This window comes from Streptomyces sp. NPDC048192 (assembly GCF_043202415.1).
Classification (GTDB): Bacteria; Actinomycetota; Actinomycetes; order Streptomycetales; family Streptomycetaceae; genus Streptomyces.
In genome coordinates this window covers 425,043-479,400 of the sequence record NZ_JBIDAL010000007.1, presented here as the reverse complement: position 1 = coordinate 479,400, position 54,358 = coordinate 425,043, and the positions used below count along the sequence as shown (strand labels likewise).

Genomic DNA, 54,358 nt, shown 5'->3' with positions numbered 1-54,358 from the left:
ACACCACCTTTTCGATCATCTCGACTGGGGGCTCAAGTCATACCGGGGCCGAAGGCCGGGAGCCTCCTTGCGAGGCCATGAAGAAGGTAACGGGGAAGCGGCTGTTCGTCGCCGTTGAGTGCTGCCTGCCGGGCCAGCTGGTCGGAGGCGAAATGGGACGCGAAGTCGTGTGCCTGACCGGCCAGAACGACGGTGCCGTCCCCTTGGCGAAGGACCAGCGACTGATGCCCTTGGGTGTGTCCGGGCGTCGGAATGATCCAGACTCCCGGCCAGACCTCGGTCTCCCCGGCGAGTTCCTCATAGGACGCGCCGGGAAAGTCGACCAGTTCATCGAAGGTGTAGTTGCCTCGGCGGGCGGCCGCCAGTTCGACATCCTGAACGAGGATGGGCCTGCCGCCCAGGAGGGGATTCCCGCCGCAGTGGTCGAAGTGAAGGTGGCAGTTGACGACCAAGGAGATGTCACCCAGGCCGACTCCAGAAGCCGACAGGGCATCCTGCAACGCACGGCGCCGGGGACGGTAATGTGCTTCGGTCTCGGGGTCCGAGGTGCCGATGCCCGTATCGAAGAGGATCAGACCGTGTTCGTGTTGCACAAGATAGGCGAGAACAGGTTCGACCCTCGGTTGTGGGCCACCCGTCTCTGACGCAGGCCGAATGAAGTACCCCAGATCGAGACGACGCACCGCCGTGTTCATCCCCATGCGGTCATCCTGGCAGCTCTCGGCGTGACCTCCGGGGCGGTCTGCCGACAGCGGAATCAACACCTATCCCGCCGATGGCGGACATGCCTTCGACCGCTGCGCGGTCTGCCCCGCGGTCTGCCGATCGGACGCCGGCGCGGGCGGCCGCACGTGCGGACGCCTCCCGCGTGCGACAGCGCCGCCCATGGGAGCCCGGCGCGGGCCTCTCAGCGACCTGAGCTGGCCAGGCCGTTCGACAGCCCGTATACGCAGATGGCAGGCTCTCGTCACATGGAGCTACTCGACGTCCTGACGGAACTTGCCCGGTCGGGGCGGCTGGGTCCGGTCGCGAACGGCGCCGCCTGGAGCGCGGTCACCGAAGCGCTCGGCCAGCCCTTCGAAGTGGTCGTCGGGAAGCGTCGGTCATGGCCGCGGCTGTTCGCCTACGGGGACCTCGAGCTGAGCGTCTGCCGCTGCCGGACGATCATCCTGGTCTGTCTCCAGACCTGGCGAGACACCGTTGAACTCCCGGTGGGACTGGTCGAACAGCGGGCGTTCAACGGCCACCCCACGTACGCCGAGGTGACCGAAGCCCTCGGCCGCGTCGGGTGCGCTTGGCAGCCCTACACGCCCCTGACCTTCGGCGACCAGTGCGCCATTCAGGCCATACCCTCCGGCGTCGTCTTCGTCTTCGAAAGGCCGGAAGGCCAAGCCCCCATCCTCAATGTCGTCGGCCCCCAGCCCGGCCACCACGACTGTTCGGCCGCCACGCGCACCAGTGGGATGCCAGGATGTCCGGGTGGTCAGCGCTGAAGAATGGATTCGGATCCGTCGCGGCCTGCGGTTCGGGCAAAGGTTCAGAGGGACGGTTACCGCAGTCCCGAGACCGGGTGTGATCGGCATCTTCGTCGACATCGGTCTTCCGGTCGGAGGGTTCGTCGATGTGATGCTTCTGCCGACGGTCGCAGAACGCTGGCCAGGCAAGGGAACCGAGGCCGAATTCGAGGTGTGGTGGGCCGATCAGCGGCCGCAGGTGCGACTCAAGCCGGTGGACCCGCAGTTCCTCCGCGACGACTTCGCCCAGTGGCAGGCGAACCGGCGGCCCGGCTGGCCCGAGAGCACGCCGGTGGACCAGGCATGGGTCGATGCGGCGGCGACGTCACTGCGGGCAACCGGCGTGATCGAGGAAACTCTGCGCGCCGCCGGCTGGTGGCCGGGACGGCGCGTCCCGGTCGACCGCTGGCGCGGCATGCTGGAGAGGACCCGCTTGGTCCGCATGCACGATGCCGCGGAAGCCTTCCTGACGGAGTTCGGCGACCTCGACGTGGAGATCAGCGGGCCGGGCATCACCTGCGCCAAGTCCCCTTTCGACTTCGTCCCTGACAACCTGATCGGCGAGGAGGACCGCTTCGCCGACTGGAGCGCAAGGATCGGGCACGCCCTCTTCCCCATCGGCGAACTCGATCAGGGCAGGTTCTTCCTCGGGATCGACGAGAGCAGCGAGATCTACCTGATCGAGACCTGGCTGGCCACATTCGGCCCCGCCTCGCAGGCACTTGAGAAGCTCATCCTGGGCATCACTCCACGGCGGATCGAGACGGCCGACTGAACAACTCCGAGACCGCTGTCACGCATCCGCACCGGACCTGAGTCCAACGGTCCCGCCCGTCATCGGGATGCCTCGACCGGAGGGTGAGCCAGCCTCGGGCCTGCTGCTTCATCCCCTCGCGCTTGCTGTTCGGCTCGGCGCCCGGCTGCCGCCGACGGTTGACTGCCGAACGGCAGCGGCTTCGCGAGGGATTACGGCTTCAGGCGGCCCGGAAGCGATGCCTCGCCCGCCCGGCCCATGTGTCAGAGCACGGCGAGGCGGTCCACCAGCAGCTCCACCCTCTGCTCGGTGTACTCCGGCGGCAGCCGTCCGGACCGGGTCAGGGTCGCGACACCGTGCAGGGACGCCCAGAACACCTCGGTGAACAGCCCCTGTTCGACGCCGTCCCCGGCGACCTCGCCAAGGCATTCCAGCAGCGCGGCGAAGGCGTCCTTGAGGGGTTCCGGGGTGTCCTCCTGCGCGTACGCCAGACCGCCGTCGAGCTGGAAGATGGCGTCGTAGACCGCCGGGTTGCGTTCGGCGAAGTCGAGGTAGGCGCGGGCGAGGGCGGCGACCCGTTCACGCGGGCCGTCCACGGCGGCGGTCGCGGCCCGCACCGCCGCGGCCAGCTCCGTGGCGCCCTGGAGGGCGACGGCGCCGATGATCTCGCGCTTGCCGCGGAAGTGGCTGTAGAGGACGGGCTGGCTGTACTCGATGCGCTCGGCGAGCCGGCGGGTGGTGACCGCGTCCCAGCCCTGCTGCTCGGCGAGTTCGCGGGCCGTCGCCACGATGAGGCGCTCGCGGCGGGCCCGTTCGCGCTCCTTGCGTTCCTGTACCGACATGAACTGATGCTAGCACCGCTAGACAAACAAGCGGCAGCAGGACTAGCGTTGCTTTGTCATCTAGCGCTGCTAGATCCCAGGAGGGGTCATCATGCTCAACGCACTCGAGGTCGTCACCATCGTGGTCGTCGGCGTGATGGTGGGGGTGGAGTTCTCCGTCGCCTTCGTCATGAACCGGATCCTCAACGCGCTCCCGGAGGACAGCGGCCAACTCGGCCATGCCCACGGGGGCCGGATGCTCGGCGCCGTGATGCCGGTCTGGTACATCGGCTCGCTGGTCCTCGTCGGCGTCTGGGCCGTCGCCGCGTGGCACCACCACAGCACCGGCCTCGTCGTCGCCGCCGGCGCGCTTCTGATGCTCAGCGTGGTCATGTCTGTTCTGCTGCTCGTTCCGATCAACAACCGGAACAAGACGTGGACCCCTGACAACCGGCCCGCCGACTGGAAGCAGCAGCTGAACCGCTGGGAGCGTTTCCACTACGTCCGTGTAGCCGTCCTCATCGCCGCCTTCGCCCTGCTGGCCGCCGCCGTCGTCTGATGTCACGGCCCACCCGCCTGGTCGTCAGCCGCAACCGCTCGGCCGTCCGCGAAGGGTGCGGCGCCACCACCTGCAGTCCCCATCCAGGACTCACCGAGCAGGCCATGCTCCCGTCCGCCGTCCGTGCGTCGGTACGCGGCATCCGGCACGTCCTCGGACGCCCTGGCTACGCCGGTCGCATCAGCAGACTCACAAGGAGAAGAGCACAATGCCGCTGAAGAAGATCAACACCGTCCTTGTCGCCGCCTTCGTCCTCTTCATCCTCTGGTTCGGGATGGAGTTCATCCTGAGCCCGGAGAGCACGGCGCCAAGCTTCGGCCTGCCGAGCTGGCCGTCCGGCGACGGCGGCGGCTTCCTGATCATCAAGGGAATCCGCGACATCGTCCTGGGCCTGGTCCTGGCCGTCCTTCTGCTGACAGGCCACCGCCGGGCCCTGGGCTGGGTGCTGCTGGTGGAGGCCCTCGCCGCGTACGGCGATATGACCACCGTGCTGGCTCACCACGGCTCCGTGGTCACCGCGCTCGGCGTCCACGGCCTGACGGCGACGTTCATGGTGGTCAACGGCCTGCTGATGATGTGCGAGACCCGCAAGGCCCTGGCCGCTGCGGCGGCGCCCGCCCCGCACCCCGCCTGATCCCATCGATCCGAGGTGGCCCGGGCCCCGGCCGGGCCACCTTGTCACGCGCCGATATCCGCGTGTCAGCGCCCACCTGGAAAGACAGCCCGTCCGATCTCGCCCACGCCGATGATGCCGATGCGCTGCACTGTGCCTGCCTCCATGGTGCGGTGGTCGTGACTCGTGACGGTGCCGATCCTCATGTGCCCGGCCCAGCTCCGGCGGCAGCCCGGCCCCGCCCGCGCCTCTTCCACAGAGCCACTTGCACCTCCCCAAGGCCGAGAGCCACCAGTCGACGACTGTTCGGTCGGCGGAACCGGCCTGTCTGCCGCCGCGAGGTTCGCCCGTCAGGGGCATGAGCGCTGTTCGGGGTCAGCGGGGCGGCTGATTGCCCGTGGCTTCGAGCCAGGCGGCACGTCGCCGGGCGGAAGACCGCGACAGCCAGGCATCCTCGATGAGCTCCTTCACCTCCTGGTGGCTGAGCTCCCCGATCCGGCTCGCCCGCAGCAGCACCGAGGGGTGCCCGTCGAAATGCGGTGTGGTGAAGAACGGGGAGCGGGGATCCTGCACAAGCGCCTGCTTGTCGGCCTCGGACGGCACCCAGAACACGATGACGTCCTGATAGCGCTCACCGGTCTCGGGATCGACCGCGTCCGGTCGCGGAGTGCGGAAGAACACGAAGGACTTCCGGCCAACCTGATAGACCGGGTTTCCCTGGGCACCGTGTTCCACGGTGACGTGCGGCATCGCCGACGCCAGTTCATGCACGTCCTCGACCCGTGCCCGCCGCAGCCCCATATGGGGAGGCTAGAACACATTGCTGCCGTCCGTCAGCCTTCCCCCGACGTGGTAGCCGAGCAGGGCCGTACTTACCGTCCCTTCAGGAGTCGGGTGCGCGGCCGTGCGGAAGTGCTCGCCGTTCACGGGACGTTGAGCAGGACGACGTAGACGCCGGCGCCGATGCCGACGCTGAGAACGGTGCGCCTGCCGAAACCCAGGTGGGCACCGATGGCGATGGCGACGGCGAGCAGGGCATACCAGGCGCCGTGCGGGTCTTTGGTCATCGTGCCGTGAGGGGGAACAGCAGGCTGTCGTCCCCGGTCTGTCAGTGCCAGGTGGGAAGCTGCCCGGCATGATCGAACCGAATCCGAAAGCGGACCTTCTCCGGTACCTGCAAGAGGCACGTGATGCCCTGGTGTGGAAGCTCGACGGGCTCTCGGAGTACGACGTCCGCCGTCCGCTGACCCCCACGGGCACCAACCTGTTGGGGCTGGTCAAGCATGTCGCCGGCGTGGAGCTGGGGTACTTCGGCGACACGTTCGGACGGCCGTTCTTCGGCGAGGAGCCGCCGTCCTGGTGGTACACCGAGGAGACAGAGCCGAACTCGGACATGTGGGCCACCGCAGAAGAGTCACGGGACCAGATCGTCGGGCTGTATCGCCAGGCGTGGGAGTACTCCAACATCACGATCTCGACGCTGACGCTCGACGCGATCGGTCACGTCCCGTGGTGGCCGGAGGAACGGCGAGCGGTGACGCTGCACCACGTCCTGGTGCGCGTGATCTCTGATACGCAGCGGCACGCCGGACAAGCGGACATCGTGCGAGAGCTCATCGACGGATCCGTCGGACATCTGCAAGGCAAGGACAACATGCCGCCAGAGGATCGGGCGTGGTGGGAGGGCCACCGGAGCCGGCTGGAACGCGTGGCGCGTGAAGCCGACGGATGAGCTTGCCCTGTTGCCGACCCCGTTGGCTCCGGGGTCGGCCATGCGCACGCCGGTCAGCCGTCCGCGGTCTGCTCGGCCAGGGCGTACCCGCGTCTGAGGGTGCCCATCCCCGGCCTCTGTCGCGGGCCCGGTGAAGAGCCAAGCATCGCACGGAACCCGGTACGCGGACGCCTGCGGACCGATCCCCTCTCCCCTCGCCCGCTCCCGTAAAGGTTTCCTTGACATGAAGCGGGATGTAAAGGCACCCTTTACGCATGGCCGATGCTTCCCAGACCCTCGCCGCCCTCAGCAACCGGCTGGCCGAGCAGGCGTCTGCCCTGGCGCGGGCCGTGAGCAGCCCGGTGGAGGCGCCTGCCTACCTCGACCTGGTCCGGCGTGCGCGGAGCGCCGACGACCTGGCGGAACAGGTGCTCAAGCTGTGCGTGCAGCAGTGCCGGGACGCCGGTCACACCTGGCAGGAGATCGGGGACCTGCTCGGCGTCACCCGCCAAGCCGCCTTCCAGCGGTTCGGCAAGCCCATCGATCCCCGGACGGGAGAACCCATGGACAAGACGGTGCGCATGGCCGACGCCGCGGAACGCTCGATCGCGATCGTCACGGCCGTCCTCGAAGGACGTATGGAAGAAGCGAGGCGGTCCTTCAACGCGCAGGTCCTGGAAGCCTTCACCGACGAGGTGCGGGGCGACGCCCTGGCCACGGTCGCCGGTCTCGTCGGCGCGTTCGAGGGATTCGGCGAGGGCGAGCCGTTCGTCCGCCGAATCGGTGATCACACGGTCGTGGACATCCCGCTGCGCTACGAGGCCGGTGACATGAAGGCGCGGGTGGCGTTCGACACCGACGAGAAGGTGGCAGGACTCTTCATCCTCGCCCCCGAAACCCCATGAGATGCACGCCGCCCCGCCGCGGGTGACGCTGCATGCTCCCGAGCCCGACCCCGCTCATGCCGGCCGACCCCCTCGGTTCGTCACCGCCCGCCGCTGGTCATGTCGAGTGCCTCCCACTCCTTGACCGGCAGGGCGAGGAGGTGGCGGATCCGTCTCGGGTCGGGCAACGGGCCGTGATCTCCGGTCACTTGGAGGGCCGACACCGCGGTGATGTGTCCCAGCCTGAGTGCCTGGACCACGGTGGCCCCCCGCAGCAGGCCCGCGAGCATGCCCGCGGCGAAAGCGTCGCCGGCTCCGACGGGTTCCACCACGGTCGTCCGCAGCGCCGGCACCGTGTGGCGGCCCGTGCCGGTGAAGGCGGTGGCGGCGTGTGCGCCGTCCTTGACGACGAGGATGCGGGGATGCGGGAGCAGGCGCCGTAGGCCGGTCTCCGTCAGGTCTTCACCCCACAGGCCCTGGGCCTCGTCGAGGCCGACGAAGACGATGTCCGCCCGGTCGGCGAGTTGGCGCAGCACGGTGGGTGCCGTGCCCTCCGGCCACAGGGCGGGCCTGTGGTTGACGTCGAAGCTGACGGCGCGGGACCGCTGGTGCGCGGGGGTGTTCAGCGCCCTCGTGACCAGCTCCCGGCAGGACGGCGACAGGGCCGGCGTGATGCCGGTGAGGTGCAGCAGACCGGCCGAGCGCACAGGCTCCTGATCCAGCAGCTCGGGGCCGAGCGCGCCGGCCGCGGAGCCGGTTCGGTAGTAGTGCACGCGGGTACCGCTGGTGCCGGGGTTCTTCACGAGGAGTCCCGTGGGGCGCAGGGCGTCGGTGCGTACGTGCGACACGTCGACTCCTCCGGCGGACACGGCGGCGCGGACGCGCCTGCCGAGTGCGTCGTCTCCGAGGGCCGAGACCCAGGTGACGGGGATGCCGTGGTCGGCCAGGTACATGGCGACGTTGGACTCCGCCCCTGCCACCGACAGGGTCAACTGGCCGGCTTGCTCCAGTGGTTGGGGAGGATCGGGCGCCAGGGCGGCCATGGTCTCGCCGATGCACACCACGCGGCCGGCGGGGGGACGCCATGGCATTGTCGTGCGCTCTGCCGTCCCGCTCACGCGGGCCTCCGCGCGGGCGCTTCGGCGCGAGTGGCGTCGTCGGAAATCAGGGTGGACGACGGTCGAAAGGGCGCGGCAGGATTCCCGGGTACCTCGACCGGGACGCTGAACAGGGCGCCGTCGTACCTGCCGGGCGGGTTCAGACCCAACCGGGCGGTGGTGATGTGCAGGACGTCGCCTTCGAGGCACACGCCCGCCGGCCGGCTCGCGGGCAACCGCACGACACGGTCCAAGGTGCCGTCGGGAAGGTGGCGGCGTACCGTCCCGCTGCCCCAGACGGCGACCCAGAGCGCGCCTTCCGCGTCGATGGTCATCCCGTCCGGGCTGCCGTCGTCGACGGTGACGAACACCTCGGGCGTGCCGAGCCGGCCGGTCGGCGGGTCGACCGGGTGGCGCCGGATGACGCCCCGGGCGCTGTCGGCCAGGTACATCGAACGGCCGTCCGGGGTGAACACCGGGCCGTTGGGCACGGTGAGGCCGTCCAGGACGCGTACGACGGTGCCGTCGTGGTCCACCCGGTACAGCGAGCCTGCTCCTTCGCGAGCGTCGTACGCCATGCTGCCGGCCCAGAACCGGCCTGTGGGGTCGGCGACCGCGTCGTTCATGCGCATGCGTGGGCCCGGCCGGTCCTCCGGGCGTGCCGTCCACCTCGTGGTGCCGTCGGGGTGCAGAAGGCAGATACCGGTTCCCGCCGCCGCGATCCAGGTGCCCGGGTGGCCGGCCACGGGGGCGACGGCCCCCAGCGGGGCGGGGAGCCGCGCGATCGTGTGCAGGGGCGCGGTGGGATCGTCCGGGGCCGTGAGCAGGCGGCCGGCCAGCAGGTCCACAAGGACGACTTCGGTTCCCGTCCAGCGGATGCCTTCGCCGAGTTCCAAGCGGTCGGGTCGCGTGGGGAGGGGTTCCGCGGTCACGGGGCCGCCTCCGCCACGACGGTGCGGAAGGCGCGGGCGCGGCGCCTGAGATCGTCGAGGCTGCCGCCGTCGGCGGCGTCACCGACGAGCGGAGAGCCGACGCCGACCGCTGCCGCGCCGGCGGCCAGGCAGTCACGGGCGACGGCCGCGTCGACCCCGCCCACGGGGACGAGCATGGCGTCGGGGAACGGGCCGCGCAGGGCCTTCAGGTACGCCGCTCCCCCGGCCTGGGCGATGGGGAAGACCTTCAGTGCCGCCGCGCCCATCCTGCGGGCGGCGATCACATCGGTGGGGGTGAACACACCGGCGAGGACCGGCATGCCGAGGTCGTGGGCCGCGGGTATGCCCTCGCCGAGGCCGGGGGTGACGACGAACGCGGCGCCCGCTCGGTGGGCGGCGCGGGCGTCGTCGGCGGTCAGGACGGTGCCTGCGCCCAAGTCGTGGTCAACGCCGAGGAGTTCACGGGCGCGGGCTATCACGGTGAGGGCGTCCGTGCCGGTGAGCGACACCTCGATGAGCGTGATGCCCTCCTCGGCCAGGGTGAGCACGGTGCGCAGGGAGGCGTCGGCGTCACGTCCGCGGACGACGGCGAGCAGGCGGTGGGCTGCCAAGGCAGCGGGTAGATCCACGGGCCGGTCTCCTTGACGGGGTTCAGGGGCAGCGGCAGGCGGCGGTGAGGGTGAGTCGCCAGCGCACCTGTGCCGCGGCGGGCACGCGTGCCGCGTCCTCGGGGCCTGCGTCGGCGAGGTCGAAGACGCGGCCGAGCATCGGTTCGACGCCCGTGCTGCGGTAGGGGTCGGGCTCGGGGAAGCCGCCGAGGTTGCGCCACAGGGCGATCGAGACGGGCTGTCCGGCCGCGTGCAGGCTCAGGGCCAGCCGGTCGCGGCCGTCGTGCACGCAGCACCGGTCGGTGGCGACGACGGCTCCGACCGCGGTGCCGTCGTCGGGGCCGAGCCGGTCGAGGGCCAGTCCGCGAGGGGTGGGCCAGGCGCCCTCGATCCACGCTGCGCCGGAGGGCCACCGCTCCTTCAGGAGGGGCGTGGCCTCGGGGAAGAGGCGGGTGGTCGCGCCCGCGCTCATGTGCAGGGTGGCCTCAGGTGACAGGTCGAGCAGGGCGTGGGCCGCCCAGACGAAGCGGAACCCCGGTGCGGCGGTCAGCGTGTAGTCGGCTTCGGCGCCGTCGGGCGTCGCGCGGAGGGTGCGGGCGAGGGTGAAGGAGTCGCACTCGACGCGGTCGGTGTCGCCGTCCCGGGTCCACGGGCGGGACCAGGCGTCGCCGTGGTCGGGGCGGCCGCGGACGGTGGGTACGCACTCCTCGAGGCCGCCCGCGTCGACGAACGCGGCGCCGGGGACGGCTCGGTCCCGTTCCGGCGCGTGGCGGTGCCAGAGCCATTCCCGCCCGTCGGCGCGCAGCGATGTCCAGCGGCCGCCGTGCGCGAGGTCGGTGACGATGTCGACCATGCGGCTCACCACTCCGCGAACGAGCCGTCGGGGTGCCGCCAGACGGGGTTGCGCCAGGTGTGGCCGGCGCGGTCGGCGGCGCGTACGGCCGCTTCGTCGAGGGTGATGCCGAGGCCGGGGGCGTCGCTGCGGCGGGCATGGCCGTCGACGAACCGGAACGGTTCGGGGTCGGCGACGTACGACAGCAGGTCGGCGTCCTTGTTGTAGTGGATGCCGCGGCTCTGCTCCTGGATGAGGAAGTTGGGGGTGGCGAAGGCGATCTGGAGGCTGGCCGCGAGGGCGATGGGCCCGAGGGGGCAGTGCGGGGCGAGCTGGGCGCCGAAGGTGTCGGCGAGGGAGGCGATGCGGTGCACCTCGGAGATGCCGCCCGCGTGGGACAGGTCCGGTTGGGCGACGGCGATCCCGGCGGTGAGGGCGGGCACGAACTCGGCGCGGCAGTAGAGGCGTTCGCCGGTGGCCAGCGGCACCGTGCCGGCGGTGACGAGGCCGGGCAGCAGATGGGTGTGCTCGGGGAGCACCGGTTCCTCCACGAACAGGGGGTGGAGGGGGGCCAGTTCGGCCAATACCCGGCGGGCGCCGGCGGCGGTGAAGCGGCCGTGGAAGTCCACCGCCACGTCCCGGTCGGGGCCGAGCGCGTCGCGGGCGGCCGCGACCCTCTGTACGACGGCTGCCGTCTCGGCCGCGGTGGTGATCGGTGAGGTGGCTCCGGCGGCGTTCATCTTCACCGCCGTGAATCCGGCCTCGACCTGGGCCGTTATCTGCTCGGTCAGCTCGGCGGGCTCGTCCCCGCCGACCCAGGCGTAGACCCGGACGCGTTCGCGCACGGGGCCGCCCAGCAGGGCGTGCACCGGAGCGCCGTAGGTCTTGCCGGCGATGTCCCACAGGGCCTGGTCGAGGCCGGCGACCGCGCTGGAGAGCACGGGGCCGCCGCGGTAGAAGCCGCCCTTGGTGAGCACCTGCCAGTGGTCCTCGATGCGCAGCGGGTCCTGGCCGAGGAGGTGTTCGGCGAGTACGTCGACGGCGGCGCGGACCACCTCGGCGCGTCCCTCGACGACGGGTTCGCCCCAGCCGACCACGCCGTCGTCGGTCTCGACCCGGCAGAACAGCCAGCGCGGCGGAACCAGGAACGTCTCGATGCGGGCGATCTTCACTTGCCGCCGGTGCCTTTCGTGTCGTCGGGGCCGTCGATCCGGTCCAGGTCGCGGCCGGCCTGTTCGAGCAGGGCGTGCATGGCGGCCTCGGCGGCCTGCGGGTCCTGCGCCCGTACGGCGTCCAGTACGGCGCGGTGGGCGGGGACCGGGTCTTCGCTGTGCGGGGAGCTGTGGACCAGGCGGTCGCGGTGGGCGAGGCCGGACTCGATGACCATTTCCATGCGCTCCAGCAGCTCGTTGTGGGTGGCGGCGAGCAGGGCGCGGTGGAAGGCGAGGTCGGCCTCGACGGCGTGGCCGGGGCCGGCGTCGTGCTCGCCCATCGCCGCGACGGCGGCGTCCAGGGCGGCGAGGTCGGCGTCGGTACGGCGCTGGGCGGCGAGGCGGACGGCGGCCGGTTCGATGATGGCGCGCACCTCGGCCAGGTTGCGCAGCAGCGCCCGGTCGGTCTCGCCGGCTCCGCCGCCCTCGAACTGCCAGCGCAGGACGTCGGCGTCGAGCAGGTTCCAGTCGGCGCGGGTGCGCACGAAGGTGCCGCGTTTCTGCCGGGCGTCGACCATGCCCTTGGCGGCGAGCACTTTCAGGGACTCGCGCAGGGCGGTGAGGCTGACGTCCAGTTCGCTCTGCAACGCCACCAGGTCGAGCGTGGCCCCCTCCGGGATCTCACCGCTCAGGATGCGGCGGGCCAGCGCCTCGACGGTCTGGCCGTGCACGCCGCGACGGGCGTAGGGCGTCATGTCGTACAGCCTTTCTCCTCGGATGTGCACGGGTCGGACGGATGCGGATCGGATGTGCACGTGCTCCATCTGACCACGGCGGTGATCACGCGGACTCCTTGACGACGCTCCAGCCCCCGTCGACGACCAGGTGGGCGCCGGTGACGAAGGAGGCCTCCTCGGCGCTGAGGAAGGCGATGGCCGCGGCCACTTCCGCGGGGGTGCCGAAGCGGCGGACCGCGGTCCCGGCGACGCTGCGCTCGCGTTCCTCGCGCGGCACCCGGTCCCAGGCCGCGGTGAGCACCGGTCCGGGGAGGACCGCGTTGACGCGCACCTCGGGCCCGTACTCGACGGCGAGTTGGCCGCACAGGGAGAGCAGTGCGCCCTTGGAGGCGGCGTACGCGGGGTGGCCGGGGATGCCGGTGCGGGCGTGGACGGAGGAGGTGAGCACCACCGCCCCGCGGCGGGCGCGCAGGTCGGGCAGGGCGGCCCGGAAGCCGAGGAAGGCCGCGGTGAGGTTCACGGACAGCTGCCGCTGCCAGGACTCCAGGGACATCTCGTGGGCCGGGGTCACGTCGACGGTGAAGGCGTTGCTGACCAGGACGTCGACGGGCCCGTAGGCGTGGGCGGCGGTGACGATCCGCCGCCAGTCCTGCTCCGCCGCGACGTCGGCGGTCACGAACCGGGCCTGTCCGCCGTCCTCGGTGATGCGCGCGGCGACGGCCTCGCCGCGCTCCTCGGCGACGTCGGCCAGGACCACGGCGGCGCCCTCCCGGGCGAGGCGTTCGGCGGTGGCGGCACCGATGCCGGAGGCTGCTCCGGTGATCACGGCCGTGCGGCCGGTGAAGCGGGCGCCGTGCCGTCGTGCGGGCTCCATGGGGTGCGGGCTCCTTCTCGTCCGGGGGTGCTTCGCCGGCTGCCGGTCCGGTGCGGCGGTGCGGGTATGGGGCTACTGGCGTGCCAGAACCACCAGTTCGGCATCATGGTCGGCGCTCCACGCGAACGGCAGGCCGTAGTGCAGCAGGTGGGCGCCGCTGTACGTGGCCGCGGTCGCGGTGTCGCGGTAGGTGGCGACCGGTTCGAGGCCGCGCAGGCGGAGCCGGGCCGGGCGGCCGGGCACGAGCGGGGCTCCGTCGAGGCGGCCGGTCGCGAAGGCGGCGACGACGGTACGGCGGCCGTCCCGGGCGTCGTACTGGACTCCGCAGGTGGCGTCGCCCGGCGTGCCGAGCAGCCGGGTCTCGCCGTGGTGGACGACGTCCCGCACGTCCTTGTACCGGGTGATCCACCGTGCTGCCTCGGCGCGCTGCTCGGGTGTCCAGGCGCGCAGGTCCGCGCCGACGCCGAGGACCCCGCACATCGCGGTGACGAACCGGAAGGCGAGAGTGCGCGGGCGGGGGTCGAACACACCGGGTGCGTCGGTGACCCACGAGCTCATCACGTGCGGGGCGTGGGCGTGCAGGAAGCCGTGCTGGATGGCCAGCCGGTCCAGCGGGGCGGTGTTGTCGCTGGGCCAGACGACGTCGGTCCGTGCGAGGGTCGCGTGGTCGACGCGGCCGCCGCCTCCGGCGCAGCCCTCGATGGTGACGTGGGGGTGCGCGGTGCGCAGGTGGTCCAGGACCCGGAGGTAGCCGTGAACGTGCTGGGCGTCGAGGTCCAGGCGGTCCGCGGAGCCGGCGCCGGGGCGGCCGCGCTCGGTCGGCGGGCGGTTCATGTCCCACTTCAGGTAGCCGATGTCGTAGTCGCCCAGCAGCCGGTCGAGGGTGGCGAGGACGAAGTCCTGTACGTCGGTGCGGCCGAGGTCCAGCAGGAGCTGGTTGCGGATGCGGCGGGCGGGGCGGTCTTCGATCCGGTAGACCCATTCCGGGTGCTCGGCGTGCAGGCGGCTGCCGGGGCTGACGGCCTCGGGTTCGATCCACAGGCCGAAGTCCAGCCCGAGGGCGCGGATGTCGTCGACGAAGCGGTGGAAGCCCTGGGGGAAGGCCGCCGGGTCGGGGTGCCAGTCGCCCAGGCCCCCGGTGTCGTCGGTGCGGCCGGTGAACCATCCGTCGTCCACCACGAACAGCTCGGCGCCGATGTCCGCGGCCGCCTTGGCCAGTTCGAGCTGGCTCGCGGCGTCGACGTCGAAGCCGGTGGCCTCCCAGGAGTTGTAGAGGACCTTGCGGGTGCGGTGCAGGCGCTCGCCTGCGAGGCGCCGCTCGTAGCGGTGCCAGACGCGGGACAGTCCGTCGAGTCCGTCCGGGCTGAAGGCGCAGGCCAGGCGCGGGGTGGTCAGGGTGTCGCCGGGCGCCAGGCGCACCGCGCCTTCGTGGGGTACGCGCCCGGCGCGGACGCGTACGGCGCCGCCGGGCTCGGCGTGCGCGGTGATGTGCCAGTTGCCGGGCCACTCCAGGGCGATGCCGTAGGCCGGGGCGGGGGCGTCGTGCGGTGCCGTCGCGTCCTGGACGGCGAGCCAGGGCGCGTACGCGTGACCGGGCACGCCCTGGGTGCTGCCCATGGTGAACGTGCCCCGTGTCAGGTCGAGTTGCGTGTGCTGGAACTCCTGGGACCACTGGCCGGTGAGGTAGGTGAGCCGGGCAGCGGTGGTGACGGGGATGTTCACGGCGGCCGAGTCCAGCCGTTCCAGGCGCAGGTCCTCATCGCCGGTGCAGGTCAGCTCGGTCCAGCGGTGCAGGACGTCGGTGTCCGGCACGGTGGCGTAGCACAGGGTGGTGCGCAGGCCGAGGACGTCGTCGGTGAAGGTGAGCCGCAGTGTGCCGGGGCCGTGATGTGCCCCGTCGAAGGTCCACCACACTCCGCGTTCGGCGCCGGGCCGTGCGGCGACGAGGTCGGCGCCGGTGAAGGGGCGCAGCCCCTGGGGCAGGTACTCCGCGGGTGCGGCGTCGGCGGGGATGATGAAGTGGGTGCGGTGGGACCAGTCCAGCGCGGACGGCCCGTGTTCGGCTCCGTGCGGTCCCCAGGCCTCCAGTTCGGCCCAGGGGCCGTCCGGGGAGAGCCGGACGGTGTAGCTGGTGTGGTCGGTGCGCAGGGTCCAGCGCCGGTGCGGGGTCACTTCACTGCTCCGAGGTTCAGGCCGGCCACGAAGTGGCGCTGGAAGCGCAGGAAGACGGCGACGGTGGGGACGGCGGCGATGACGGATCCTGCGGCGATCACGTTCCACATGGACACGTACTGTCCCTGGAGTCCGATGAGGGCGGCGGTGATGGGCATCCTGGTGTCGCTGCGCAGCACGGTGATCGCCCACAGCAGGTCGTTGAAGATCCAGGTGAAGGACAGGGCGCTGAGCGCGGCGAGCGCCGGCCGGGTGAGCGGGAGGATGATGCGCCAGAAGATCTGCCAGGGGCCGGCGCCGTCCACGACTGCCGCCTGCTGGATCTCGGCGGGGATCGCGCGCATGAAACCGTGCAGGACGAAGACGTAGAAGCCGACGCCGAAGCCGATCTGGACGCCGATCAATGCGGGCAGGGTGTCGTAGACGCCCATCATCTCGCTCAGCTTGGACACCGGGATGAGCAGGATCTGCGGGGGCAGCAGGTTGCCGCCGAGCATGAGCAGCAGCAGGAAACGGCGGAAAGGCATCTCGTAGCGGCTGAGGGCGAACGCCGCCATGGCCGCGAGCGCGAGGGTCACCAGGACACAGGGGACGGTCACGATCAGGCTGTTGATCAGGGCGCGCTGCTGTCCGCCGTCCACCCAGGCCTGCCGGAAGTTGTCCAGAGTGAAGGAGCGGGGCCAGCTGCCCAGGCCGTGGGCGGCGATGTCGTTGAAGGAGCGCAGGCTGGTCACGACGACCAGGAGGATGGGCAGCAGCCACAGGACGGCCAGCGCTCCGGCGCCGAGGTGGAAGCCCGCGGTGGCGGCCCGTCGGCGGCGCAGCGCGCGGGCGGACGTGTGGGGGTGGGCGGCGGACATCAGTCGGCCTCCCGGAAGGCCCGTACCAGATAGGAGGCGATGACTCCGAAGGCCAGCAGGAAGATGACCACGGCCAGGGCGGAGCCGTATCCCAGGCGCAGGGACTGGAAGGCGGTGGAGTACATGTAGGTGCTCAGCAGTTCGGAGGAGTGGTAGGGGCCGCCGCGGGTCAGCGACCAGACCACGTCGAAGGAGCGCAGCGAGTCGATGATGATGACGGACAGCACGACGGCGTTGACGCTGCGCAGCTGAGGCAGGGTCACATGGCGGAAGCGCTGCCAGGCTCCGGCGCCGTCGACCTTGGCCGCCTCGTACAGCGCGGGGTCGATGCCTTTGAGGCCGGCGAGGTAGAGGACCATCACGTAGCCGATCTGCCGCCACAGCGCGGGGACGATGACCGCGTACAGGGCGGTGTCCTGGTCGGCGAGCCAGGCGTGGCGCAGGCTGTCCAGGCCGGCCGACTCCAGGAGGCGGTTGAGCACGCCGTCCGGCTGGTAGACGGCCTGCCAGACCAGGGCTGTGGCGACGAGGGAGAAGACGACGGGCAGGAACAGGGCCGCGCGGTAGAAGCCGACGCCCCGGCGCTCCTGCTGGAGCAGCAGCGCGGCGGCCAGCCCGAGCAGGGCGGACAGGCCGCCGAAGAGCGCCAGCCACAGCACGGTGTGGCCGACCGCGCTGCGGAAGACGTCGTCGCCGGCCATCTCACGGAAGTTGCCGAGGCCCACGAACTTCGGCGCGGAGACCCCGTCCCAGCTGGTGAGGGCGAGGTAGAAGCCCTGCAGCGCGGGCCAGAACACCCATACGGCCTCGGCGAGCAGGGGGACGAGGACGAAGGCGAGGACGAGTGGAGGTGTGCGCCGGGGGCCCCGGGCCCGGCCGCCTCGGGGCGGCGCGGGGACCGGGGAGGTGCGGTGCGGTGTGGTCAGGACGGCCATGTCAGGCGTTCCAGATCTTCTCGGCGTCGCGCTGCCAGTCGGTGAGGATGCCGCCGACGTCCTTGGGCTTGGCGATGAACTTGGTGAGCGCGGTGTCGGCGGTGGGCTGGAGGGCGTCGCTGGAGTCCCGGTTGAAGAACTGGGTGATCTCGGCCGCCTCTTCGATGTGCCTGCGCCCCTTGTTCACCAGGGCGGTGCCGGCGTCCTTCGCGTCGGGGTTGCAGGGCAGGACGGTCCCGGAGGAGCCCTTGATGTAGATCTCCTGGGCCTCGGCGGTGGCGAGGTAGCGCATGAGGTCGAAGACCTGCTCGCGGCGTCCCGTGCGGGCGCTGGCGAAGTAGCCGTCGGTGGGGGCCTCTTCGGCGAGCGGGACCTTGGGATCGATGACGGGGAAGCGGAAGAAATCGATGTCGTCCAGGGCGCTCTTGGGCGCGGCGTCGGCGAAGAAGGTGCCGATGAGCATCATGCCGGTGCGGCCGTTGAGCAGGGCGGTGGTGGCGTCCTGGAAGGCCACGGCGGTGCCGTCGGGGTCGAAGTACGGCAGGACCTCCTGCCAGCGGTCGAAGACCTTGCGCACCTCGGGGTCGTCGAAGCGGTGCTTGCCGGCGAGGAGTTGCCGGTGGTAGGCGGCGCCGTTGATGCGGATGTCGAGGTAGTCGAACCAGGCCGAGGCGACCCATGCCGTGCCGCCGCCGGCGCCGAGCCCGATGGGTGCCACGCCCTTGGTCTTGAGCTTGTCGCACAGGTCGAGGAACTCGTCCCAGCCGGTGGGCGCGCTGACGCCCCACTTGGCGAAGTTCGACTTCCGGTAGAACATGCCCCACCAGTAGTAGGTGGTGGGCACGAAGACCTTCTTGCCGGAGCTCGCGGTGCACAGGCGGTTCAGCGCCTTGGTGTACCGCTTGAGGTCGGGCGAGGAGTTCCAGACGTCGTCCAGGTCGAGGAGCAGGTTCTTCCTGGCGTAGGCGTCCGCGACGGAGCCGGGGTACCAGGTGTAGACGTCCGGCGGGTTGGCGGAGGTCAGGTAGGTCGGCAGCTGGGTGCGGAAGGTCTCCGCGGCCACCGTGTTCAGGCTGGCGTGCCCCTGTCCCTTTCTGCCGTAGGCGGCGACGAGGTCCTCCATCGCGGTCTTGGCCTGCGGCGCGGACAGGTTGGACTGGAGGGTCACCGGGCCCTTGGAGGAGGACTTGGCGGAGGAGGTCGAGGTGACGCAGCTGCTGAGCAGTGCCGTCGCCCCGGCGGCCCCGAGGCCGGCGAGGAAGCTTCGGCGGTTGTGCGGGTGGTTCGTCATGGAGGGCTCCCTGCGGCTCCGAGCGGCGGGGACCGGCCCCCCTTACGGCCGGTCCCCGCTCGCGGCGGATCCAGAGTCGCGTGGCGGTCTCGCCACGTCAAGAATAATTACTAATTTATTTTGAACTGGGTCCGGTGGACGTAGCCGTCGACGCCGCGGTACACCGCGTCGACGGCGCCGCCCGGACCCGCGACCGCTCCGAGTGCGCCGTCGAAGGCCGCGCTGGGGAACTCCTGCCGCTTGGTCCAGCCTCGCCATGCGCCGCCGTCGTACCGCTGCTGCCACAGCGTGTAGTCGGCCGCCCGCGCGTAGAGCACCACGGCGTCGCCCACGGCGACGAGCGTGGGGCTGCCGCTCACCGTGCCGCCGAGCGAGGTCCACTCGGACCACTGCCCCGAGGCGTCCCGCGCGATGGTCCACACGTCGTCCGCGGCGGTGCGCACGGCGACGTGGACACGCCCGCCGGCGTCGACGACCGCGGACGGCCTGCCGTACACCGGCCGGTCGCCGGGTGCGCCGAGCGACGACCAGCCGGACGACGGCCCGCGCTGCACGACCCGCCCGTCGGCGCCCCGGGCGGCCAGCGTCCAGTGCGCGGGGTCGGTGAAGGCCACGGTCGGGGCGTCGGTCAACTGCCCGCCCAGGTCCTGCCAGTCGTCCCAGCGCCCCGCGGAGAAGACCCTGCGGTAGGCGTGGCCGTCGGTTCCGCGGACGAAGACGTCGATACGGCCGCCGGCGGAGCCGTAGGCGGCGGGCTGCCCGAGGATCCGCCCGCCGGCCGGGCCGGCGAGATCCGTGGTCCGCGCCGGCTGGGCGCCGCCCGCCGTGTTCTGCCGGAGCGTGCCGCCCGGCCCGCGGAAGAAGGTGGTCAGCGTGTCGCCGTCGCGCACCACGGCCGGGCTCGCCGAGGTCTTCTGCCCGAGGCTCGCGCCCGGCAGCGCGTCCTGCCCGGTGAGCCCGAGGAAGGCGGTGCCGTGGGCGGGGACCTCGACGGTGTACGAACCGGTGTGCGTGCCGCGGTCGGCGCGGGCGCGCAGGTCACGCACCCGCACGGGCCCGCCGAGGGCGACGTCGGCGAAGTGCACGGTGCGCTCGGCCGCCTGACCTGAGCGGTTGAGCAGGACGACCGCACGCCGGCCATGGCCGGAGAGCACCTTGCTGTAGACGTCTCCGACGGCGTCCGTGGCGACGCGCACTCCCTGGATGCCGAGCGGGTCCTGGTCGACCGCGATGATCTCCGGGTTGCGCAGCGTGGAGATCATCGACGGGGAGAGGGTGCGCGGGTCGGAGCCCAGCACGAGCGGGGAGCCCATCTCGGCCCACATCACGAACTGGGTGGTGGACTCCTCCTGCGTCAGCTCCAGGGAGCCGTCGGCCATGCGGCGCATGGGGATGAGGTAGTCCGGGTCGTTGTAGTGGCCCGGTCCCTGCGCCTCGGGGTGCCAGGCGTTGGCGTCCATGTTGCGCAGGATGTCGGGCCACTCCCCCGGGCTCGGGGTGCCCCAGGCGATGTCCGTGCCGGTGCGCCAGGAGTCCGCGATCGTCGGCGCGTACGCGTAGGTGTTGTGCGCGTCCTGCTCGGGCGTGTGCGGCAGGCCCCAGTCGTCGGTGAGCGGATTGCACAGGTTGAGCAGCATCCTGCGGCCGGACTTGGCGACGGCGTCGCTGAACTCCTTGAAGGCGGGCCCCGGATCGAGTCCGGCACCGATGCCGCACAGGAAGTCGACCTTGATCGCGTCGATCTTCCAGTCGGCGAACTGCCGTGCGTCCTCGGCGTAGTGGCCGCGGCTGCCGAGCCCGCAGCTCCTGCCTCCGTCGTAGGTGCCGGCGTCGGTGTAGATACCGGCCCGCAGACCGCGCTGGTGCAGATAGGAGACCAGAGCCGGGATGCCGGACGGGAACCGGTCGGGGTTGGCCACCAACCGCCCCTGCGCGTCGCGGGGGTTGTCGGCCTGCCAGCCGCCGTCGAGCCAGACGATGTCGTAACCGCTGTCGCGCAGACCGCTGCTCACGAGCTTGTCGGCGACCGCGCGCACCTCCTGCTCGGTGGGGGCGCCGAGTCCGTAGTACGTGTTCCAGCCCATGTAGGGCGTGGGGGCGAGACCGCTGTCGTAGTAGGTGGGCGCTCCTTGGTCCACGGCGCCGGCCGCGCCGGCCTCGGGCACCGCGGAGGCGGTCAGTACGACCGCGATCGCGGCGGCGAGCGCGAGGCGCGTGGTACGGGTGCGCCGCGTTGCGCGTCCGGGCAGGGGTGACGTCACGTGCGACTCCTGGGGGTCGGGGAGCAGAAGAGGCCGCCGTGGGCGGAGGAGGGCGGGGCGTCCCGCGGCTGCGGCGGGCGGCGGTGTCACGGCGAAGACTGTGGCCCGCGACCACGCGGCTGTCAATATTAATTACTAATTTAGTAGCAGCCGCTTGAGTGTCTCTGGGCGCCGGGTGGTGCGGTACGGGGACACGGGCAGCGAGAGCGCAGCTCACCGAGATGAGCGGCCCGATCGCCTGGCCCACTATGGGAAGGACGCGTGTGCGCGGCCCGGAGCGGAGGTGTGGTGCGATGTCGAACGGTGCCGTGCTCATGCGCATCGCCGACGACGGGCGGATCGTCGAGTGCTCGGCGCGGGCCGCGGACCTCCTCGGGCGGTCCCGGCAGGAGGCCGAGGGCCGCACGGTGACCGAGGTGCTGGGCGAGGGCGACGGCGCCGCCGTACGCGGCACCCTGCCGGCGGCTCTGGGCGCGCTCTCCGTCCGGCCGGTCCTCTCCGGCGACTCGCTCACCTGGGAGGTGCGCGACGAGCAGGGCGACGGCGGCACCGCCCTGGACCTGGCGATCCTGCGCACGCTCCTCGTGCACGCTCCGGTCGACCTGACCGTCCTGGACGGGGATCTCCGCATCATCCGGTCCCGGTACGACACGCGGGACACACCGCCCGGTGCGGACGGCACCCGAAGAGACTTCCCCGAAGCCTTGGGCCTCGCGGACCCCGGCAACGAGCGGGCGGTGGCGCACCGGGTCCTCGTGACCGGCGAACCGGCGCTGCACCGCGTCGTACGGTCCGCGCCGAGCAATGGCACGGGCCGGCCCGTGTACTACTCGCTGTCCTACATGCGCCTCGAAGGGGCGGACGGCGAGGTGCTGGGCCTGCTCGTCTCGGCGCTCGACGTGACCGAACGCGAACGCGCGCTGCAGCGGCTGCAGATCCTGGAGAAGATCCGGGCCGCCGTGGGCAACGGTCTCCAAGTCATGGGCGTGTGCCGGGAGTTCGCGGAAGCGGTCGCACCGGCGTTCACACGCGTGGTGGTGGTCGAGGTCATCGAGGACGTCATCCGGGGCGAGGAGCCGCCGTTGGCTCCGGTGGACCACGCCGTGCCCTTGCGCCGGGCCGCCTTCAAGGGGCTGGTGTCGGCTCACGCCGTAGGCGACGTGCGCCGGCTCCCGGAGGGCACGCCCTTCTCCCGCGTCCTGGTCGACCTGCGCCCCAGGCTCGTGACGGTGACGAGCGACAGCCCCTGGCTGGCGGCGGACCCGGCGCGGGCGAACGCGATCGCCCGGTCGGACGTGCACTCCCTGATCGTCGCACCGCTCGCCGTGCGCGGCCAGGCGCTGGGCGTGGTCAGCTTCTACCGCCACCAGGACGAGGAGCCCTTCGACGAGGCGGACATCGCGCTCACCTCGGACCTCTGCGCACACGCGGCCCTGTGCATCGACAACGCCCGCCGGTTCACCCGGGAGCGGACCATCGCCGCGACCGTGAAGCGCAGGCTCCTGCCGCAGCGGGCGTCGGCTCCGTCCACGGTGGACGTCGCCCCGATGCACATCCCGGGGCCGGGCGGCGGAGGCGCATGGTTCGACGTGATCGAACTGGCCGGGGGCCGCACCGCGCTGGTCCTCGGGGACGTGCGCGGCCGGGGCATCGCCACCGCGACCACGATGGGGCAGCTCAGGACCGTCATCCACGCACTGGCCGCGCTGGACCTGGAGCCGGACGAGCTGATGGCGCGGCTCAGCGACACCGCCGCGCAGCTGGCCGCCGAACGCGCGGCGCTCCCCGCCGGAGACCCCCTGCACGATGTGCCGCTGACGGCCGGCTGCTCGATCGTGGTCTACGACTCGGTCGACCACACCTGCACCGTCGTCCGCGCGGGCCTGTCCGAGCCGTACCTGGTCCGCCCCGGTGGCGGCGTGGAGACCGTGGCCGCGCCGGGGGGCCCGGTACTGGCCGGCGGCGACCGCGCCCCGTTCCCCGCGACCGAGGTCCCGCTGCCGGCCGGCGGCATCCTCGCCCTCGGCAACGAGGACCTGCTGCGGAGCGAACCGCGCATGCGTGCCGTGCTGCGCCAGGGCGCCGAACTGCCGCTCGGCGAACTGAGCGACGCGCTCGCCTACGTGCTGCGGGACCAGGAGAGCGAGAAACTGATGCTCCTGGCCCGCGCCCGAGGGCTGCCCGCCGACCAGGTGCTGACGGTGCCGCTGCCCGAGGACTTCGCGGCCGTCGCGGAGGCCAGGGCGGCGGCGCGCAGACAGCTCGGCACCTGGGGCATCGATCCTGACCATGCGTTCACCACGGAGCTCGTCCTCAGCGAGCTGGTCACCAACGCGCTGCGCCACGGCGCTCCGCCGTACCGGTTGCGGCTCATCCTCGACGAGCGTCTGACCTGCGAGGTCCGTGACGCCGGTGACAGCGCCCCGCATCTGAAGCACGCCCGCACGGTCGACGAGGGCGGTCGCGGACTCTTCATCGTCGCGAGCGTCGCGGACGGGTGGGGCATCCGGTACCACGCGCAGGGCAAGACGGTCTGGGCCCAGCAGAGGACCGCTCCGCCGAGGCAGCCGCAGACGCCGTTCGCGGTCGGGCACAGCTGACCCGAGCGCGGCTCCCGACAACAACGCGTCAGCCACGGCCAGGACTTCCGGTACCGGTCGCGTCCGCAACGGCTGTCCCGGTGCCGCGGCGTGCAGCGATGCCGGGAACGCAGGCCCAGCCGAGTCCCGCTCACTCGGTCACCGGTCTTTGCGCGTTCGCCAAAGCCGTGCTTCGCCGGTGGCGGGCCGGGAACGACGAAGCGGTTCGGCTGTCCGCCGCCGTCCCCGGGGTTGACAGGAGGCTGCGCGCACCACAGCCTATGGCAACGTTGTCATTACCGGTTGCGGCAGCGGGCGTGCCGAGCCGGTCCGGCTTGGGCTGCCGTTTTCTGATGGGACATCACCTCATGACAGATCAGTCGGGTCCGTCGCGCCATCCGTCGAGACGGACCGTCGTCACCACGGGTACCACTCTGCTGGCCGCCTTCGGCGCCGGTTCCCTGCTCCCGGGCACGACCGCCGCTGCCGCTCCCGTCGGCGCGCCGCTCAACACCGCGGCCGAACCGGTGGAGTTGGCTCTGTACCGGCCCGTTTCCGTCTCGTCCACGGCCTACGCCGCGACCCCCGGCTCCTTCACGGTGGACCGCCTGGCCTCCCCCGGCGTCCGGGGCAGCGGCTGGCGCGCCGAGGACGGTGACCCGCAGTGGATAGCCGTCGACCTCCAGTCGGTCTGCGACGTCACCCGGGTGCGTCTCGTCTTCGAGGCGGACGCCTCGGACCCGGTGTACACGCCGCCCACCGCGGGCAACGTGCACAGCGGCACCACGGGCCAGGAGATCCAGTCGAGTTACTCGCTGGTGTTCGTGGTCGAGACGTCCCCGGACGGCGACACCTGGACGAGCGTGTACCGCACCACGGCGGGCACGGGCGGCGCCGTGGACATACAGCTTCCCCGCCCCGTGCCGGCCCGCTGGGTGCGCATGACCTCCCAGAAGCGCTCCAGCCCGCTCCCCCTGGGCCTCAACGGCTTCGAGGTCTACGGCACCGCCGGGGAGCACCGCCCCTCGGCGACCGGCTGGACCGACTGGGGCGACCGGCACGGCGAGGCGCCGAGGCTGACGGTCGCCGACGACGGGACCGTGCCCGTGGAGTCGGGCTGGCGGCTCACCATGGACGACTGGGCCGGCGCGGACGGCGCCGGGCTGTCGCGGACGTCCGTCGACACCAGCACCTGGCTGCCCGCGACCGTCCCCGGCACCGTACTGGGCTCACTCGTGGAGCAGGGGAAGCTGCCCGACCCGGTGGCGGGCCTGAACAACCTGCGCATACCGGAGGCGCTGTCGCGCCACTCCTGGTGGTACAAGCGGGACTTCACGCTGCCGCACGGCCTCGCCACCGGCGCCGGCCGGCACCTCTGGCTGGAGTTCGACGGCGTCAACCACAAGGCCGATGTGTGGCTCAACGGCGAACGGGTGGGTGACCTGACGTACCCCTTCGCCCGTGCCGCCTTCGACGTCACCCGGCAGCTCACGGAGAGCGGCGAGAACGCGCTCGCCGTGAAGATCACTCCGATGCCGGTTCCGGGCAGCCCCGGGGACAAGGGCCCACTGGGCGAGTCCTGGGTGGACGCGGGCGCCCAGCAGATGAACCTCAACTCCCCCACCTACCTCGCGTCGTCGGGCTGGGACTGGATGCCGGCGGTACGCGACCGCGCGGCGGGCATCTGGAACCACGTGCGCCTCCGCCCGACCGGGCATGTCGTCATCGGCGACCCGCGCGTGGACACCGTGCTGCCCGCGCTGCCGGACGTCTCGGTGGCCGAGCTGACGATCGTCGTCCCGGTACGCAACGCCGACACCGTCGAGCACCGGGCGACGGTCACCGCCGCCTTCGACGGGGTACGGGTGTCGAAGACCGTCACCGTGGGCGCCGGCGCGAGCCTCGACGTCGTCTTCTCCCCCGACGCCTTCGGGCAGTTGAAGCTGCGGAACCCCCGCCTGTGGTGGCCGAACGGTCTCGGCGAGGCCACGCTGCACGATCTCACGCTCACGGCGTCGGTGAACGGCCAGGAGAGCGACCGGCGCACCACCCGCTTCGGCATACGGCAGTTCGGCTACGAGTACGACGTACCGCTGCCGTTCACCGCCTCCGGCGACGCCTACACCCAGACGGTGACCTTCGACCGGCAGCAGGCCCGGCACGTGCGCATCAGATGCCTGACCCGGGCCACCTCCTGGGGCAGCTCCCTGTGGACCCTCTCGGTCCGGGACAGCACCCGGCCCGGCACCGACCTCGCCCTGCACGCCCACGCCGAGGCCTCGAGCACCGACGAGGACGACCACGGCGCGGGCAACGCCACCGACGGCGACGCCGGCACCCGCTGGTCCTCCGCCTACGAGGACGACCAGTGGATCAGCGTCGACCTCGGCTCGCCCCAGTCCTTCGACCAGGTCGACCTCACCTGGGAACAGGCCTATGCCAGGACCTTCGTGGTGCAGGTCTCCCCGAACGGCTCGGACTGGACCGATGTGAAGCCGGTGGACAACAGGGCTGTCCCGCTGCCGTTCAACAACGGCAACGCCAGCCTGCAGATCGAGGACTTCGCCCGGCGGACCGGACGCTATGTGCGCCTCGACTGCGGCCTCAGGAACACCAGTTGGGGCAACTCCCTGTGGTCGCTCGGTGTCGTGGACCGCAGCGACCCGGGCACCGACCTCGCCCTGCACCAGAAGGCCACCGCCTCCACCGAGGACCCCGACCATCCCGCGTCGCACGCCACCGACGGAGACCCGGACACCCGCTGGTCCTCCGCGTACGAGGACCATCAGTGGATCCAGGTGGACCTGGGCTCCACGCGGACGTTCGACCGCGTCGCCGTAGTCTGGGAGACCGCCTACCCGAAGTCGTACACGATCCAGGTGTCCGACGACGGCGAGCGGTGGACCGACGTCAAGAGCGTGTCGAACACGCCCGACCCGCTGAAGATCAGCGTCAACGGCGTCCGCGTGCTGGCACGCGGCGGCAACTGGGGCTGGGACGAGCTGCTGCGCCGGATGCCGGCGGAGCGCATGGACGCCGCGGTGCTCATGCACCGGGACATGAACTTCACGATGATCCGCAACTGGGTCGGCACGAGCGACCGGGAGGAGTTCTTCGCCGCCTGTGACCGGTACGGCATCCTGGTGTGGAACGACTTCCCCAACGCGTGGGGCATGGACCCGCCGGATCACGACGCGTTCAACGCGCTCGCCCGTGACACCGTGCTGCGCTACCGCATCCACCCCTGCGTGGTGGTGTGGTGCGGCGCGAACGAGGGCAACCCTCCGGCCGCCGTCGACAAGGGCATGCGCGAGGCGGTGGAGCAGCAGGTGCCCGGCGTGCTCTACCAGAACAACTCGGCGGGCGGCATCGTCACGGGCGGCGGCCCCTACGGCTGGGTGGAGCCGGAGAGGTACTTCGACCCGATGACCTACGGCAGCCGTGACTTCGGCTTCCACACCGAGATCGGCATGCCCGTCGTCTCCACCGCCGCGAGCACCCGCAGCATGACGGGCGACGAGCCGGAGTGGCCCGTACGCGGCGCCTGGTACTACCACAACTGGAGTGAGCACGGCAATCAGGCGCCGCAGAACTACAAGGCGGCCATCGAGGCCCGCCTCGGTGAGGCCGGTGACCTGGACGACTTCGCCCGCAAGGCACAGTTCGTCAACTACGAGAACGCCCGCGCCATGTTCGAGGCCTGGAACGCCCACCTGTGGGACAACGCGTCGGGCCTGATGCTGTGGATGTCCCACCCGGCCTGGCACAGCACGGTCTGGCAGACGTACGACTACGACTTCGACGTCAACGGCATGTACTTCGGGGCGCGTTCGGGCTGCGAGCCGCTGCACGTCCAGGCCGATCCGGTGAAGTGGCAGGTGACAGCGGTGAACCACACCTCCACCGACCTGCGCGGCGCCAGGGTCACCGCCCGGCTCCACGACCTTTCCGGCCGGCTGCTCGGCACGGACATGACGGCACGGGTGGACGTAGCGCGGGCGTCCACCACCGAGGCGTTCACCGCACCGTGGACGGACGGCCTCCCGGACCTGCACCTGCTGCGGCTGACCCTGGAGGACTCCGCAGGCAGGGAACTGTCACGGAACACCTACTGGCGCTACCGCGAAGCCGCCGCGCTGCGCGGCCTGAACAAGGTGAAGCAGGTGAGGCTGACGGGCGCGATCACCCACACCTCGCGCACCCGTGACCGCCGGGAGCTGACGGCCGTGATCCGCAACCAGGGTTCGGCGGTGGCCGCCATGGTACGGCTGTCGCTCCTGGACGGCCCGCAGGGTCACCGTGTGCTGCCGACGCTGTACAGCGACAACTACCTGTGGCTGCTGCCTGGTGAGTCCCGGACGGTGCGGCTGTCCTGGCCGTCGGCGGCCTGCCCGTCACGGCACCCGGTGCTGACGGCGGAGGCGTACAACAGCCCGGTGGTCACGCTGCACGGCTGAGACCCATCGCCGCTGCGGTCCCGCCGCACGGGCGGGACCGCAGCGCGTCACGGACGTGCTCGGCCGCGGGAGGAGGTGCGGGCCCACAGCAGGAACGCGAGCGCGGTGACGCCGAGTCCGGTCACGCAGACGCCGCCCCAGCCGGCCTGCGCCCACACCAAGGACGCCACGGCCGAGCCGAGTGCGCCACCCGCGAAGTAGAACGTCATGTAGACGCTGTTGACCCGGTTGCGGACGGCCGCGTCGGCGTCGTGGACGACGCGCTGGTTGAGCACGTGCAGCCCCTGCACACCGACGTCCAGGATCAGCACACCCGCGATCATGCCGCCCAGAGTGTCCCCCGCTGTCAGCAGCACGAAGTAGGCGACGGCGATGAGGGCGAGGGCGACGGCCGTGGGCAGGGGGTGGGTGTGCCGCCTGACACGGCCGGCGAGGTTGGCGGCCATCGCGCCGGCGGCGCCCAGCAGGCCGAACAGGCCGATGACGGCGGGCGAGTAGGCGAACGGGGCCCCGCTCAGCCGGAGCGCGGCGGTCGACCAGAAGACGCTGAACGCGGCGAACCCGAGGGCGCCGTAGACGGAACGGACGCGGACCGCTGCGTCGCGCCGGTAGATGCGGACGGTGGAGCGCAGCACCTCGCCGTAGCCGAGGCGACGCACGGGCAGGGCGTCAGCGACATGCAGGGCGCGGCGCAGGACCAGGTTGACGAGGATCATCAGCGCCGCGGCGCCGAGGAACAGCGGGCGCCAGCCGACGAGTTCGGTCACCGCACCGGCGACGGTCCGCGCGAGCAGCATGCCGGTGAGCAGGCCGCTGATGACGGTCGCCACGGTGCGCCCGCGCTGGGCGTCGTCGGCGAGCTGGGCCGCGGCGGCCACGAGCACCTGGGCCGCCACGTTCGCGAGGCCGAGCACGCCGAAGGCGACCAGGGCGACCGGCAGTCCGGCGGCGAGGCCCACCACGGCCAGCGCGGCGGCGTCGAGCAGCAGCAGAACGGTCAGCAGGGACCGGCACGTGACGATGTCCGCCAGCGGCAGCACGAACACCAGGCCCAGGGCGAAACCGAGTTGGGTGACGGTGACGACGGCACCGGCGGCGCCCGTGGAGGTGTCCGTCGAGCGCGCGATCACACCGAGGAGTGGCTGTGCGTAGTACACGTTGGCGGCGATCGCGCCGGTGACCGCCGCCAGCAGCAGGGTCAGGGTGCGGGACATTCCCCGGCCGGCGGGAGCCGCCGCGGTGACGGTCCCTGGTGCGGTGGTCTGGGACATGGAGGATCTCCTGCTCGGTGGTCGGCTTCAGCAGAGAGCGGTGTCCACGTTCCGGCAGCAGTGTGGAGACGTCCAAGACCTCTTTCGTCGCAGCTGATGCTCGATGGGCATGGGCCGGCTGATGCCCGACGGGTATCACAGACGCCGCAAGAGGTCTTGGACGGAGGTCCGTCACCGGGCGCAGGCTGGTCAGCGAAGTCACCGGCCCACACGGACAGGAGCCACCCCCATGAAGATCTTCCTCACCGGCGGATCCGGATACATCGGCAAGGCCACGATCAGCGCGCTGGTCCGGCACGGACACAGCGTCGAGGCGCTGGCCCGCAACGACCGCGCCGCCGAGACGGTCGGCGCCCTCGGGGCGAAGCCCGTGCGCGGGGGTCTGGGAGACCTCGGCGTACTGAACGCCGCGGCGGCCCGCGCCGAGGCGGTCGTCCACCTGGCGCAGGCCGGGACCGGCGACGAGGACCTCGCGGCCGCCACCGCGATGCAGGACGGCATCGGCGCCGGCACCTACGTGCACACCGGCGGCACCTGGGTCTACGGCGACACCGGCGGGCTCGTGGACGAGACGGCTCCCTGGAACCCGCCGGCCCTGGTCGCCTGGCGCAGGCCCGTCGAGGACGCCGTCCTGCAGCGTGCGCAGCAGGGTGGCCGCCCCGTGGTGGTGCAGCCCGGCCTGCTGTACGGCGGCGAGAACCGCCTGATCGACGCGTTCTACACCTCTCCGGGCGAGGCAGCGGGCGCCGTCCCCTGCATCGGCGACGGCGCGAACCGCTGGGCGCTGGTGCACATCGACGACATCGCGGAGCTGTACGTGGCCGCGCTCAGGGCGAAGCCCGGGTCGGTGTACGTCGGCGTGGGCGGCGTGAACCCCACCGCCAAGGAGTGCGCGCTGGCCGTCGCCCGGTCCGCCGGCCTCGACGGCAAGGTCGCCTCCCTCACGCTGGAGCAGGCCCGCGAGCAGATGGGCCCGATCGCGGACGCCTTCGCCCTCGACCAGCAGTTCACCCCCGCGCGCGCGAAGGCGGAGCTGGGATGGACCCCGGTGCACACCGACCCGCTGGCCGTGCTCGCCGCCGGCGAGTGAGCCGGGCCGGGAAGGGGCGGGCGCCGTCTGCGACGGTCTCCCGCCCCCGGGGCAGTACATTCGGGATCACATGCCTCGGTCGTCCCCCGAGGCCGATCGAGGCGGTGGCATCCAGGACGGTCCCGTGACCAGGCGGTCGTCCGAAGGAGAAAGTGAGCGGTGAGCCCGGGTGGATCTCGACCTGCGCAAGCTCCGGTATTTCGTGGCGGTGGCCGAGGAACTCAACTTCGGGCGCGCGGCCGAGCGGCTGCACATCGCCCAGCCCGTCCTGTCCCGGCAGATCCGAAGCCTCGAGGATGATCTCGGCGCGGAGGTCTTCGACCGGGACCGGCGCGGCACGCTGCTCACACCGGCCGGGCAGCAGTTGCTGGAGGACGCCGTCCCGCTGCTCGCCTCCGCCCAGGCACTGATCCGGCGCGTGAAGGCGGCGGCGCAGGACACCCCCACGCTGACCATCGGCTTCATGCCCGGCATCACGGTCACCCCCGCCACGGCGGCCTTCACTACGCGTCACCCCGGCGTCAACGTGCGCCTGCTGCGCACCAGTTGGGAGGACCAGGTCGAGGTGCTCCGCGACGGCCGCGCGGACATCGGCGTCGTACGACTTCCCATCGACCAGCACGGCCTTCAGGTGCGGCCGCTCTTCAACGAGCCGCGGGTCGTCATTCTGCCGGCGGGGCACCGCCTGGCGGACAGGACGTCGGTGACCGTGACGGACCTCGCTTCCGAGCATCTGCTCCAGGACCCGGACGCCGTTCCCGAGTGGCGTGACGTGGCACTGGAGCTGCGCGGCAAGGGGCGCCCCGAGGTGCCTCCCATCCACCAGGTGGAGGAGAAGCTGGAACTGGTGGCCTCGGGCGCCGGCATCTGCGTGCTGCCGCTCTCCACCGCCACCTTCTACACCCGTCCGGACGTCGTTCCACTGCCCGTGGAGGGGATCGGCCCCAACGAGGTCGCCCTGGCGTGGGTGGCGACCCGCCGCTCCGCCCTCATCCACGACTTCGCCGAGGCGGCGACGGAGACCCTGGGCCGGCCCCGGACCGACGAAGGCACTCCTGGACAGTGAAGTGTGTCCGAACCTGCTCCGCTGATCCTGATGGCCCACAACAGCCGTCGGCCTGAGCACGCAGCTCGCGAACGGCGCGAGGCCGCGTGGTCTTCTGACCTCAGCGAGCGCGATCCGAGTGCTGCGGGTCAGGGCTGTTCGCCCACGAGAGCGATGGCGCGCGTCTCGGGAACTCCCAGCATCAGCAGGGTCGTGATCGTCGCGGCCCGGGCGCCGAGGGTCCCGTTCGACAGGTCGCTGCCCGCGATGGCGAACACGACGCCGTAGGCAACCTGACTCAGAATGCCCGAGGGCAGGTGCTGTGCGAACACGTCGCTGTCCTGGCCCCTTTTCACGAGGTCGGCGAGGAGCTCGTCGAGTGGCCCGAGCAGCCCGTGGATCGCCTCGCCGTACTCGCCACGGCGCAGCGCCAGCAGCACCCGGTACCGGTGCGCCACCGGCCAGATGCGGGCGATGAATGCGGCCCACGCCGCGTCCGCTTCCGCGCCGGAGGCGTTGACTTCGGTGAGCACGGCCGCCATCTCGGTGACGGCACGTTCCGTGAGTGTCCGGATCAGGTCGAGGCGCGAGGGGAAGTGGCCATAGACCGTGCGACGGACGACGCCGGCAGCGGAGGCGATCTCGCCCATTCCGGCGTCGGGGTTCTCTCCCAGGACATCGAGGGCGACGTCGAGGATGCGATCGCGTGTCTCGTTCATCGAGCGCACACGGGAGGACTCGGTGGGCACGACACCACTATTGCACACCGCTGTGCAGCGAGATAGATTGCACACTGGTGTGCAATGCACACCAGTGTGCAACGGAGAGTTGCGCTGTGCTTCGAGGCTCAGGAGAAGAGAAGGCAATGACCGCACCGACGTCGCCGGCCTCGGCCCTCGTCCGCCCGTTCACCGTCTCGGTCCCGGATGCGGAGATCGACGACCTGAAGCATCGACTGGCCAGAACCCGATGGCCGGACCCGGAAACGGTGGGCGACTGGTCGCAAGGGGTTCGCGTAGAGAACGCCAGGTCGCTGGTCGACTACTGGCAGCGCGGCTACGACTGGCGGCGCTTCGAGTCCGAGCTCAATCGCTTCCCCCAGTTCCTGACCGAGATCGACGGGCTGGACATCCACTTCATCCACGTCAGGTCCAAGAATCCCGGCGCGATGCCGCTGATACTCACGCACGGATGGCCGGGCTCGATCGTCGAGTTCCTGAAGCTGATCGGCCCGCTGACCGATCCGGTTCCGTTCGGAGGAGACGCCGCCGACTCGTTCGACGTCGTCGTCCCGTCGCTCCCCGGGTTCGGGTTCTCCCAGAAGCCCACGGAGACCGGGTGGACCGTATCGCGCATCGCAAGCGCGTGGGCGGAGCTGATGAAGCGTCTCGGTTACACGAGATGGGCCGCGCAAGGCGGTGATTGGGGGGCCGTCGTCACCACCGCCCTCGGGGCCATGCAACCCGAGGGACTTCTCGGAATTCATCTGAACACCCAGTACGCCTTTCCCGCGCAGATACCCGGCACCTTGTCGCCCGAACAGCGCTACGCCGTGGAGACCCTCGCCCTCTACACCGGCGAACTCGGCGGGTCGAACCACCTTCAGGGCACGAAGCCGGAGACCGTCGGATTCGCCCTGGCGGACTCACCCGCTGGTCAGGCAGCCTGGATCTACGAGAAGTTCCAGTCCAAGACCGACAACCACGGGCTCGCCGAGGAGGCCCTCGGCATCGACGACATGCTCGACGCTATCTCCCTCTACTGGTTCACCAACAGCGCAGCGTCGTCCGGCCGCATCTACTGGGAGAACAAGTCGCGCACGTTCGCCGGCCCGAAGCTGACGCTTCCGGTCGCCGTGACCGTCTTCCCGAGGGACATCCCACGCCTGCCACGAAGCTGGATCGAAGACACCTACAGCAATCTGATCCACTACGGCGAGGCCCCCAAGGGCGGGCACTTCGCGGCCTTGGAACAGCCCGAGATCCTGGTCAGCGAAATCCGCACCGGCCTGCGCACCCTTCGCTCCTGACGCCACCGCGCGACTCTTCATCTGCCGGCCCAGGCCCCGGACCCGCGCAGCGCTGGTCAGCCCGGGAAGGCCCCGCGCCTTGCCGCGCCCCTCGCCCACGTCATCAGCGCCGTTCTCGGCCAGTTCGCCGTGGACGCCTAAACTACGGGAACCGGAAGAGTTCGTACTCGTCGATCACGTGGAATCCCATGCGCCGGTACACCCCGGCGCCCAGGCTGCTGGCTTGCAGGGTGCCCGTGCGCAGACCGCGCTCCCGTCCGGCGTGCAGGGCCGCGGACGTGAGGGCGGACCCTACGCCCCGGCGGCGGTGGGCTTCGGCGGTGGTGACCACGTAGATGCCTGCGACGTCGTGCGCCGCGAACATGAGGGCGGTCCCCACGGGCCGATCCTCGAGGTATCCGGTGAGACGGACGGCATCCGGAGCGTCGGGCCGTGTGGTCGCACTCGACAAGGCCGCCCAGCAGCTGCGGAGCGAAGCCGAACGAGGGGCTGTAGAGGCGGACCCACTCCGTGAGTGCGTCCATGCTGTCGACGGCCCTGATCCGCAGGGCAGGAGGGCCGCTGATGTCGGGGAGCCAGCCGGTGTCGACGGCCGTGATCGGCATCGAGCCGGTCCGGGTTGCGCCGTGCTCGACAAGCCTGTCCCGGACCTCGGGGGCACTGTCCGGGCCCACCCACCACATCCATGGCACTCCGGCCAGGGCGTGGACGGCGTGCTCGACACATGTGTCGGTCCGGTCGCTGTCGCGCAGGCGCAGGACTCCGTTGAGGGAGGGGTGGGGCAGCCCGCTGCGGTAGTAGGTCAGGCAGTCGTCCTGCCGGTCCTGGGCGCCCCAGCCGAGCCAGGAGTCCCGGCAGTTGGCCGGCAGCGAGTGGAAGGAGGGCGTGGCATCTCGCATCTGGAGATCCGCCCGGCCTCCGACGCACACCCGCTCGGCGGTGGACAGCGCGCCGAACTCCTGGCGTGGATACGCTTCGCCGACCGCAGACCGCTGGACGCCCGGACACTGGTCGTCATCGCCGACGCCCTGCCGCCCGCGCTGTTCGCCCTGTGGACTGTGCCGAGGCCGGTACCGACCGCCGAGCTGACCGTGCACTTCACCGACGCCCTGGACGGCCGCCCCGCGCAGGACTGGGCGCTGGTCCGTATCCGCACCGAGCATGCCGGCAGCGGCTGGGCCATCGAGAACAGCGCCATCTGGGCCACCGACGGCCGACTGCTCGCCCTCGCCCGCCAAGCACGCACCGTACGCGAGCAGTTCGGAGCCCCACGCGCGGGCTGAACTCGCCCGCTCTCGGCCCTGGTTGACGGCCACGTCAGCGTGGCGGTCGCTCGCGCCGCCGCAGGGTGCTGGTGCCTCCGGGCATGTCTCGCTCACCGCCCGCAGGCCGCGGCCATAGATGCCGGGGGCGCAGGGGCAGAACCCGTTCCCGCTGCTCACGGCTCGACGCGCTGCGTGGGAAGAGCCGCGCGATACTGAAGGAGGTCGGCCCGGCCGTCGGCTTAAGCCTGCCCACACCGAGCGGGGTGGCCGCCTGATCCGGCGGGGTGGTGGTGATGGACGCAGAGGGCGAGGTCCCCGTCGACGGGGCAGCGGACTGGGGTGATCCGTACCAGCGGATGTCGGAGGCGTTCCCCGCACTGGCGGAGGAGCAGGTGGGTCGTGCCTCGCGCATCGGACACGTCGAGTACGTCCGGGCCGGTACGGTGCTGTTCCGGCGCGGAGACCGCGGCGTGGACTTCTTCATCGTCCTGGACGGCAGCATCGAGATCTTCCAGGACTCCCTCGACGGCGTGCCGCAACTGCTCACCGTGCACGGCCGATACCACTTCACCGGTGAACTGGCCCTCTTCAACGACCAGAAACTGCTGGTGACGGGCCGGATGGGTGAGGACGGGCGGGTGCTGAGACTGCGCCTGCCGCAGCTGCGCCGGCTGCTGTCGGCGGAACCGGACATCGCCGACGTCGTGCTGCGCGCCTTCATCCTGCGCCGCCTCGGCTTCATCCAGCACGGTCAGGCCACCGTGGTGGTCGCCGGGCCGCCGACGACCGCGGACACACTGCGGGTGCTGCGCTTCCTCAGACGCAACGGCTATCCGGTCACCGGAGTGGATCCCACCTCGGGGGCCGGGGCTCGGCAGCTGCTGGCTCACTACGGCCTCGAGGGGCGCAGGGACTGGCCTGTGGTCGTCTACGGACCTGGGCGTGTGCTGGACAACCCCGGCAACCAGGAGCTGGCCCGCAGCCTGGGCATCTGCGCGGACCTGGAGCCGGGCACGGTGTTCGACGTGGCCGTGATCGGCGCCGGTCCGGCCGGGCTCGGTGCCGCCGTCTACGCCGCTTCGGAAGGGCTGCGCACGGTCGTGCTGGAGTCCGAGGCGCCAGGGGGCCAGGCCAGTACCTCTTCCATGATCGAGAACTACCTTGGCTTTCCCACCGGGGTGACCGGCCAGGCACTGGCCGCACGGGCACAGGTCCAGGCTCAGAAGTTCGGTGCGCGCATCGCCCTGCCGCGCACGGTGACGAGCCTGGACTGCAGCCGCCGGCCCTACGCGCTGCGCCTGGACGACGGGGAGCAGGTACTCACCCGGTGTGTGGTGGTGGCGACCGGCGCTCACTACCGTCGTCTGGACGTGGACGATCTGGGACGGTTCGAGGGCAACGGCATCCACTACGCGGCCACCGCCGTGGAGGCCGGACTGTGCGCCGGTGAGGAGGTGGTGGTGGTCGGCGGCGCCAACTCGGCGGGTCAAGCGGCGGTCTTCCTCTCCCAACACGCTCGCCGCGTCCACATGCTGGTCCGCGGCACGGGACTTTCCGACAGCATGTCCCGCTACCTCGAGGACCGCATCGAGGCGTCCACCCGTATCGCCCTGCACCTGCAGAGCGAACTCACCGCCCTCCGCGGTGAGCGGCACCTCACCCACGTCCAGTGGGCCGACCGCCGCACCGGCGCCGTCGAGACACATCCCGTGGCCAATGTGTTCCTGATGCTCGGCGCCACCCCGAACACCGGCTGGCTGTGCGACTGCGTCGAGACCGACCACCGCGGCTTCGTCCGCGTCGGCATGGAGGTCACCGATCGAAGCCACTACCCCGACGCCGGGCCACCGGGCGGACTGGAGACCAGCCTGCCCGGCGTCTTCGCCGTCGGTGACGTACGTGCCGGTTCGGTCAAGCGCGTCGCGTCCGCGGTCGGCGAGGGCTCCGGAGTCGTCTCCGCCGTTCACCGAGCCCTGGCCGCCGACAGCACCTGATTCGCCCACCGTCACCGGCGCGGGCGCGTCCACCTCTCCGCATGGCCGGCTCGGCTGCGGCGGCTGGCGGCTGGCGGCTGGCGGCTGGCGGCTGGCGGCTGGCGGCTGGCGGCGACAGGCTGGACAGGACGCCGCTCATAGCCCTGACTAAACTCGTCACACCTGGGAGGAACGCCACGAAACGCCGCCGAGAACCCGGAAGCGGTGCGATCGGAATGATGCTGGCGATCATGTTTGCGGTGCTTGCCGCCGGCAGCAACGCCTGGGGGACGGTGCTCCAACGGCGTGCGGCCACCGCGGCGCCCGAATCCCGTTCCCCTCTGGGCCTGGTCGGGAACCTTCTGCGCAATCCTGTCTGGCTCGGCGGAATCCTCGGAGTGATCTGTTCCGCGCTGTTCCAGGCCCTGGCTCTGAACGCGGGAACCCTGGCGGCCGTACAGCCGGTCTTCATCCTCGAACTGCCGCTCGCGCTCTTGTTCGGCAGCATGGTGTTCCGGGTCCAAGTGTCCCGGAGGGCATGGTTCGCCGTGGTCTGCATCTTCGCCGGGCTCGCCGTCAGCCTCTTCTCGGCCGCCCCCTCCGGCGGACGCGCGCAGGTGCCCGCGGTGTGGTGGATACCGACGATCACGGTCATCTGCGGAGTCGAGGCCGCTCTCGTCCTCGTGGGGCTCAGGCGCCCGCACGGCCTCGCGCGGGCGGCCAGTCTGGCCGCGGGGGCGGCCATCGGCAACGCGCTCACGGCGGCCCTGGTGAAGTCCGCGATGGAGATACTGTCCCGGCAGGGAGCCGTCGGATTCTTCCTCGCCTGGCAGACCTACGGCTTCGCGGTGGTCGGCTCGCTCTCCATCATCCTGCTGGGGTACGCCATGCAGGGAGGCCCGCTCATCGCCTCCCAGCCCGCACTCACGTTGGGTGACGCCACGGTCAGCTTCTGCCTCGGTGTCACCCTCTTCGCGGAGTCACCACGGCACGGCATGTGGGTGGCGCCGGCACTGCTCGGGATCGCGGTGCTCTCCTACGGCGTTTTCACGCTCTCCCGTACTCGGTGCCTGGCGAAATGCGTCAACCACGAGGACACGGAAGACCAGAGGCCGGAGCGCCGACCGGCGACGACCATGTGACGCCGGGGCGCCGCTGAAGGAAACGATCGCGCCCACACCCGCGGTCAGGGCACTACGCCGGTGCTGTGGCTGCTCCGCAGGACACGCCGCACCAGAGGCGACTCCCGGCCTTCAGCCCGCGGTACGACGACTACGCCACCATCGGACATGAAGGCCCCGCAATGGACACCCGTGCGCTGCGATCGAGGGCTTCACATGGGCCGAGGACCATGGCGGCGGCTTTCGCCTCCGCCGTCGAGCCGTTCGGCGAGGAGCATCGCCGCGTCGTCCGCCAGGTAGCCGTGTGTGTGACGGATCAGTTCCTGGTACAACTGTTCCAGGAAGTCGGACGGAGTGGACGGGCGCACCGACTCGGTGGTCTCGGTCAGCGGAAAGAAGTCGCCGTCGGGGCTGCGGGCCTCGATCACGCCGTCCGTGTGCAGCAGGAGACGGTCACCGGGTGCGAACGGGTAGCTCTCCGTTCTGGCAGGCGAGTCGGTGATGAACTCTTCCAGGCCCAGGGGCGGCAGCGGGGAGGCGGAAGTGAGGGCCTCCACCTTGTCCTGGCGGCGCACCAGCGGGGGCGGATGGCCGCGATTGACCACATGGACGACGAAGGCGTCCGAGACCTGAACCACGAGAGCGGTCACGAAGTCCTCCGTGTGCTGGTCTTCCCCGTCCTGATCGACACCGCCGGTCGTCGTCCGCTCGCGTTCCAGCGCTGCCGCGCAGTGACGCACCACCTCCACCAGGTCCTCGTCGTAGTGCGCGGCCTCCCGGAACGCGCCCAGCACGGCCGCGGCCAGGCGCACGGCGGGCAGCCCCTTGCCCCGGACATCTCCGACGATCATCCGGACCCCGTACCGGGTGTGCACCGCCTCGTACAGATCACCACCGATCTGCGCGCCCGTCTCCGCCGCGACGTACATGCTGGCCATCTGCACGGGGCCCAGCCGTGGCGGCACGGGGCGCAACAGAACCCGTTGTGCGGCCTCGGCGACCCGGCGAACCTGGTTCAGCTCACTCTCCCTGCGCGCGCGCACGGCATTACTCATGGTGACGCTCGCTGCCGACACCACGAACAGGGAGATGAGATTGCTGGAGACCTGGCCACCCCAGCTGTCGTGGAGGGTTGCCGTGACGACGGTGACGGTCAACGCTCCGGCAGCTGCTGAAAGGGTGCCTCGGGGACCCATCGTCAACGAAGCCAACGCCGGCATGGCGGCGAGGAGAGGGCCGGTGATCAACGCGTGCGCAGGGGAAAGCTCGATCCCCAGCGCGAGCAGTATGACCACGAATGGCACACACTGCGCGACTCTGAAGAGAACCCGGCTATGACCACCCGCCGCCGATGGGCCGGATGGGCGGATGAGCGACCGCATGGCTACAGCCTGCCTCCATGACGTCGGGTGTTCCACCCGGCGGACTCTGAGCGCTCGCCGAGCCGCCGGAGCGGTCCGGACACGAGTCTGACCACAGCAAGCCGGATCGTCAGGCTCACCTGCGCACTGCCCGTCGAAGAAGATCGCCGACGCGTCCGCGGTTCGGCCTGCTTCAGCCAACGACGTGCGCGGGATCGGTCTTGCCGTCCGCCGTGACGCCCAGGAGGTCCAAGGCCCCCTGGATCGCGTGGTTGAACGGTTCGGCGGACTGCTCGGCGCGCGCCAGCGCGTAGCCTCCTTGGACGATGGCCGCCAGTGCAGCGGCGGTCTGCTCAGGCCTCAGACTCGCGTCCAGTTCACCGGCCGCCCGGGCCTCGGCGATGGCCTCGGTCAGGCATTGGACCAGGACGGTGAAGGTGTCTCGGACCGGTTTTCGCAGCTCGTCGTCGGCGATGATCTCGGGGTCGCCCGCAAGTCGTCCGACACTGCAACCCCGCAGCACGTCGCGTTCCAGCAGCAGGTAGGCGACGATTCGCTGCAGCCCGGAGCCGTTGCCGGAGAAGATCTGGCGGAGCTGCGCCTGCATCAGCTCCGCACTGCGGCGCTCGGCCGCCAGGATCAGATCGGGTTTGCCCTTGAAGTGGTGGTACATGCTGCCGTGGCCGATTCCTGAGCGGCGCAGGACGGCCGTGGGACTCGTACCCACGTAGCCGCGGTCCCAGATCAGCTGTCGGGCGCTTTCGATGAGGCGTGCCCTGGGGTCGGAGGATGTTTCCACGTCTCCACCATACATACATGTATGTATGCTCGGCACGGCAGGGCGCGGTCCGCTCCGCGTCACGCGCCCGAGCCAGGTGCTTTGTCGATTTATGCCCTCGGAGGGTTCCCATGCGATATGCCGATTCCGTCGAGATCGTCGAGGCGTTCTGGGCCCAGGTCTGGAATGCGCATGATCCGGAGAAGGTCGACGATTTCGTGGTCGAGGACTTCGTCATCACCACGGCCGGCGAACGCATCGAGGGGCGGGAGAACTTCAAGAACTGGATCAGGGGCTTCCTCGATCAGGTCGACGACCTGCGTCTGGAGGTCATCGAGTCCTTCCAGAACCAGGACGGCAGCCGTGTCGCCTCCCGCTGGCGGGTCCATGGACGCAACAACGGCGTCCTCGGCACCGTCGCCGACGGACGCCCGATCTCCTTCACCGGCACGGCGATCTGGGCGGTCCGCGAGGACGGCAAGCTTCTGCACAACTGGGTCGAACGTGCGAGCTGGGAGCTGTACCAGCACCTGACGGCGACGCCCGCCGACAGCCGTTGACGCTCACCAGACGCTGACGCGGTGCGGGGCCGGAACGAGGCCGGCTCGCCCCGGCCGTCAGCCGAGCGTGGCCAGCAGGCGCAGCCGTTCGGCCGACGGGGTGCCCTCCTGCGCGCCGCTGAAGATGATCCGGACCCCGGGGTCGTCCGTCAGCCGGACCACTTCCTCGTTGAGCGTCATACTGCCGACCTGCGGATGGCGGTGCTCGCGCTGTGAGGGCAGACAGTCACTGACCGGGTGCTCGGACCAGATGCGTACGCCGGTGGTCGTGCCGGAGTGAGGGGCGACAACCGCTGGGGACGGCCCTTCTGTGGCCGCCGCCGGCCGGGCGGTGGCCTCAGCGGCTCGGCGGTGTGGCGGATGACGGGGTGATCCCGTCGATCAGGTTGGACACCAGCGCGGTGACGAACGCGTCGGTCACCGGCTCGTCCGGGATGAGCAGCCGGTGGTAGACGGCACCCCACAGCTGGTCGACGAGGACCTGGACGTCGACGTCCTCGCGGATCTGGCCCTGCTGCTGGGCGCGCCGCAGACGCTCGCCGGCCAGGCGGCGCCGTTCGCTCGAGTACAGGGAGCGGAAGGCCACGGCCAGGTCCTCGTCGGTCTGGGACTGGCCGATCAGCTCGGTCACCACCCGCCCGGCCGGAGTCGCGGTCATGACGCGGGCGAACGCGCGCAGCTGACTCAGCAGATCGGCGCGGACGTCCCCGGTGTCGTCGAACGCCAAGGTCTCCTCGACGGCGTGGAAGTAGCCGTCGAGGGCCAGGGCGCCCTTGGACGGCCACCACTTGTACAGCGTCGTCTTGCTGACACCGGACAGGCGGGCCACCCGTTCGAAGGTGAGATCGGCGATCCCCTCCCCCAGGAGGATCTCCCCGACCACGCGGAAGACGTCCGCGCGGACCTCGTCGGCGGGCCGGCGGCCGCGCCCGCGGGCCGGGCGCCCGGGTACGCCCTCGGCCTGCTTCGTCACGATGTCTCTCCTTCGGTCGTCGGAACCGGATCAGTGTAGGTAGCCGTGCGGATGTCACGCCCGCCGCGCAACCGATCAAACGGCCCCCGGGACGGCAGGCCGGGCCGCCGGTGCGGGCGGGCCGGGCTCAGGACCGGGTCTCCTTGACCCGGAGGAGTTCGCCGAAGCCGAGACGGGTGACGAAGTCCTCCTGGGCGCGGCGCAGGACCTCGTTGACTTCGTCGACACCGGCCTGGCTGAAGTCGACGACGGTACGGAAGGGCCGGGTGCCGGGCGGGAGGGCCAGCACCCGGGTGATCTCCTCGGCCACGGCCCGTGGGTGGGCGTCGACGCCTGGGGGAAACAGCCCTTCCGTCGCCTGCTCGTTGCGCGCCACCAGCGGATCCAGTTCGGCGTACGCGCGCGTGCGCTCGCCGTCGCCCGCGTGGCCGGCGTTGGGGAAGTGCTCGGTGCCCTGCGTGAAGGGGCCGGGCATCACGATGGTGGTCTCGATGCCGAACTGCCCGACCTCGTAGGCCGTGACCTGGGCCAGCGCGTCGGCGGCGAACTTCGACGCCACGTAGGGTCCGAGGAAGGGCGGCACCACGACCGAGGTGGTGCTGCCGACGTAGACCAGGGTGCCGGAGCGACGCGACCGCATGTGCGGGAGGGCGGCCCGGTTGACACGCTGGATGCCGACCGCGTTGATGTCGAGGAGGCGGTGGATGTCCTCCGGGGTGAACGCCTCGACGTAACCGACGTAGAGGTGTCCGGCGTTGTGGACGACCGTGTCGAGCCGTCCGGCCTCGTCGAGGACGGTGGCGACGGCCGCGTCGGCCGAGGAGTCGGACTGCACGTCGAGTTCGACGACGCGGATGTCCTGTCCCTCGCTGCGCCCGAGCTCCAGGAGTTCGTCGGCCCGGCCGGAGTTACGGCCGTGGATGTCACGCATGCTGGCGTAGACGGTGTGGCCGGCGGCGGCGAGCGCGCGGGCGGTGAGGTTGCCGATGCCGGTGGCGGCGCCGGTGATGAGAACGACCGATGTCATGGCTTTTCCTGTCCGGATGTCGGGTTCGGGACAGCGCTGAGCACTGAGCGCTGCCGGCGCTTCGGAGGGCGCTGTTGCGTCACCGGCCTGCGTCAGGCGAGGCCGCCGTTGGAGTAGAGGACCTGGCCGTTGACCCAGCGGGCGGGGCCGGCGAGGAAGGCGACCGACTCGGCGATGTCCCGGGGCTCGCCCAGCCGTTCCAGCGGGGCGGCCTTGGCGAATCGGGCGATCGTCTCCTCGTCCTTGCCCTCCAGGAACAGCGGGGTGGCGACCGGGCCGGGGGCGACCGTGTTGACGGTGATGTCCCGGCCGCGCAGTTCCCGGGCAAGGATCAGGGTGATGCTCTCCACGGCCGCCTTGCTCGCCACGTAGGCGCCGTACGTCGGGAGCTGGGTGCGGGTGACGGACGTGGACACGTTGATGATCGCGCCGCCCCGGCGAAGCCGGCGGGCGGCCTGCTGGGAGACGACGAAGGTGCCGCGGATATTGGTGCGGTGCATGCGGTCGAGGTCGTCCAGACTCAGCTCGGCGATCGGCGCGAGCACCATGATCCCGGCGGTGCTGACCACCACGTCGATGCCGCCGAACGCCGTCTCGACGGCGTCGAAGGCGGCCTGCATGTGCTGCTCGTCGGCGACGTCCCCGCCGACCGCGAGGGCCTGTCCCCCGGACGCGGTGATCTTCTCGACTAGGGCTTCGGCCTTGGCCTTGTTCCCGGCGTAGTGCGCGGCGACAGCGAAGCCGTCCGCGGTGAGCCGCTCGACGACGGCCTGGCCGATGCCGCCGGTAGCGCCCGTGACGAGGGCGACGCGCGGGGTGGTGGCAGGGGTGCACATGATCTTCCTCCAATGGATGTGGACGCTGAGTCCATATAAGCAGAATATGAACGTGCCGTCCACATGTTCCGACCCGCGGCACCGTAACCCGGCACCCGGGAGGGTCAATGTCGCGCAGGCGCGCGTAGAGGCGCATGAGCAGAGGGGAAGGGGTTACTCCGCCGTGTGATCCGGAAACGGAGACCGTGGTCGCCCGACTCACCCTGGACGGAGACCTGATCTCGTGAGCAAGGCCGCTCTGATCATCATCGACATGATCAACACGTACGACCACGAGGACGCGGAACTGCTGCTCCCCTCGGCCGAGTCGGTCGTGCCGGTCGTATCCGACCTTGCGGAGCGCGCGCGGCACCGCGCCGTGTCGGTCATCTACGTCAACGACAATTTCGGCGAGTGGCGCTCCCATCACGGCGAGCTGCTCAACCGTGCCCTCGCCGGCCCGCACGCTCGACTGGTGGAACCGCTGCGGCCCGATGCGGACTCCCTGTTCGTCCTCAAGACCCGGCACTCGATCTTCTTCGACACCCCGCTCGAGTACCTGCTGCGGCAGCAGGGCATCGAGCAGCTGGTGCTCTGCGGACAGGTCACCGAACAGTGCGTGCTCTACTCGGCCCTGGACGCCCACATCCGGCACTTCCAGGTGACCGTCCCCAAGGACGCTGTCGCGCACATCCATGACGATCTCGCTCGGGCGGCGCTGCGGATGATGGAGCGGAACATGGGCGCCCGCGTGTGCGCCAGCCAGGACCTCTGGATGTGACAGGCCCTGCGGTGAGGGCTGCGGATTCCTCGATCTTGGGCATGCGTAGATCACTGATCTTGACTCGCTGCCCGGGAGGAAGCCCGCATGGCCACACCGACGCGCCCTGTTCGCCGTGCACATCGAGCACGGCGGTTCGATCTGCGCGCCACCGCAGTGTTCTTCGCACTGCTGGCGATCATCTTCTGCGTCCTGGCGTTCCTGCTGCGCACCGCGGCCGGCATCGTGGAGCGCCGTCCGCTGTGGGCCGTGATCCTCACCCTGCTCTGCGTCGCGGGCGTTCTGGCGTCCCGGTCCCGGTGGCGCAAGGCATCCGTCACGCGCTGCGCCGGCCGGGCCGCCCGGGCGCTGGAGGAGGCGGCCGAGCTGGCGTCCGACGACCTGCGCGACACGGCGGTGGTGACAGCCGACCCGCCCGCGGCACGGGCCGGCGGACCGGCAGAGCACGCCAGTGCCGCGGAGCCGGCAGTCACCGACGGCTGCTTGGCCGACTACGCCGCCCTCGATCCCGACGCCTTCGAGCAGGCCATAGCCGACCTGTGCACCGACAGCGGCTGCCGCGAGGTGGAAGTGGTGGGAGGCGCGGGCGATTTGGGCGCTGACGTCGTCGCGGTCACGCCGGACGGACGGCGCCTGGTCATCCAGTGCAAGCAGTACGGCGACAGCCACAAAGTCGGCTCACAGGACGTCCAGCGCTTCGGGGGCACCTGTTTCACCATTCACGACGCCGACGTCGCGGTGCTCGTCACGACGAGCGAGTTCACGGAACCCGCGAGGGAGTACGCCCTGCAGTGCGGAATCGTCTGCGTGGACGGTTCCGGCCTCGTGGCCTGGTGCCGCGGCACCGGCCCGAGTCCGTGGCAGCAGACCGGCATCGAACCCTGAGCCGACCTCGGCGGGTGGTGCGGTGGTCCGTGCCGCCCGGGCAGTCGGCGGACAGCTGCCCCAGGGGAGGCCGCGACGTGGACATTGCGGCCTCGTCGGAGCACTGCGGCAGGCGAGTGCATACGGCGACCTGGCGGGGGCAGACGAGAATCGCGGGGCCCGGTGGAACGGCCCGCCTTTCGAGAGAGGTTGTCGCTGTGCTGCTGCCTGCAGAGAGGGAACTGCGTGCCGTGCTGGCCCGCTTCGCCGAGGCCCGTTTCCGCCATGACCTGCAGCCCACCGGCCAGTCGAGCCGGGACCTGGAGGACACCTCCCGCAGGCTGTGCGCCATGACCGGCACCCAGTCGGTGGACCAGGCCCTGGCCGCCGCCGACGCCCTCCTGGAACAGCTGTGCGCGGACCGCCAGGCGTCCGGCAAGGCCGGCCGGACTCTGGCGGCCTGACCGGTAGGCGTCCGGGGGGGGACCGCGCTGTCGGCGGGGTGCGTGGCACGGCCAACCGCGTCCCGGACGGATGACAGCGGGGGCCTTCCTCATTCACCTCGACGCGGCCTGACCTCGCCGTCCGCGTCCACGGAGACTGCCCCTGGCCTCCCCCGGTTGCGGCTCGTCACCGGGCGACCGTGAGCACGGACTTACCTGGGTGTGCCCTCGGACGGCGCGCTCGTGCCCTGCTCGGACATCCGCGGGAGCAAACGCGCTGTCGTGCCCCACCCGAGCCGGGAACGGACCTGATGTCTCCAACTCCCGCTTCCCGCTGCGCCGTAGGCGTGCACCGCCCTTACCGCGGGCAACCGGATAGCCCAGGGACGTGCACAGAGCGCGACGGCCCGGGTGACGACCAAGCAAGGAGGTCCGCGATGGAATGGTGGGGCTGGGTGGTCCTGCTGCTCGCGGTGGCGGGATTGCTCGCCGCGACAACGTTGGCAGTCCAGGCGAAACGCCGCAACGGCACGGTGATCGCGGTGCGTTCGGGTCGCCGGAGCGGCGGGGAGGGGGGACGGTGAACACCCTGATGCTCGCCTCCGAACTGACCAAGCGCGTGGTCGTGACGCTCGGCGGCGAAGCGGTCGCACAGATCCGCGACACCGTCTTCGACGCCCAGGCCGGCCGGATCACGGGCTTCACCCTGAGCGGGCGCGGGCTGTTGTCCGGCCCCCTCAAGGAGAGCCTCCCCTTCTCCGGAGTGCACGCCATCGGAGCGTCCGCCGTGATGATTCCCAGTGAGGCGGTCCTGGAGAACCGAAATGCTGTCGTGGGGACCGGCGAAGCCGAACGCGGCCAGGTCATCGGCGCGCCCGTCCTCACCGACCAGGGATGCGAGGTGGGCACAGTCCTGGACGTGGTGATCGAAGCCGGCGTCGGCGGACGGGTCATCGGCTTCGAGATCGCCGCCCATGAGAACCTCGATTCCCGGAAGCGGAAGACCTTCATCCCGCGCGGCGAGACGCTGGCCGTCTCGGGCCGCGCCCTGGTCGTCCCCGCGCACGCCGGCCGCTTCGTCGCCGACGACCTGCCCAGCTTCAGCGCCCAGGTCGAGGCCTTCCGTGCGCAGACCGCGCAACCGTACGCAGGCCGGCCCACGGCCCGAGAAGGAGGCCCGGCATGATGATGTTCTCCCAGGCCCTGGGCCTGCCCGTGATCACCGCGGAAGAGGCCGAACAGCTCGGGCGCGTGGAGTCGCTGACCGTCGATGCCCGTAACAGGAGGGTCACCTGCCTGCGGCTGTCCGGGGCTCCGAAGCACGCCGCGACCATCGCCTGGAACGCGATCGAAGCCGTCGGACGGGACGCCGTCATCGTGCGCTCCCGCACCGGCGCGGATCCCGGGCAGAGCGACGTTCCCGCCCACCACGAGGCCCTCGGGCAGCGGGTGCTGACGGAACACGGCACCGCGCACGGCACCGTCAAGGACATCGCCTTCGACAACTCCACCGGGCAGATCCTCACGCTCTATACGGCACTCGGCGACATCCCCGCAGACCGCCTCCTCGGCCTCGGCTCGTACGCCGTGGTGGTGGGCGTCGTGCCGGAGAGGAGTCCGGGGGCACGGGAGTGAGCCGCGGGCGGTCGTAGTCACTCGGAATTCGATGCCGGCGGATTCGCCGTCGCGTCGCTGGTCGGCAGAGGCCGCGGAGACACGGCGGGCCGGTCGTCGGCGCGGACGTGCCGCTGTCCCGGGCCTGACGCTGTCGCCGACGTCGCCTGCCTTGTCCGCGCCGCCCGCCCCTACCCGCTCCTTGTCACCATGACGTCGTGATCGCGATACTCGCATCGGTCATGCCTGTGACCACGTTCTGTGGGTATGCGGGCCTGATGAGAACCGGCGCTTCGGAACGTGAGGCGGTGTACATGGACGACGCTGGGCATGAGGAAGTCCCTCGGGCGCTCGTAGCGGGTCCGATATCGGTGTCCGAGGCCTTCGAGGGCAGCGAGGAGATCGCCAAGGCTCGTGACCTGGCCCGTGTCTTTCTGACGGATGTGCAGGCGGTGCACGGTCTGCCGGTGTCCCGTCGCGCGATGGGCATGGTTCAGCTGGTGGTGAGCGAGCTGGTGACCAACGCCCGGAAGTACGCGCCCGGCCCGTGCCTGCTGACGCTGATGATCGAAGAAGGGGCCGTCCGGGTGAGCGTCTGGGACAGCGGTACGGCGCTGCCGGCCGTCCTGGCGCCGGACCCGAGCCGCATCGGGCAGCACGGACTCGAGATCGTGATGGCGGTCTGCCAGAGCTTTGCCGTTCGCCGTGAGCCGGTGGGCAAGCGCATCACGGCCACGGTGGCGTTGGCCGATGATCCCGGCGCAGACGCGTCGGCCGGCAGCCGCTATGACCACGCCAGGTCCGGAGGGACTCGCCCTCGGTCTCCGCAGACGGCTCACGCCGATCGAACCGGTGGGAAACGCGCGCCGTCCGGGCCCGCAGGGATGGTGCTGGTCTCCAGCACGGCCGGCCAGGTCTGATCCCGTGGCCACCTTCTTGGCCATGTCCCCAGGGTCGCCGGGATGACACACAACACTGTCGACCCGGCGACGATCACACCGGAGATGGCTGCTCAGATCCGCACGTGGCGATGCGACGAGGAGTACTCCTGGCGCGCTGTGGCCCAGGCCGCGTCCGATCTGTGGGGCTCCGAATGGGGCAGCAACCAGCTCTTCGGCCAGGACCTCTGCGTGGCCGCAGCGAGACTGCTGGGTGAAAACCCCTACCGGGAACCTTGGAACTGACGCTCGCCGGATGGCGCGATGCCTTTGCATTGCACCATCCGAGGGGCACGGCCCCGGGCGCTCCAGGCCGCAGGTTCCAGGCCCGTCCGACCTTCCCGGTGGCCCCCGCCGGGTGGTGAGCGTGGTCATGGCCTTAACCTGCCGCCATGACTGACACCGCCACTCTCACCCCACGTGAAGCCTTCGAGATGCTGATGGCCGGCAACGACCGGTTCGCGGACGGCACGCCGGAGCACCCGAACCAGGATGCCGCCCGCCGCGCCGAGATCGCTCCCGGCCAGCAGCCCTTCGCCGTTCTGTTCGGCTGTTCGGACTCCCGCCTCGCCGCCGAGATCATCTTCGACCGCGGGCTGGGAGACCTGTTCGTGGTGCGCACCGCCGGCCACGTGATGGGCCCGGAGGTGCTGGGCAGCATCGAGTACGGCGTGAGCGTGCTGGGGTGCCCGCTCGTGGTGATCCTCGGTCACGACGCGTGCGGCGCGGTCGCGGCCACCCGGGCCGCGGTGGACGGGGGCGCCACCGCCGACGGGTTCGTGCGCGACGTCGTCGAGCGGGTCACCCCCAGCGTGCTGGCCGCCCGTGCCGCCGGCGCCACCACCGACCAGGACTTCATCGCCGAGCACGTCCGCGCGAGTGTCGACCTGCTCACCGACCGCTCCCGGGTACTGGCCGACCAGGTCGCCGCCGGACGGACGGCCGTCGTGGGCCTGTCCTACCGCCTGGCCGACGGCCGCGCCCACCTGGTCGCCGCCCGCGGCCTCGACCTCCCCACCGAGGCCCAGGCCACCGCCTGACTCCACACGGCCCCCTTGCGGCCTGGACTCCGCCGACCCGCGGGCGGTACGACGCCGCGGGCGCGGTGACGACGGCGCCGACCGTGTGTGTCTCACACCGGCTCGGCGCCGGTCCGGGCCGGGGCCGTGCGCGGTGAGCTCGGAAGGTGTGTGAGGAAGTCCCGCAGCGCGGCCGCGACGGCACGCGGGGCTTCCGCGGGGAGCAGGTGACCGACGTCAGGGACGGTGGTCAGGGTGGCGTGCGGGATGTGCGGCAGGAGGTGCTCGCGCAGCACGGACGGTGGTTCCACCACGTCCTTCTCCCCGGCCAGCACGGCCACCGGCACCTCGATCCCCTGTACGGCGGCGGTGATGTCCTGTGCGATCCCGTGCAGCGGCCACTCCAGCCTCGCCTCCGCGGTGGCGGCCAGGCTGTCACGCACCGCGGCAGCCCGCACGGCCTCGTCCAGCGGCGTGGCTGTCAGGACATGGTCGAGGGCGTCCGCCACGGTCTCCGGTGAGTCGTAGGCGTGGGACAGACCCCGCTGGTACTCCTCGGTCACCGTGGCGGGCGGCTGCGGGGGCGCGGGTGCGACGAGCACCAGGCCGACCAGTCCCGCGGGCCGGCGGGCCGCGACCAGCTGGCTCACCTTGCCGCCCATCGAGTGACCAACGAGGACGAACGGTCCCGGCGCGCATGTCTCGGTCACGCCGGCGAGATCGTCGGCGACCTGGTCGAGGTGCCAGGGGCCGGGAAGGGTACGGGAGGTGCCCCAGCCACGCTGATCGAAGCGGACCGTGGCCTGCCCGGACGGCAGGTGGCCGATCACGCCGCTCCAGGTGTCCGCGGAGCCGCCCCAGTAGTGCGCGAACACCAACGCCGGCCCGGTCCGACCGGCGACTCGCACGTCCAGGGTCCCGCCCCGCACGGGCACCTGCATGGTGGATTCCGTCATCGTCCTGCCTCTCGTCTCGGCTGCGGCGGAGCGGCCGCCGCCCTGCGCCGCAGCCCCAGCGGGTAATCTGACGTGCCCGTCAGACGCATGTCCGACCGTATGGGCAGCGATGCCCGCTGCTCGGTGAAAAGGGACCCGACGCTTGTGGAAAACGGACACAGTCCCGTGCGGCAACTGCGCTACCTGCCTGCCGTCGGATCACCGTACGGCGTGGAGGTCCTCGACTTCACCGCGCTGCGGGCCATGGACACCCACCGCCGTCGCGTGCTCCCGCAGCGCCCCGACTTCCATGTCTTCGCCCTGGTCGGCTCCGGCACCGGCACGCACGAAGCGGACTTCCAGAGCTATCGGCTGACGCGAGGAAGCGCCCTGTGGATCAGGCCCGGCGCGGTGCACCGATGGAGTGATGTCGACGCCTGCGACGGCCCGCTCGTCCTCTTCCGGCCCGGCTTCCTCTCCGGCTTCACAGCGGCCGAGGCGACCGCGCCCGTCTGCTGGCACCTGGACCGGCCCCAGCTGAGCCTCGCCCTCCTCGCAGCCGAACACCTCGGCCGCGAGCACGACGCTGCGTCGACGGCACCACGCCTGGCGTCGCCCGCGCTGCTCTCCCACCTGCTGGCCGCGCTGATCCTGCGCGCCCTGCCGGACACACCGGCCGCTGCCGACGCGGTACCGGCCGGCGACCGGCACACGGAGGTGTTCCGCGACTACCGAGCCGCCGTCGAGGCCCACTTCGGCGACTGGCACCAGGTCGCCGACTACGCGCGAGCGCTGGGCTACGACGTGCGCACCCTCACGCGGGCCACGCGCGCCGCCGCCGGCATCGGCGCCAAGGCGTTCCTCGACCAGCGCATCCTGCTGGAAGCCAGGAGACTGCTCGCCCACACCGACCTCCCGGTCACCGGCTGCGCCCGGCGCCTCGGCTTCCGGGACTCCGCCAACTTCACCACCTTCTTCCGACGCCAGGCCGGCCTGCCCCCGGCCGCCTGGCGCACCGCATACGGCGCAGCGCGAGCGGCGCCCGACCGTTCCTGACCCAGGAGCCGCGCCGGTTTCGCGGCCCGGCACAGGAGATCGGATCACGTACGCTCACGCCCATGGTCGAGCATCGAATGGTTGACGTGAACGGCGTGCGGCTGCACGTCGCCGAGCAGGGCGCCGGCCCCCTCGTGGTGCTCCTGCACGGCTTCCCCGAGTCATGGCACTCCTGGCACCGCCAGTTCGGCCCGCTCGCCGACGCCGGCTTCCGCGTGGTCGCGCCCGACCAGCGCGGCTACGGGCGGAGCGAACATCCCGACGCCGTCGACGCGTACACCATCCTCCACCTGGTCGGCGACGTCGTCGGCCTGATCCAGGCCCTCGGCGAGGAGAGCGCGTACGTCGTCGGACACGACTGGGGCGCGCCGGTCGCCTGGCACACCGCCCTGCTGCGGCCGGACATGGTGCGTGCGGTGGCCGGGCTGAGCGTGCCGCCCCCGTTCCGGGGGACGCGGGCTCCGCTCGCCGCCATGGACGAGATGTTCCAGGGCCGCTTCTACTGGAACTACTTCAACCGTCCCGGTGCCGCCGACGCCGAGTTCGCCGAGGACACGCGCACCACGCTGCGGAAGTTCCTCTTCTGGGGGTCCGGCGAGGGTCCGCACGCCGGCGACGGCCGGCAGCCACTGGTCGACCCCGAGCGTGGCTGGCTCGCGGACATGGAAGACCCCGACGTGCTCCCGGAGTGGCTCACGGCGGACGACCTCGACGCTCTCACCGAGAGCTTTTCCCAGGGCTTCACCGGTGCGCTCAACTGGTACCGCAACCTCGACCGCAACTGGGAACTGACAGCTCCCTGGCACGGCGCCCGCGTCACCCGGCCCGCCCTGTACATGTACGGAGACCGCGACGTCGTCCCCGCCTTCCCCGGCACACCCGAACTCATCGCCCAGCTCCCCGAGCTGATGCCCAGCCTGTGGCGCGAGCCCCTCGTACTGGAGGGCTGCGGCCACTGGACCCAGCAGGAACGCCCCGCCGAGGTGAACGCGGCCCTCGTCGCATTCCTCACGGCCCACCGCTGACCCGGTCCCCGCTGCTGAAAGGTGTGCGGGCGCCGGGTATGCCGGCCGGATCCCGGGGCACACGCTTCGACGTACAGCCCATGTGAATGGTGATGGTGAGGGAGACTCTCGATGCTCATGGCACACCCGGCCGTGCTGACGAACCTGATCGAGCAGTACGAGACGCTGCGTATCCTGCAGGCCGAGGACGGCAGCCCGGAGGTACGCCAGCGTCTGGACGATGTCGCGTACACCTTGTGCGTGGCGACCGGCACGCGTGACATCGACGCCGCGCTCATCGCCGCCCGCTACCGGTTGCCCGGCGCCCGTCCCCACGACGACTCCCTGCTCACCGCCTGACCGTTCCCGTGGGTCGCGCTGTCAGTACCGTGGAAAACACCCCCTGACCAGCCCCGAGCTTCCGAACCGGCCATCAGACGCGAGTGCCCTGATGGCCGGTTCTGCATGCCAGGCCGGGCGCCATCACGCCCCATGGGCGTCGGGAACATCCCGCACCACTGCAAGGGTGAGGCTGCACGCACACGGCCGGTGCTCCGCCCAGCGGGCGGAGCACCGGCCGTGTGACAAGTCCTAGACCTCGCCGCGCCAGGCGCCGGTCTCGACGCCGCCGCGGGATTCGATGAACTCCTTGAACCGCTTGAGGTCGCCGGTCGCCTGTCGCTTGACGAAGCCGAGCTTGTCGCCGACGGTCTCCGTCAGACCCGTGGGGTCGTACTCCAGTTGGAGCATGACCTTGGTGCGGGAGTCGTCCAGGCGGTGGAACGTGACGACGCCGGCCTGCCGGGCGTCACCGTCCACCGTGGTCCAGGCGACCCGCTCGTCGGGGATCTGCTCGGTGATCTCCGCGTCGAACTCACGCTCGACCCCGCCGATCCTGGTCACCCAATGAGTGAGGGTGTCTGTGCGCTGTTCGATGCGCTCGACACCATCCATGAACTGGGGGAAGTCCTCGAACTGGGTCCACTGGTCGTACGCGGCGCGGACCGGGACGCGGACCTCGATGGACTCTTCAACCTGCGACAACGGTGCTCTCCCTTCTCCTCGGACGGTGCACAGGCCACGCAGCCGGCCTGGTGCCGCTCCTTGAGAGGGTTCGGGTTTCCATCAGTTCCCCGGTGATGCATCGAAGGGCCGGTCGAATGAACACTCCCGCTCCCGGAGGCAGTGCCAGGGGATCGTTCCCCGCGAGAGAGGAAGCGATCGGTGTGAGACTGAGCAGGAAGAGGTGATCCCCGTGCCGGAGCCGGAGCCAGTGCACACGTCCGTCGGTCCCAACCCCGACCCCGCCGTCGGCGAGAACCGGCTGGAAGAACTGATCACAACGGCGCAGGCGGCCCTGCCCGTCGAACTGCCCGCTCTCGCCGACCAGTGCGCGGCGGCTCTCGGCCTGGGCTCCGCGCAGATCTACCTCGTCGACCTGCAGCAGCGGGTGCTCGTGCCGCTCGACGAGGCCTTGGAACCACTGCCGGTGGACCGGTCGTCGGCCGGCTGGGCGTACCGCACGATCTCCCCGCGGGTGGCCGATGCCGGTGACGGCTTGATCGTGTGGATGCCTCTGCTCGACGGTGCGGAACGGCTGGGCGTGCTGGCGGTGCGCACTGCCTCGCTCGACGCGGTGCTGATGCGCCGCAGCCGGATACTGGCCCATCTGTTCGCGATGCTGATCACGTCCAAGCGCGCCTACAGCGACTGGCTCGCCGCCCGCATCCGCACCGCGACCATGGGGTTGCCCGCCGAGATGGTGCGCGCCTTCCTGCCACCACGCACCATCGGCAGCAGCAGGTGCGTGTCCACTGCGGTCCTGGAACCGGCGTACGCCATCGCGGGCGACGCCTTCGACCACTCCGTGGTCAAGCACGTGCTGCACACCATGATCCTCGACGGTATGGGACACGATCTGACCGCCGGTCTGACCACGTCCGTCGCCATGGCCGCGGCCCGCAGCACCCGCCGCTGCGGTGGCAGCCTGGCCGACATCATCGGCGCCGTCGACCAGGCCCTCGCCCAGTGGCTGCCCGACCACTTCTGCACCGGTGTGCTGTGCCGCCTCGACGCGGAGACGGGCGTGCTGCGCTGGGTCAACTGCGGTCATCCCCCGCCGCTGCTGATCCGTGAGGAGCGGGTGGTCGCGGGGGCGCTGGACAGTCCCCCACAGCCGCCGATCGGTCTGGCCGGGTCGCTCGTCCCCGCGATCCGGGAGATCCACGAGACGAAACTGGAGCCGGGCGACTGCGTCCTGCTCTACACCGACGGTGTCGTGGAGGCCCGCGACGCGGATGGCGCGGAGTTCGGCCTCGACCGGTTCACCGACTTCATCATCCGCTCCAACGCCGCCGGCCAGCGCCCCGCAGAGGTACTGCGGCTGCTCATCCACGCCATCCTGGACCACCAGCGCAACCAGCTGCGCGACGACGCGACCATCCTGCTTTTCGAATGGCGCCCGCAGTACCGGTGACCGGACCTCGGCATCCGTGCAGCGACCCCGCAGAAATAGGAGGAGCAGGGTTCCACTGCTGATTCTGCGGGGCCGGTGCATAACCCACGTACCCGGTGATGCGTCCGACAAGCCCGATTCCTCCCCGCCGTCGCGGCAAGGCGCCGACGTACACAGTGGGGCGGGCGGGGGCCCCGCCCCCGCCCCCCCCCAGAAAGCCCCCTAGAAGACGGTGGGGGCGTCCAGGGGTGATCCAAACGAAAAACCCCCCCCACCGCGCGGCCGCCGCGGGGGCCCCC

At 71.1% G+C, this 54,358-nt stretch carries 53 protein-coding genes and 1 pseudogene; 27 read left to right on the top strand and 27 right to left on the bottom strand.

Annotation, left to right across the window (positions count from 1 at the left end; all coding sequences use genetic code 11):
• Positions 1-32: 32 nt before the first annotated feature.
• A complete protein-coding gene (locus ACGFZN_RS18045) occupies positions 33-701 on the bottom strand; it encodes an N-acyl homoserine lactonase family protein (protein WP_393859434.1) in 669 nt (222 codons plus the stop codon).
• Positions 702-971: 270 nt separating this feature from the next.
• Between ACGFZN_RS18045 and ACGFZN_RS18040 the strand changes: the two genes are divergently transcribed.
• Positions 972-1,493, top strand: coding sequence for a hypothetical protein (locus ACGFZN_RS18040; RefSeq protein ID WP_393859433.1), 522 nt, complete (start codon positions 972-974; stop codon positions 1,491-1,493).
• A gap of 79 nt (positions 1,494-1,572) precedes the next feature.
• The gene (locus ACGFZN_RS18035) at positions 1,573-2,289 is read left to right on the top strand and encodes an SUKH-3 domain-containing protein (RefSeq protein ID WP_393859432.1); all 717 of its coding nucleotides are present in this window, start codon (positions 1,573-1,575) and stop codon (positions 2,287-2,289) included.
• 242 nt (positions 2,290-2,531) lie between these two features.
• Here the strand turns inward: ACGFZN_RS18035 and ACGFZN_RS18030 are convergent, their stop codons facing one another.
• A complete protein-coding gene (locus ACGFZN_RS18030; RefSeq protein ID WP_393859431.1) occupies positions 2,532-3,110 on the bottom strand; it encodes a TetR/AcrR family transcriptional regulator in 579 nt (192 codons plus the stop codon).
• A 91-nt stretch (positions 3,111-3,201) separates the two neighbouring features.
• On the opposite strand from ACGFZN_RS18030, the gene ACGFZN_RS18025 reads away from it, so the two are divergent.
• Together ACGFZN_RS18025 and ACGFZN_RS18020 are read left to right on the top strand one after the other, a co-directional pair.
• Positions 3,202-3,648, top strand: a complete 447-nt coding sequence (locus ACGFZN_RS18025; RefSeq protein ID WP_393859430.1) for an anthrone oxygenase family protein — start codon at positions 3,202-3,204, stop codon at positions 3,646-3,648.
• Positions 3,649-3,856: 208 nt separating this feature from the next.
• On the top strand, positions 3,857-4,282 hold the full coding sequence (locus tag ACGFZN_RS18020; protein WP_393859429.1) for a DUF4267 domain-containing protein: 426 nt from the start codon (positions 3,857-3,859) through the stop codon (positions 4,280-4,282).
• A gap of 354 nt (positions 4,283-4,636) precedes the next feature.
• Here the strand turns inward: ACGFZN_RS18020 and ACGFZN_RS18015 are convergent, their stop codons facing one another.
• The gene (locus ACGFZN_RS18015) at positions 4,637-5,062 is read right to left on the bottom strand and encodes an MmcQ/YjbR family DNA-binding protein (RefSeq protein WP_393859428.1); all 426 of its coding nucleotides are present in this window, start codon (positions 5,060-5,062) and stop codon (positions 4,637-4,639) included.
• 122 nt (positions 5,063-5,184) lie between these two features.
• Complete coding sequence (locus ACGFZN_RS18010; RefSeq protein ID WP_393859427.1) at positions 5,185-5,328, bottom strand: hypothetical protein; 144 nt, start codon at positions 5,326-5,328, stop codon at positions 5,185-5,187.
• A gap of 68 nt (positions 5,329-5,396) precedes the next feature.
• On the opposite strand from ACGFZN_RS18010, the gene ACGFZN_RS18005 reads away from it, so the two are divergent.
• Together ACGFZN_RS18005 and ACGFZN_RS18000 are read left to right on the top strand one after the other, a co-directional pair.
• On the top strand, positions 5,397-5,993 hold the full coding sequence (locus ACGFZN_RS18005) for a DinB family protein (RefSeq protein WP_393859426.1): 597 nt from the start codon (positions 5,397-5,399) through the stop codon (positions 5,991-5,993).
• 254 nt (positions 5,994-6,247) lie between these two features.
• Positions 6,248-6,877: a DUF3887 domain-containing protein gene (locus ACGFZN_RS18000; RefSeq protein WP_393859425.1), complete on the top strand. Its 630-nt coding sequence runs from the start codon at positions 6,248-6,250 to the stop codon at positions 6,875-6,877.
• 80 nt (positions 6,878-6,957) lie between these two features.
• On the opposite strand, the gene ACGFZN_RS17995 is transcribed toward ACGFZN_RS18000, so the two are convergent.
• The 12 genes from ACGFZN_RS17995 to ACGFZN_RS17940 form a co-directional block, all read right to left on the bottom strand.
• Positions 6,958-7,947 carry a sugar kinase gene (locus ACGFZN_RS17995; protein ID WP_393859424.1) on the bottom strand — a complete coding sequence of 330 codons (990 nt, stop codon included), beginning with the start codon at positions 7,945-7,947 and terminating at the stop codon, positions 6,958-6,960.
• 23 nt (positions 7,948-7,970) lie between these two features.
• On the bottom strand, positions 7,971-8,885 hold the full coding sequence (locus ACGFZN_RS17990) for an SMP-30/gluconolactonase/LRE family protein (RefSeq protein WP_393859423.1): 915 nt from the start codon (positions 8,883-8,885) through the stop codon (positions 7,971-7,973).
• Positions 8,882-9,514, bottom strand: coding sequence for a bifunctional 4-hydroxy-2-oxoglutarate aldolase/2-dehydro-3-deoxy-phosphogluconate aldolase (locus ACGFZN_RS17985; RefSeq protein WP_393859422.1), 633 nt, complete (start codon positions 9,512-9,514; stop codon positions 8,882-8,884). The genes ACGFZN_RS17990 and ACGFZN_RS17985 overlap by 4 nt, the downstream gene beginning before the upstream one ends.
• A gap of 22 nt (positions 9,515-9,536) precedes the next feature.
• Positions 9,537-10,346, bottom strand: a complete 810-nt coding sequence (locus ACGFZN_RS17980) for a hypothetical protein (protein WP_393859421.1) — start codon at positions 10,344-10,346, stop codon at positions 9,537-9,539.
• 5 nt (positions 10,347-10,351) lie between these two features.
• Positions 10,352-11,497: a galactonate dehydratase gene (gene dgoD, locus ACGFZN_RS17975; protein WP_393859420.1), complete on the bottom strand. Its 1,146-nt coding sequence runs from the start codon at positions 11,495-11,497 to the stop codon at positions 10,352-10,354.
• Positions 11,494-12,231, bottom strand: a complete 738-nt coding sequence (locus ACGFZN_RS17970; RefSeq protein ID WP_393859419.1) for a FadR/GntR family transcriptional regulator — start codon at positions 12,229-12,231, stop codon at positions 11,494-11,496. Before ACGFZN_RS17970 ends, dgoD begins: the two co-directional genes overlap by 4 nt.
• Positions 12,232-12,316: 85 nt before the next feature.
• Positions 12,317-13,087: an SDR family NAD(P)-dependent oxidoreductase gene (locus tag ACGFZN_RS17965; RefSeq protein WP_393859418.1), complete on the bottom strand. Its 771-nt coding sequence runs from the start codon at positions 13,085-13,087 to the stop codon at positions 12,317-12,319.
• Between the two features lie 72 nt (positions 13,088-13,159).
• Entirely contained in the window at positions 13,160-15,259 is a 2,100-nt protein-coding gene (locus ACGFZN_RS17960) for an alpha-galactosidase (RefSeq protein WP_393859417.1), read from the bottom strand.
• Positions 15,256-16,119, bottom strand: a complete 864-nt coding sequence (locus ACGFZN_RS17955; protein WP_393859416.1) for a carbohydrate ABC transporter permease — start codon at positions 16,117-16,119, stop codon at positions 15,256-15,258. The genes ACGFZN_RS17960 and ACGFZN_RS17955 overlap by 4 nt, the downstream gene beginning before the upstream one ends.
• Positions 16,119-17,054, bottom strand: a complete 936-nt coding sequence (locus tag ACGFZN_RS17950; protein WP_393859415.1) for a carbohydrate ABC transporter permease — start codon at positions 17,052-17,054, stop codon at positions 16,119-16,121. The genes ACGFZN_RS17955 and ACGFZN_RS17950 overlap by 1 nt, the downstream gene beginning before the upstream one ends.
• Position 17,055: 1 nt before the next feature.
• Positions 17,056-18,345 (bottom strand): ABC transporter substrate-binding protein, encoded by a 1,290-nt coding sequence (locus ACGFZN_RS17945; protein WP_393859414.1) that lies wholly within the window; start codon positions 18,343-18,345, stop codon positions 17,056-17,058.
• A 110-nt stretch (positions 18,346-18,455) separates the two neighbouring features.
• On the bottom strand, positions 18,456-20,606 hold the full coding sequence (locus ACGFZN_RS17940) for a glycoside hydrolase family 27 protein (RefSeq protein ID WP_393859413.1): 2,151 nt from the start codon (positions 20,604-20,606) through the stop codon (positions 18,456-18,458).
• 293 nt (positions 20,607-20,899) lie between these two features.
• Here ACGFZN_RS17940 and ACGFZN_RS17935 point away from each other — a divergent pair, with 293 nt between their 5' ends.
• Positions 20,900-23,206 carry a SpoIIE family protein phosphatase gene (locus ACGFZN_RS17935; RefSeq protein WP_393859412.1) on the top strand — a complete coding sequence of 769 codons (2,307 nt, stop codon included), beginning with the start codon at positions 20,900-20,902 and terminating at the stop codon, positions 23,204-23,206.
• Between the two features lie 347 nt (positions 23,207-23,553).
• Positions 23,554-27,642: a discoidin domain-containing protein gene (locus ACGFZN_RS17930; RefSeq protein WP_393859411.1), complete on the top strand. Its 4,089-nt coding sequence runs from the start codon at positions 23,554-23,556 to the stop codon at positions 27,640-27,642.
• A gap of 47 nt (positions 27,643-27,689) precedes the next feature.
• Here ACGFZN_RS17930 and ACGFZN_RS17925 read toward each other — a convergent pair whose 3' ends face one another.
• Entirely contained in the window at positions 27,690-28,913 is a 1,224-nt protein-coding gene (locus tag ACGFZN_RS17925) for an MFS transporter (protein WP_393859410.1), read from the bottom strand.
• 229 nt (positions 28,914-29,142) lie between these two features.
• Here ACGFZN_RS17925 and ACGFZN_RS17920 point away from each other — a divergent pair, with 229 nt between their 5' ends.
• Together ACGFZN_RS17920 and ACGFZN_RS17915 are read left to right on the top strand one after the other, a co-directional pair.
• Positions 29,143-30,003: an NAD-dependent epimerase/dehydratase family protein gene (locus ACGFZN_RS17920; RefSeq protein ID WP_393859409.1), complete on the top strand. Its 861-nt coding sequence runs from the start codon at positions 29,143-29,145 to the stop codon at positions 30,001-30,003.
• Positions 30,004-30,172: 169 nt separating this feature from the next.
• A complete protein-coding gene (locus ACGFZN_RS17915) occupies positions 30,173-31,069 on the top strand; it encodes a LysR family transcriptional regulator (protein WP_393859408.1) in 897 nt (298 codons plus the stop codon).
• Positions 31,070-31,197: 128 nt separating this feature from the next.
• On the opposite strand, the gene ACGFZN_RS17910 is transcribed toward ACGFZN_RS17915, so the two are convergent.
• Entirely contained in the window at positions 31,198-31,797 is a 600-nt protein-coding gene (locus tag ACGFZN_RS17910; protein ID WP_393859407.1) for a TetR/AcrR family transcriptional regulator, read from the bottom strand.
• Positions 31,798-31,913: 116 nt separating this feature from the next.
• Between ACGFZN_RS17910 and ACGFZN_RS17905 the strand changes: the two genes are divergently transcribed.
• The gene (locus tag ACGFZN_RS17905; protein ID WP_393859406.1) at positions 31,914-33,077 is read left to right on the top strand and encodes an epoxide hydrolase family protein; all 1,164 of its coding nucleotides are present in this window, start codon (positions 31,914-31,916) and stop codon (positions 33,075-33,077) included.
• Positions 33,078-33,219: 142 nt separating this feature from the next.
• Here ACGFZN_RS17905 and ACGFZN_RS17900 read toward each other — a convergent pair whose 3' ends face one another.
• Positions 33,220-33,738: a GNAT family N-acetyltransferase gene (locus tag ACGFZN_RS17900; protein ID WP_393859405.1), complete on the bottom strand. Its 519-nt coding sequence runs from the start codon at positions 33,736-33,738 to the stop codon at positions 33,220-33,222.
• Between the two features lie 211 nt (positions 33,739-33,949).
• Between ACGFZN_RS17900 and ACGFZN_RS17895 the strand changes: the two genes are divergently transcribed.
• The 3 genes from ACGFZN_RS17895 to ACGFZN_RS17885 all read left to right on the top strand — a co-directional run bounded on the left by ACGFZN_RS17895 (position 33,950) and on the right by ACGFZN_RS17885 (position 37,457).
• Positions 33,950-34,360, top strand: a complete 411-nt coding sequence (locus ACGFZN_RS17895) for a hypothetical protein (protein ID WP_393859404.1) — start codon at positions 33,950-33,952, stop codon at positions 34,358-34,360.
• Positions 34,361-34,635: 275 nt separating this feature from the next.
• Positions 34,636-36,336, top strand: coding sequence for an FAD-dependent oxidoreductase (locus tag ACGFZN_RS17890; protein ID WP_393859403.1), 1,701 nt, complete (start codon positions 34,636-34,638; stop codon positions 36,334-36,336).
• Positions 36,337-36,566: 230 nt separating this feature from the next.
• Positions 36,567-37,457: a DMT family transporter gene (locus ACGFZN_RS17885; RefSeq protein ID WP_393859402.1), complete on the top strand. Its 891-nt coding sequence runs from the start codon at positions 36,567-36,569 to the stop codon at positions 37,455-37,457.
• A gap of 191 nt (positions 37,458-37,648) precedes the next feature.
• Here ACGFZN_RS17885 and ACGFZN_RS17880 read toward each other — a convergent pair whose 3' ends face one another.
• Both ACGFZN_RS17880 and ACGFZN_RS17875 read right to left on the bottom strand, forming a co-directional pair.
• The gene (locus tag ACGFZN_RS17880) at positions 37,649-38,818 is read right to left on the bottom strand and encodes a PP2C family protein-serine/threonine phosphatase (RefSeq protein WP_393859401.1); all 1,170 of its coding nucleotides are present in this window, start codon (positions 38,816-38,818) and stop codon (positions 37,649-37,651) included.
• A gap of 172 nt (positions 38,819-38,990) precedes the next feature.
• Positions 38,991-39,611 (bottom strand): TetR family transcriptional regulator, encoded by a 621-nt coding sequence (locus ACGFZN_RS17875; protein WP_393859400.1) that lies wholly within the window; start codon positions 39,609-39,611, stop codon positions 38,991-38,993.
• Between the two features lie 95 nt (positions 39,612-39,706).
• Here ACGFZN_RS17875 and ACGFZN_RS17870 point away from each other — a divergent pair, with 95 nt between their 5' ends.
• Entirely contained in the window at positions 39,707-40,135 is a 429-nt protein-coding gene (locus tag ACGFZN_RS17870) for an ester cyclase (protein ID WP_393859399.1), read from the top strand.
• A gap of 57 nt (positions 40,136-40,192) precedes the next feature.
• Here the strand turns inward: ACGFZN_RS17870 and ACGFZN_RS17865 are convergent, their stop codons facing one another.
• The 4 genes from ACGFZN_RS17865 to ACGFZN_RS17850 form a co-directional block, all read right to left on the bottom strand.
• Entirely contained in the window at positions 40,193-40,387 is a 195-nt protein-coding gene (locus ACGFZN_RS17865; protein ID WP_393859448.1) for a hypothetical protein, read from the bottom strand.
• Positions 40,388-40,472: 85 nt separating this feature from the next.
• Entirely contained in the window at positions 40,473-41,108 is a 636-nt protein-coding gene (locus tag ACGFZN_RS17860; protein WP_393859398.1) for a TetR/AcrR family transcriptional regulator C-terminal ligand-binding domain-containing protein, read from the bottom strand.
• Between the two features lie 127 nt (positions 41,109-41,235).
• Entirely contained in the window at positions 41,236-42,135 is a 900-nt protein-coding gene (locus ACGFZN_RS17855; protein ID WP_393859397.1) for an SDR family oxidoreductase, read from the bottom strand.
• Positions 42,136-42,227: 92 nt separating this feature from the next.
• Positions 42,228-42,971 carry an SDR family oxidoreductase gene (locus ACGFZN_RS17850; protein ID WP_393859396.1) on the bottom strand — a complete coding sequence of 248 codons (744 nt, stop codon included), beginning with the start codon at positions 42,969-42,971 and terminating at the stop codon, positions 42,228-42,230.
• A gap of 223 nt (positions 42,972-43,194) precedes the next feature.
• Between ACGFZN_RS17850 and ACGFZN_RS17845 the strand changes: the two genes are divergently transcribed.
• From ACGFZN_RS17845 to ACGFZN_RS17810, 8 genes and pseudogenes are all read left to right on the top strand, one after another.
• Positions 43,195-43,731 carry a cysteine hydrolase family protein gene (locus ACGFZN_RS17845; protein WP_393859395.1) on the top strand — a complete coding sequence of 179 codons (537 nt, stop codon included), beginning with the start codon at positions 43,195-43,197 and terminating at the stop codon, positions 43,729-43,731.
• Between the two features lie 87 nt (positions 43,732-43,818).
• The gene (locus ACGFZN_RS17840; RefSeq protein WP_393859394.1) at positions 43,819-44,616 is read left to right on the top strand and encodes a restriction endonuclease; all 798 of its coding nucleotides are present in this window, start codon (positions 43,819-43,821) and stop codon (positions 44,614-44,616) included.
• Between the two features lie 197 nt (positions 44,617-44,813).
• Positions 44,814-45,059, top strand: a complete 246-nt coding sequence (locus ACGFZN_RS17835; RefSeq protein WP_393859393.1) for a DUF5133 domain-containing protein — start codon at positions 44,814-44,816, stop codon at positions 45,057-45,059.
• Between the two features lie 559 nt (positions 45,060-45,618).
• Complete coding sequence (locus ACGFZN_RS17830; RefSeq protein WP_393859392.1) at positions 45,619-46,224, top strand: PRC-barrel domain-containing protein; 606 nt, start codon at positions 45,619-45,621, stop codon at positions 46,222-46,224.
• Positions 46,221-46,673 carry a PRC-barrel domain-containing protein gene (locus ACGFZN_RS17825; RefSeq protein WP_393859391.1) on the top strand — a complete coding sequence of 151 codons (453 nt, stop codon included), beginning with the start codon at positions 46,221-46,223 and terminating at the stop codon, positions 46,671-46,673. Before ACGFZN_RS17830 ends, ACGFZN_RS17825 begins: the two co-directional genes overlap by 4 nt.
• A 293-nt stretch (positions 46,674-46,966) precedes the next feature.
• Positions 46,967-47,425 (top strand): annotated as a pseudogene (locus ACGFZN_RS17820) (ATP-binding protein); the annotation flags it as partial.
• Between the two features lie 189 nt (positions 47,426-47,614).
• Positions 47,615-47,836: a hypothetical protein gene (locus ACGFZN_RS17815; protein WP_393859390.1), complete on the top strand. Its 222-nt coding sequence runs from the start codon at positions 47,615-47,617 to the stop codon at positions 47,834-47,836.
• Positions 47,837-47,982: 146 nt separating this feature from the next.
• Positions 47,983-48,630, top strand: coding sequence for a carbonic anhydrase (locus ACGFZN_RS17810; RefSeq protein ID WP_393859389.1), 648 nt, complete (start codon positions 47,983-47,985; stop codon positions 48,628-48,630).
• A 92-nt stretch (positions 48,631-48,722) separates the two neighbouring features.
• Here the strand turns inward: ACGFZN_RS17810 and ACGFZN_RS17805 are convergent, their stop codons facing one another.
• Entirely contained in the window at positions 48,723-49,565 is an 843-nt protein-coding gene (locus ACGFZN_RS17805; RefSeq protein WP_393859388.1) for an alpha/beta fold hydrolase, read from the bottom strand.
• A 144-nt stretch (positions 49,566-49,709) separates the two neighbouring features.
• Between ACGFZN_RS17805 and ACGFZN_RS17800 the strand changes: the two genes are divergently transcribed.
• The 3 genes from ACGFZN_RS17800 (at position 49,710) to ACGFZN_RS17790 (ending at position 51,964) form a co-directional block, all read left to right on the top strand.
• The gene (locus ACGFZN_RS17800; RefSeq protein ID WP_393859387.1) at positions 49,710-50,600 is read left to right on the top strand and encodes an AraC family transcriptional regulator; all 891 of its coding nucleotides are present in this window, start codon (positions 49,710-49,712) and stop codon (positions 50,598-50,600) included.
• Between the two features lie 62 nt (positions 50,601-50,662).
• Positions 50,663-51,625 (top strand): alpha/beta fold hydrolase, encoded by a 963-nt coding sequence (locus ACGFZN_RS17795; RefSeq protein ID WP_393859386.1) that lies wholly within the window; start codon positions 50,663-50,665, stop codon positions 51,623-51,625.
• 111 nt (positions 51,626-51,736) lie between these two features.
• The gene (locus tag ACGFZN_RS17790) at positions 51,737-51,964 is read left to right on the top strand and encodes a DUF5133 domain-containing protein (protein WP_393859385.1); all 228 of its coding nucleotides are present in this window, start codon (positions 51,737-51,739) and stop codon (positions 51,962-51,964) included.
• A gap of 231 nt (positions 51,965-52,195) precedes the next feature.
• Here ACGFZN_RS17790 and ACGFZN_RS17785 read toward each other — a convergent pair whose 3' ends face one another.
• Positions 52,196-52,648 (bottom strand): SRPBCC family protein, encoded by a 453-nt coding sequence (locus tag ACGFZN_RS17785; RefSeq protein WP_393859384.1) that lies wholly within the window; start codon positions 52,646-52,648, stop codon positions 52,196-52,198.
• 211 nt (positions 52,649-52,859) lie between these two features.
• Between ACGFZN_RS17785 and ACGFZN_RS17780 the strand changes: the two genes are divergently transcribed.
• On the top strand, positions 52,860-54,080 hold the full coding sequence (locus tag ACGFZN_RS17780) for a PP2C family protein-serine/threonine phosphatase (RefSeq protein ID WP_393859383.1): 1,221 nt from the start codon (positions 52,860-52,862) through the stop codon (positions 54,078-54,080).
• Positions 54,081-54,358 lie beyond the last annotated feature (278 nt).

What these genes read in the sequence shown, in the direction of transcription:
- ACGFZN_RS17970 (WP_393859419.1), bottom strand. Translation starts at nt 12,231, where the DNA reads ATGACGCCCTACGCCCGTCGCGGCGTGCACGGCCAGACCGTCGAGGCG.
- ACGFZN_RS17855 (WP_393859397.1), bottom strand. Translation starts at nt 42,135, where the DNA reads ATGACATCGGTCGTTCTCATCACCGGCGCCGCCACCGGCATCGGCAAC.
- ACGFZN_RS17795 (WP_393859386.1), top strand. Translation starts at nt 50,663, where the DNA reads ATGGTCGAGCATCGAATGGTTGACGTGAACGGCGTGCGGCTGCACGTC.
- ACGFZN_RS17905 (WP_393859406.1), top strand. Translation starts at nt 31,914, where the DNA reads ATGACCGCACCGACGTCGCCGGCCTCGGCCCTCGTCCGCCCGTTCACC.
- ACGFZN_RS17875 (WP_393859400.1), bottom strand. Translation starts at nt 39,611, where the DNA reads ATGTATGGTGGAGACGTGGAAACATCCTCCGACCCCAGGGCACGCCTC.
- ACGFZN_RS17825 (WP_393859391.1), top strand. Translation starts at nt 46,221, where the DNA reads ATGATGATGTTCTCCCAGGCCCTGGGCCTGCCCGTGATCACCGCGGAA.
- ACGFZN_RS17840 (WP_393859394.1), top strand. Translation starts at nt 43,819, where the DNA reads ATGGCCACACCGACGCGCCCTGTTCGCCGTGCACATCGAGCACGGCGG.
- ACGFZN_RS18025 (WP_393859430.1), top strand. Translation starts at nt 3,202, where the DNA reads ATGCTCAACGCACTCGAGGTCGTCACCATCGTGGTCGTCGGCGTGATG.
- ACGFZN_RS17920 (WP_393859409.1), top strand. Translation starts at nt 29,143, where the DNA reads ATGAAGATCTTCCTCACCGGCGGATCCGGATACATCGGCAAGGCCACG.
- ACGFZN_RS17810 (WP_393859389.1), top strand. Translation starts at nt 47,983, where the DNA reads ATGACTGACACCGCCACTCTCACCCCACGTGAAGCCTTCGAGATGCTG.
- ACGFZN_RS18010 (WP_393859427.1), bottom strand. Translation starts at nt 5,328, where the DNA reads ATGACCAAAGACCCGCACGGCGCCTGGTATGCCCTGCTCGCCGTCGCC.
- ACGFZN_RS17880 (WP_393859401.1), bottom strand. Translation starts at nt 38,818, where the DNA reads ATGCGGTCGCTCATCCGCCCATCCGGCCCATCGGCGGCGGGTGGTCAT.
- ACGFZN_RS17870 (WP_393859399.1), top strand. Translation starts at nt 39,707, where the DNA reads ATGCGATATGCCGATTCCGTCGAGATCGTCGAGGCGTTCTGGGCCCAG.
- ACGFZN_RS17805 (WP_393859388.1), bottom strand. Translation starts at nt 49,565, where the DNA reads ATGACGGAATCCACCATGCAGGTGCCCGTGCGGGGCGGGACCCTGGAC.
- ACGFZN_RS17950 (WP_393859415.1), bottom strand. Translation starts at nt 17,054, where the DNA reads ATGGCCGTCCTGACCACACCGCACCGCACCTCCCCGGTCCCCGCGCCG.
- ACGFZN_RS17945 (WP_393859414.1), bottom strand. Translation starts at nt 18,345, where the DNA reads ATGACGAACCACCCGCACAACCGCCGAAGCTTCCTCGCCGGCCTCGGG.
- ACGFZN_RS17955 (WP_393859416.1), bottom strand. Translation starts at nt 16,119, where the DNA reads ATGTCCGCCGCCCACCCCCACACGTCCGCCCGCGCGCTGCGCCGCCGA.
- ACGFZN_RS17980 (WP_393859421.1), bottom strand. Translation starts at nt 10,346, where the DNA reads ATGGTCGACATCGTCACCGACCTCGCGCACGGCGGCCGCTGGACATCG.
- ACGFZN_RS18030 (WP_393859431.1), bottom strand. Translation starts at nt 3,110, where the DNA reads ATGTCGGTACAGGAACGCAAGGAGCGCGAACGGGCCCGCCGCGAGCGC.
- ACGFZN_RS17965 (WP_393859418.1), bottom strand. Translation starts at nt 13,087, where the DNA reads ATGGAGCCCGCACGACGGCACGGCGCCCGCTTCACCGGCCGCACGGCC.
- ACGFZN_RS17850 (WP_393859396.1), bottom strand. Translation starts at nt 42,971, where the DNA reads ATGTGCACCCCTGCCACCACCCCGCGCGTCGCCCTCGTCACGGGCGCT.
- ACGFZN_RS18005 (WP_393859426.1), top strand. Translation starts at nt 5,397, where the DNA reads ATGATCGAACCGAATCCGAAAGCGGACCTTCTCCGGTACCTGCAAGAG.
- ACGFZN_RS17925 (WP_393859410.1), bottom strand. Translation starts at nt 28,913, where the DNA reads ATGTCCCAGACCACCGCACCAGGGACCGTCACCGCGGCGGCTCCCGCC.
- ACGFZN_RS17890 (WP_393859403.1), top strand. Translation starts at nt 34,636, where the DNA reads ATGGACGCAGAGGGCGAGGTCCCCGTCGACGGGGCAGCGGACTGGGGT.
- ACGFZN_RS17930 (WP_393859411.1), top strand. Translation starts at nt 23,554, where the DNA reads ATGACAGATCAGTCGGGTCCGTCGCGCCATCCGTCGAGACGGACCGTC.
- ACGFZN_RS18045 (WP_393859434.1), bottom strand. Translation starts at nt 701, where the DNA reads ATGGGGATGAACACGGCGGTGCGTCGTCTCGATCTGGGGTACTTCATT.
- ACGFZN_RS17790 (WP_393859385.1), top strand. Translation starts at nt 51,737, where the DNA reads ATGCTCATGGCACACCCGGCCGTGCTGACGAACCTGATCGAGCAGTAC.
- ACGFZN_RS17885 (WP_393859402.1), top strand. Translation starts at nt 36,567, where the DNA reads ATGTTTGCGGTGCTTGCCGCCGGCAGCAACGCCTGGGGGACGGTGCTC.
- ACGFZN_RS17815 (WP_393859390.1), top strand. Translation starts at nt 47,615, where the DNA reads ATGACACACAACACTGTCGACCCGGCGACGATCACACCGGAGATGGCT.
- ACGFZN_RS18040 (WP_393859433.1), top strand. Translation starts at nt 972, where the DNA reads ATGGAGCTACTCGACGTCCTGACGGAACTTGCCCGGTCGGGGCGGCTG.
- ACGFZN_RS18020 (WP_393859429.1), top strand. Translation starts at nt 3,857, where the DNA reads ATGCCGCTGAAGAAGATCAACACCGTCCTTGTCGCCGCCTTCGTCCTC.
- ACGFZN_RS17935 (WP_393859412.1), top strand. Translation starts at nt 20,900, where the DNA reads ATGTCGAACGGTGCCGTGCTCATGCGCATCGCCGACGACGGGCGGATC.
- ACGFZN_RS18015 (WP_393859428.1), bottom strand. Translation starts at nt 5,062, where the DNA reads ATGGGGCTGCGGCGGGCACGGGTCGAGGACGTGCATGAACTGGCGTCG.
- ACGFZN_RS17995 (WP_393859424.1), bottom strand. Translation starts at nt 7,947, where the DNA reads ATGCCATGGCGTCCCCCCGCCGGCCGCGTGGTGTGCATCGGCGAGACC.
- ACGFZN_RS18000 (WP_393859425.1), top strand. Translation starts at nt 6,248, where the DNA reads ATGGCCGATGCTTCCCAGACCCTCGCCGCCCTCAGCAACCGGCTGGCC.